The 50,531-nt window shown below is 59.6% G+C and carries 49 protein-coding genes (1 of these 49 only partly in view); 21 read left to right on the top strand and 28 right to left on the bottom strand.

Annotated features, from left to right (window positions below):
• From A7D21_RS15305 to A7D21_RS15325, 5 genes are all read right to left on the bottom strand, one after another.
• Nucleotides 1–400, bottom strand: partial view of a glutathione S-transferase N-terminal domain-containing protein gene (locus A7D21_RS15305; RefSeq protein ID WP_069552044.1) — the 5' portion only. 245 nt of this gene lie to the left of the window's left edge; the window shows 400 of its 645 coding nt (coding positions 1–400); its start codon is at nucleotides 398–400; its stop codon lies beyond the left edge, outside the window.
• A gap of 263 nt (nucleotides 401–663) precedes the next feature.
• Complete coding sequence (locus tag A7D21_RS15310; protein WP_053254769.1) at nucleotides 664–864, bottom strand: SEC-C metal-binding domain-containing protein; 201 nt, start codon at nucleotides 862–864, stop codon at nucleotides 664–666.
• A complete protein-coding gene (locus A7D21_RS15315) occupies nucleotides 861–1,343 on the bottom strand; it encodes an LEA type 2 family protein (RefSeq protein ID WP_053254770.1) in 483 nt (160 codons plus the stop codon). Before A7D21_RS15315 ends, A7D21_RS15310 begins: the two co-directional genes overlap by 4 nt.
• Nucleotides 1,344–1,362: 19 nt before the next feature.
• Nucleotides 1,363–1,833 (bottom strand): YchJ family protein, encoded by a 471-nt coding sequence (locus A7D21_RS15320; RefSeq protein ID WP_053254771.1) that lies wholly within the window; start codon nucleotides 1,831–1,833, stop codon nucleotides 1,363–1,365.
• A 2-nt stretch (nucleotides 1,834–1,835) separates the two neighbouring features.
• Nucleotides 1,836–2,333, bottom strand: coding sequence for a DUF6231 family protein (locus A7D21_RS15325; protein WP_053254772.1), 498 nt, complete (start codon nucleotides 2,331–2,333; stop codon nucleotides 1,836–1,838).
• A gap of 190 nt (nucleotides 2,334–2,523) precedes the next feature.
• On the opposite strand from A7D21_RS15325, the gene A7D21_RS15330 reads away from it, so the two are divergent.
• The 3 genes from A7D21_RS15330 (at nucleotide 2,524) to A7D21_RS15340 (ending at nucleotide 4,399) form a co-directional block, all read left to right on the top strand.
• Nucleotides 2,524–3,222: an OmpA family protein gene (locus A7D21_RS15330; protein WP_053254773.1), complete on the top strand. Its 699-nt coding sequence runs from the start codon at nucleotides 2,524–2,526 to the stop codon at nucleotides 3,220–3,222.
• A gap of 132 nt (nucleotides 3,223–3,354) precedes the next feature.
• The gene (locus A7D21_RS15335) at nucleotides 3,355–3,648 is read left to right on the top strand and encodes a DUF1145 domain-containing protein (protein WP_053254774.1); all 294 of its coding nucleotides are present in this window, start codon (nucleotides 3,355–3,357) and stop codon (nucleotides 3,646–3,648) included.
• On the top strand, nucleotides 3,641–4,399 hold the full coding sequence (locus tag A7D21_RS15340) for a collagen-like triple helix repeat-containing protein (RefSeq protein WP_069552045.1): 759 nt from the start codon (nucleotides 3,641–3,643) through the stop codon (nucleotides 4,397–4,399). Before A7D21_RS15335 ends, A7D21_RS15340 begins: the two co-directional genes overlap by 8 nt.
• A gap of 102 nt (nucleotides 4,400–4,501) precedes the next feature.
• Here the strand turns inward: A7D21_RS15340 and A7D21_RS15345 are convergent, their stop codons facing one another.
• Nucleotides 4,502–4,966, bottom strand: coding sequence for a CopD family protein (locus A7D21_RS15345; protein WP_053254776.1), 465 nt, complete (start codon nucleotides 4,964–4,966; stop codon nucleotides 4,502–4,504).
• Between the two features lie 99 nt (nucleotides 4,967–5,065).
• Between A7D21_RS15345 and dinG the strand changes: the two genes are divergently transcribed.
• From dinG to A7D21_RS15375, 6 genes are all read left to right on the top strand, one after another.
• Nucleotides 5,066–7,210, top strand: a complete 2,145-nt coding sequence (gene dinG / locus A7D21_RS15350; RefSeq protein WP_053254777.1) for an ATP-dependent DNA helicase DinG — start codon at nucleotides 5,066–5,068, stop codon at nucleotides 7,208–7,210.
• 98 nt (nucleotides 7,211–7,308) lie between these two features.
• Nucleotides 7,309–9,606 carry a beta-galactosidase gene (locus A7D21_RS15355; RefSeq protein WP_053254778.1) on the top strand — a complete coding sequence of 766 codons (2,298 nt, stop codon included), beginning with the start codon at nucleotides 7,309–7,311 and terminating at the stop codon, nucleotides 9,604–9,606.
• An 82-nt stretch (nucleotides 9,607–9,688) separates the two neighbouring features.
• Nucleotides 9,689–10,834 carry a serine hydrolase domain-containing protein gene (locus tag A7D21_RS15360; RefSeq protein WP_053254779.1) on the top strand — a complete coding sequence of 382 codons (1,146 nt, stop codon included), beginning with the start codon at nucleotides 9,689–9,691 and terminating at the stop codon, nucleotides 10,832–10,834.
• Nucleotides 10,835–10,976: 142 nt separating this feature from the next.
• Nucleotides 10,977–12,155, top strand: a complete 1,179-nt coding sequence (locus A7D21_RS15365; RefSeq protein ID WP_053254780.1) for an OmpA family protein — start codon at nucleotides 10,977–10,979, stop codon at nucleotides 12,153–12,155.
• 27 nt (nucleotides 12,156–12,182) lie between these two features.
• Nucleotides 12,183–12,830: a pyridoxamine 5'-phosphate oxidase gene (gene pdxH, locus A7D21_RS15370; protein WP_053254781.1), complete on the top strand. Its 648-nt coding sequence runs from the start codon at nucleotides 12,183–12,185 to the stop codon at nucleotides 12,828–12,830.
• Nucleotides 12,831–13,093: 263 nt separating this feature from the next.
• A complete protein-coding gene (locus A7D21_RS15375; RefSeq protein ID WP_053254782.1) occupies nucleotides 13,094–13,558 on the top strand; it encodes a glycine zipper 2TM domain-containing protein in 465 nt (154 codons plus the stop codon).
• Nucleotides 13,559–13,663: 105 nt separating this feature from the next.
• Here the strand turns inward: A7D21_RS15375 and A7D21_RS15380 are convergent, their stop codons facing one another.
• The 3 genes from A7D21_RS15380 to nhaA all read right to left on the bottom strand — a co-directional run bounded on the left by A7D21_RS15380 (nucleotide 13,664) and on the right by nhaA (nucleotide 17,540).
• Nucleotides 13,664–13,984 carry a DUF6124 family protein gene (locus A7D21_RS15380; protein ID WP_053254783.1) on the bottom strand — a complete coding sequence of 107 codons (321 nt, stop codon included), beginning with the start codon at nucleotides 13,982–13,984 and terminating at the stop codon, nucleotides 13,664–13,666.
• A gap of 548 nt (nucleotides 13,985–14,532) precedes the next feature.
• On the bottom strand, nucleotides 14,533–16,155 hold the full coding sequence (locus tag A7D21_RS15385; RefSeq protein ID WP_053254784.1) for a methyl-accepting chemotaxis protein: 1,623 nt from the start codon (nucleotides 16,153–16,155) through the stop codon (nucleotides 14,533–14,535).
• 209 nt (nucleotides 16,156–16,364) lie between these two features.
• The gene (nhaA, locus tag A7D21_RS15390) at nucleotides 16,365–17,540 is read right to left on the bottom strand and encodes a Na+/H+ antiporter NhaA (RefSeq protein WP_069552046.1); all 1,176 of its coding nucleotides are present in this window, start codon (nucleotides 17,538–17,540) and stop codon (nucleotides 16,365–16,367) included.
• A 216-nt stretch (nucleotides 17,541–17,756) separates the two neighbouring features.
• On the opposite strand from nhaA, the gene A7D21_RS15395 reads away from it, so the two are divergent.
• On the top strand, nucleotides 17,757–18,851 hold the full coding sequence (locus A7D21_RS15395; RefSeq protein ID WP_053254786.1) for a PLP-dependent cysteine synthase family protein: 1,095 nt from the start codon (nucleotides 17,757–17,759) through the stop codon (nucleotides 18,849–18,851).
• A 134-nt stretch (nucleotides 18,852–18,985) separates the two neighbouring features.
• Here A7D21_RS15395 and A7D21_RS15400 read toward each other — a convergent pair whose 3' ends face one another.
• From A7D21_RS15400 to A7D21_RS15410, 3 genes are all read right to left on the bottom strand, one after another.
• Nucleotides 18,986–20,599, bottom strand: coding sequence for an NAD(P)/FAD-dependent oxidoreductase (locus A7D21_RS15400; RefSeq protein WP_053254787.1), 1,614 nt, complete (start codon nucleotides 20,597–20,599; stop codon nucleotides 18,986–18,988).
• Between the two features lie 106 nt (nucleotides 20,600–20,705).
• A complete protein-coding gene (locus tag A7D21_RS15405; RefSeq protein WP_069552047.1) occupies nucleotides 20,706–21,377 on the bottom strand; it encodes a COG3650 family protein in 672 nt (223 codons plus the stop codon).
• A 97-nt stretch (nucleotides 21,378–21,474) separates the two neighbouring features.
• Nucleotides 21,475–22,074 carry a short chain dehydrogenase gene (locus A7D21_RS15410; RefSeq protein WP_069552048.1) on the bottom strand — a complete coding sequence of 200 codons (600 nt, stop codon included), beginning with the start codon at nucleotides 22,072–22,074 and terminating at the stop codon, nucleotides 21,475–21,477.
• A gap of 103 nt (nucleotides 22,075–22,177) precedes the next feature.
• On the opposite strand from A7D21_RS15410, the gene A7D21_RS15415 reads away from it, so the two are divergent.
• A complete protein-coding gene (locus tag A7D21_RS15415) occupies nucleotides 22,178–23,086 on the top strand; it encodes a LysR family transcriptional regulator (protein WP_069552049.1) in 909 nt (302 codons plus the stop codon).
• Here the strand turns inward: A7D21_RS15415 and A7D21_RS15420 are convergent.
• Genes A7D21_RS15420 through A7D21_RS15435 form a run of 4 tightly spaced genes read right to left on the bottom strand, consistent with a single transcriptional unit; the run spans nucleotide 23,083 to nucleotide 25,545 of the window.
• A complete protein-coding gene (locus A7D21_RS15420) occupies nucleotides 23,083–23,568 on the bottom strand; it encodes a DoxX family protein (protein WP_053254791.1) in 486 nt (161 codons plus the stop codon). The genes A7D21_RS15415 and A7D21_RS15420 overlap by 4 nt on opposite strands.
• The gene (locus A7D21_RS15425; RefSeq protein WP_069552050.1) at nucleotides 23,565–24,341 is read right to left on the bottom strand and encodes a DUF2063 domain-containing protein; all 777 of its coding nucleotides are present in this window, start codon (nucleotides 24,339–24,341) and stop codon (nucleotides 23,565–23,567) included. Before A7D21_RS15425 ends, A7D21_RS15420 begins: the two co-directional genes overlap by 4 nt.
• Nucleotides 24,338–25,216 carry a DUF692 domain-containing protein gene (locus A7D21_RS15430; RefSeq protein WP_069552051.1) on the bottom strand — a complete coding sequence of 293 codons (879 nt, stop codon included), beginning with the start codon at nucleotides 25,214–25,216 and terminating at the stop codon, nucleotides 24,338–24,340. The genes A7D21_RS15425 and A7D21_RS15430 overlap by 4 nt, the downstream gene beginning before the upstream one ends.
• A gap of 23 nt (nucleotides 25,217–25,239) precedes the next feature.
• Nucleotides 25,240–25,545, bottom strand: coding sequence for a DUF2282 domain-containing protein (locus A7D21_RS15435; protein ID WP_069552052.1), 306 nt, complete (start codon nucleotides 25,543–25,545; stop codon nucleotides 25,240–25,242).
• An 808-nt stretch (nucleotides 25,546–26,353) separates the two neighbouring features.
• Here A7D21_RS15435 and A7D21_RS15440 point away from each other — a divergent pair.
• Genes A7D21_RS15440 through A7D21_RS15455 form a run of 4 tightly spaced genes read left to right on the top strand, consistent with a single transcriptional unit; the run spans nucleotide 26,354 to nucleotide 30,347 of the window.
• Entirely contained in the window at nucleotides 26,354–27,346 is a 993-nt protein-coding gene (locus A7D21_RS15440; protein WP_069552053.1) for a hypothetical protein, read from the top strand.
• On the top strand, nucleotides 27,346–28,041 hold the full coding sequence (locus tag A7D21_RS15445) for a hypothetical protein (protein ID WP_053254796.1): 696 nt from the start codon (nucleotides 27,346–27,348) through the stop codon (nucleotides 28,039–28,041). The genes A7D21_RS15440 and A7D21_RS15445 overlap by 1 nt, the downstream gene beginning before the upstream one ends.
• A 23-nt stretch (nucleotides 28,042–28,064) precedes the next feature.
• Nucleotides 28,065–29,042, top strand: a complete 978-nt coding sequence (locus A7D21_RS15450) for a phytanoyl-CoA dioxygenase family protein (protein ID WP_069552054.1) — start codon at nucleotides 28,065–28,067, stop codon at nucleotides 29,040–29,042.
• A 12-nt stretch (nucleotides 29,043–29,054) separates the two neighbouring features.
• Nucleotides 29,055–30,347 (top strand): MFS transporter, encoded by a 1,293-nt coding sequence (locus A7D21_RS15455; RefSeq protein WP_069552055.1) that lies wholly within the window; start codon nucleotides 29,055–29,057, stop codon nucleotides 30,345–30,347.
• A gap of 50 nt (nucleotides 30,348–30,397) precedes the next feature.
• Here A7D21_RS15455 and A7D21_RS15460 read toward each other — a convergent pair whose 3' ends face one another.
• From A7D21_RS15460 to A7D21_RS15480, 5 genes are all read right to left on the bottom strand, one after another.
• The gene (locus A7D21_RS15460) at nucleotides 30,398–31,099 is read right to left on the bottom strand and encodes an ABC transporter ATP-binding protein (RefSeq protein WP_010212366.1); all 702 of its coding nucleotides are present in this window, start codon (nucleotides 31,097–31,099) and stop codon (nucleotides 30,398–30,400) included.
• Nucleotide 31,100: 1 nt separating this feature from the next.
• Nucleotides 31,101–31,868, bottom strand: coding sequence for a high-affinity branched-chain amino acid ABC transporter ATP-binding protein LivG (gene livG, locus A7D21_RS15465; protein WP_010212365.1), 768 nt, complete (start codon nucleotides 31,866–31,868; stop codon nucleotides 31,101–31,103).
• Entirely contained in the window at nucleotides 31,865–33,118 is a 1,254-nt protein-coding gene (locus tag A7D21_RS15470) for a high-affinity branched-chain amino acid ABC transporter permease LivM (protein WP_069552056.1), read from the bottom strand. The genes livG and A7D21_RS15470 overlap by 4 nt, the downstream gene beginning before the upstream one ends.
• On the bottom strand, nucleotides 33,115–34,038 hold the full coding sequence (gene livH, locus A7D21_RS15475; RefSeq protein WP_069552057.1) for a high-affinity branched-chain amino acid ABC transporter permease LivH: 924 nt from the start codon (nucleotides 34,036–34,038) through the stop codon (nucleotides 33,115–33,117). The genes A7D21_RS15470 and livH overlap by 4 nt, the downstream gene beginning before the upstream one ends.
• A 228-nt stretch (nucleotides 34,039–34,266) precedes the next feature.
• The gene (locus A7D21_RS15480) at nucleotides 34,267–35,394 is read right to left on the bottom strand and encodes a branched-chain amino acid ABC transporter substrate-binding protein (RefSeq protein ID WP_053254800.1); all 1,128 of its coding nucleotides are present in this window, start codon (nucleotides 35,392–35,394) and stop codon (nucleotides 34,267–34,269) included.
• A 341-nt stretch (nucleotides 35,395–35,735) separates the two neighbouring features.
• Here A7D21_RS15480 and A7D21_RS15485 point away from each other — a divergent pair, with 341 nt between their 5' ends.
• Nucleotides 35,736–36,038 (top strand): DUF2288 domain-containing protein, encoded by a 303-nt coding sequence (locus A7D21_RS15485; protein ID WP_069552058.1) that lies wholly within the window; start codon nucleotides 35,736–35,738, stop codon nucleotides 36,036–36,038.
• Nucleotides 36,039–36,346: 308 nt separating this feature from the next.
• On the opposite strand, the gene A7D21_RS15490 is transcribed toward A7D21_RS15485, so the two are convergent.
• From A7D21_RS15490 to A7D21_RS15500, 3 genes are all read right to left on the bottom strand, one after another.
• Nucleotides 36,347–38,524, bottom strand: coding sequence for a hypothetical protein (locus tag A7D21_RS15490; protein ID WP_069552059.1), 2,178 nt, complete (start codon nucleotides 38,522–38,524; stop codon nucleotides 36,347–36,349).
• A gap of 202 nt (nucleotides 38,525–38,726) precedes the next feature.
• Nucleotides 38,727–40,991 carry a bifunctional diguanylate cyclase/phosphodiesterase gene (locus tag A7D21_RS15495; RefSeq protein WP_069552060.1) on the bottom strand — a complete coding sequence of 755 codons (2,265 nt, stop codon included), beginning with the start codon at nucleotides 40,989–40,991 and terminating at the stop codon, nucleotides 38,727–38,729.
• Nucleotides 40,992–41,130: 139 nt separating this feature from the next.
• Nucleotides 41,131–41,496 carry a YkgJ family cysteine cluster protein gene (locus A7D21_RS15500; RefSeq protein WP_053255350.1) on the bottom strand — a complete coding sequence of 122 codons (366 nt, stop codon included), beginning with the start codon at nucleotides 41,494–41,496 and terminating at the stop codon, nucleotides 41,131–41,133.
• A gap of 263 nt (nucleotides 41,497–41,759) precedes the next feature.
• Between A7D21_RS15500 and A7D21_RS15505 the strand changes: the two genes are divergently transcribed.
• The gene (locus tag A7D21_RS15505) at nucleotides 41,760–43,106 is read left to right on the top strand and encodes an MFS transporter (protein ID WP_053254804.1); all 1,347 of its coding nucleotides are present in this window, start codon (nucleotides 41,760–41,762) and stop codon (nucleotides 43,104–43,106) included.
• A gap of 180 nt (nucleotides 43,107–43,286) precedes the next feature.
• Here the strand turns inward: A7D21_RS15505 and rapA are convergent, their stop codons facing one another.
• Complete coding sequence (rapA, locus tag A7D21_RS15510) at nucleotides 43,287–46,133, bottom strand: RNA polymerase-associated protein RapA (protein WP_053254805.1); 2,847 nt, start codon at nucleotides 46,131–46,133, stop codon at nucleotides 43,287–43,289.
• 218 nt (nucleotides 46,134–46,351) lie between these two features.
• Between rapA and A7D21_RS15515 the strand changes: the two genes are divergently transcribed.
• Nucleotides 46,352–46,693 (top strand): hypothetical protein, encoded by a 342-nt coding sequence (locus A7D21_RS15515; protein WP_053254806.1) that lies wholly within the window; start codon nucleotides 46,352–46,354, stop codon nucleotides 46,691–46,693.
• On the opposite strand, the gene A7D21_RS15520 is transcribed toward A7D21_RS15515, so the two are convergent.
• The 3 genes from A7D21_RS15520 to A7D21_RS15530 form a co-directional block, all read right to left on the bottom strand.
• Nucleotides 46,690–47,871 carry an aminotransferase class V-fold PLP-dependent enzyme gene (locus A7D21_RS15520; RefSeq protein ID WP_069552061.1) on the bottom strand — a complete coding sequence of 394 codons (1,182 nt, stop codon included), beginning with the start codon at nucleotides 47,869–47,871 and terminating at the stop codon, nucleotides 46,690–46,692. The genes A7D21_RS15515 and A7D21_RS15520 overlap by 4 nt on opposite strands.
• Nucleotides 47,868–48,338 carry a RidA family protein gene (locus A7D21_RS15525; RefSeq protein WP_053254808.1) on the bottom strand — a complete coding sequence of 157 codons (471 nt, stop codon included), beginning with the start codon at nucleotides 48,336–48,338 and terminating at the stop codon, nucleotides 47,868–47,870. Before A7D21_RS15525 ends, A7D21_RS15520 begins: the two co-directional genes overlap by 4 nt.
• Before the next feature lie 90 nt (nucleotides 48,339–48,428).
• A complete protein-coding gene (locus tag A7D21_RS15530; protein ID WP_053254809.1) occupies nucleotides 48,429–49,301 on the bottom strand; it encodes a LysR substrate-binding domain-containing protein in 873 nt (290 codons plus the stop codon).
• A gap of 159 nt (nucleotides 49,302–49,460) precedes the next feature.
• Here A7D21_RS15530 and A7D21_RS15535 point away from each other — a divergent pair, with 159 nt between their 5' ends.
• From A7D21_RS15535 to ccoM, 3 genes are all read left to right on the top strand, one after another.
• The gene (locus tag A7D21_RS15535) at nucleotides 49,461–49,946 is read left to right on the top strand and encodes a lipocalin-like domain-containing protein (RefSeq protein WP_053254810.1); all 486 of its coding nucleotides are present in this window, start codon (nucleotides 49,461–49,463) and stop codon (nucleotides 49,944–49,946) included.
• 101 nt (nucleotides 49,947–50,047) lie between these two features.
• Entirely contained in the window at nucleotides 50,048–50,209 is a 162-nt protein-coding gene (locus A7D21_RS35785) for a hypothetical protein (RefSeq protein WP_096236836.1), read from the top strand.
• Between the two features lie 145 nt (nucleotides 50,210–50,354).
• On the top strand, nucleotides 50,355–50,471 hold the full coding sequence (gene ccoM, locus A7D21_RS36480) for a cytochrome c oxidase subunit CcoM (RefSeq protein WP_053254811.1): 117 nt from the start codon (nucleotides 50,355–50,357) through the stop codon (nucleotides 50,469–50,471).
• Nucleotides 50,472–50,531: the final 60 nt, after the last annotated feature.

Consider the following 50,531-nt stretch of genomic DNA (forward strand, 5'->3'; position numbering starts at 1 on the left):
CGTAGCGTTTAATCGCGTAGGGGATTTTCTCTGGTGCGAACTGGCTGAAGTGATGGTTCTGCCCGGCCATCGGCCCAAGCCCACCCATTTGCCAGAACAGCCATTGCAACGCTTCCTGGCGACCGCGCAGGTCTTTGGGAATGAACTGGCCGGTTTTTTCCGCGAGGTACAGCAGGATTGCGCCTGATTCAAACAGCGAAATCGGCGCGCCGCCGTCGCTCGGGTGCTGATCGACGATGGCCGGAATACGGTTGTTGGGAGCGATCTTCAAGAAGTCCGGCTTGAACTGGTCGCCCTGGCCGATATTGATCGGGTGCACCTTGTAGGGCAGACCGGCTTCTTCCAGAAACAGCGATACTTTGTGACCGTTGGGGGTAGTCCAGTAATACAGGTCGATCATGAAGCTCTCCAAATGAGCGAATGCCTGTAGGTATAGGTGATGTTTGGGGCGCGAAAATTCAATGAAACATTTAGCGCTACCGTTAGAAGCGTTTTACACCGCGCACACCTTTGGGCGGGCGCATCACGGGCGCTTGAATGTGAGTCATCGCGAGGGCGGGGGGATGGCAGGGGCTGTTGCTGTTTCAGAGAAACCCTGAACTGAAATCACGTGCAAATGTGGGCGCAGGCACGCCAGCCCCCACATTGACTGCACTCAGGGCATCAGGCCCCGTGGCACTTCTTGAATTTCTTCGCGCTGCCGCATGGGCAAGGGTCGTTGCGACCAACGTCTTTCAGGGTGTTGCGCACCGGCTCCTGGTGAGCGTGGCCGCAGTTCGGGCCGTGGACATGGCCGTGGTCGTGATCATGGTGATCGTGATCGTGGTTGCAGTCAGGACCATGGACATGGGGTTGCTGAGTCATCGATGTCGCTCCGGAATAAAATCGCCGGGGATTATCTCGCCATTGTGGGCGACCTGCACGTCATTACCGATGAATAATCCGGTTTTCAGCTCGCCTTCCAGACGATAGGGGACGGGCTTGGTGGGGTTTTTCAACATCTGCACCACATCGCGAATCTTTGGCCAGAGGTTGGTACGCACCGACACCCGGAAAAACCCATGGCTTCGCGGCGGTATGGTGAGCCATTCGTTGGACTCGCCTTCGGTCAGCACGAAACTGCCCAGGGTGACTTTGTAGATCAACCCGCGCACCGTGAGGTCCGCGTCGTCACGGTTGTCCACGCGAAAGTACAGCTTGAACTTTTGTTCCAGCAACTTGGCCCGTACCACTTCAACTTTCACCAGCGAGACGTGAGGCGCGGGCGTGTCGTCTTCGAACCATGAAGCACACCCGGTCAGACTCAGGGTCAACGCCAGCATCAAGCTGTACATCCGGAGCATGGCGTTATCCTTGAGTTGATTAGAGGTAGCCGGAACAGCACTTCTTGAATTTCTGCCCGCTGCCACACAAACATACATCATTGCGCCCAACCTTCACTTCAACCGTCGGGTCAATGAAGTACCAGCGCCCATCATTCTGTACGAAAGAAGATTGCTCACGGTGGCTGTGTTCTCCGCTACCGTCGTGCCAGCGTGCGGTAAAGGTCACAAAGGCATGTTCGGGCTGGCCGCCGAACACCTCCGAGCTTTCCACTTCAAGGCCCAGCCAAGTGCTCTGGGCACTCCAGGCGCCGATGGCAGCGCGGTCCAGGCCGGCTTGCTGCGCCGGCACGGTGGTGGCCACCAGATAGTCCACCAGGCCCAGCACATAGGCGCTGTAGCGTGAGCGCATCAGCGCGGTGGCGCAGGGCGCGGGGTGGCCGGCGTGATAATGGCCGCAGCAGGCATCCAGCAGGTTGCCACTGCCGCAGGGGCATATGGATGTACTCATGGTTACCACCAATACTTTCCGAAGTTTTCCGGGTTGGCCCAGAAGCGGGCGTTGAGCCAGTCCGGCACTTGTTTATAGTCAAGCAGATCATAGGTGAACAGCGTCAGGACCTGATCGTCACGCTGGAAGCGCTCGCCGGCTTGCAACGCCAGGGAGAAGAAGTCGGTGTCTTTCCAGCCGCAGGCGCTCAGGTCCACCAACACCGCAATGCGGCTGCTGTTGAGGTTGCGAATGCCGCCGAGCAGGGTCAGGCCCTGCGGTTTTGACAGATGCTCCAGGCAATCGACCACCAATGCCAGGTCAAAACGCTGCGCCGCCAGTTCTGCCGGCAACGGCCCGGGCGGGGCGATCGACACTTGGGTCTGCGGATGCTCGGCCTGAAAGGCCTCCAGCGCCGGAAACTGGCTGGCACCCAACAGCAACAGGCGTTTGGGTTGGTGTAAATCGAGCAAAGCGGCCAGGGCTTGCTGGGGTGTACGGGAAGAAATGCCAGCGGTCATCAGAGATCCTCACATCATGACCCTAGAGACTAGCGCGGCTGAGCGTGCGGGCCTAGAGCGGGCGGCGGCGAAAAGTCCGCCAAGAGCAGCGATCCTCAATGAAACCGGGGGTGTGGCGTACTGGCGCAGATGAAAAGAGCGGTCTTTACTCCACCCATCGGCCCCCGCCGATACCCTCAGGAGAAAGCACATGAGCATCATGCGGACAGCTCTACCCTTGGTTCTGCTAACCGGAGTATTGACAGGTTGCGCAGGTTTGCAAAAAACCGATTGGCCCACCTGTGCAGCCGTCGGTGGTGTGACCGGTGCCGCGATTGGCGCCACAAAAAGTTCGGCGTACGCCGGCTATGGCGCGTTGCTGGTCGGCGGCATGGCCGGTGCCTATTGCTGGGTACATGGTGATGGCGACGAAGATGGCGATGGTGTGCCGGACAGCCGCGACAAGTGCCCAGGCACGCCGAAAGGGGTGCAGGTCGACGCCAACGGTTGCCCACCCGCGCCTGTGCAGGCAGCGGTGGTTGAGGAAGTTGTCGTGGTCAAGGAAGAGACCATCGTGATTCGTGATGTCCACTTCCAGTTCGACTCGGCCAAGTTGACGGCGGCGGATAAAACCAAACTCGACGTGATAGCCACTCGCCTGAAAAAAGAAGCCCCAAGCGCGCAACTGCGGGTCAGTGGGCATACCGACAGCGTCGGTAAAGACGCCTATAACCAAAGGCTCTCGGAAAAACGCGCCCATTCGGTCACCGACTACTTGATCAGTTCCGGTGTACCGCGCAGTAACTTTGTGTCGGTGACCGGCGCGGGCGAAAGCCACCCGGTAGCAGACAACAAAACCGCTGAAGGGCGTGCATTGAACCGCCGCGTGGAAATCCAAATCAACCGCTGACCACCCTTGCCCCTGTGCGAGCCACAGGGGCATTGCCGGCGATCCCCCTCAAGTTTTTTCATCCTTCACTGGCAAATCGCCTGCAGAAGTCGGTACTGTGCGCCCAAAGAATAATAGGCAGGGGCATGCGGGATGAAAGTGTTTTGGGGGCTGGGAAAATGTCTGACGTTGCTGTTCTGGGGCGTGGTGCTGGTCAATCTGTTCCGGCCGCTGACTAATCCGTTTCACCTGTTGGTCAGCCTGGCCGGCAGTCTGCTGTTCCTTACCCACTTGTTGGAACTGCTGTTGTTCAACAGCAGCGTGAAGCACCGTGCCCACCCCTGGCGTGACCGCTTGCAGATTCTGCTGGTGGGGATGTTCCATGTGCGGGGCCTGTCGGCGCCTGCAGAGTTTAATGAAACGAACAAGGAGGCCAGTCATGCGTAAGGTTTTTCTGTTGGCCCTGTTGGTCAGCCCCATCGCCCTGGCCCAAAGTGTCAGTGTTGAAACCAACTCGTTGATGCGTCTGCCCAGCAGCACCAGCGTTTTGCAGCTCGAACGCCTGGATGTGGCGGACTACGGCACATTGTTGGTCCCGGCGACGATCACTCAGGTCAGCGTGGATGAGTTGCACCTGGGCCGCGAAGCGCGTATCGCGATCGCCCCCGGCAATACTGCGCTGCAATTGCAGGTGCGCAATGCGCAACTTGAGCATGGCAGCCAGATCACCTCGCGCGGTGCCCCGGGCACCCATGAACGGCCAGCCAAGGCCGGGCGGGATCTGGTCCTGCGTATCAATGCCCTGACCGCCGAACAATTGTCGGTGGATGCTCGAGGTGGCGCCGGCGCCCAAGGGTATGCCGGCCTGGATGGTGCCAACGGCGTGGACCCCGGTTGCACCTGGGGTTCGGCGGGGCGTGGCGCCAATGGCGATAACGGTGGCGATGGTCTGCCAGGCGCGGCGGGCGCGCAGGTGCGCGTCGAGTTGCCACAGAGCTTCCCGGCTGAACAGATCAAGGTCTGGGTCGATGGCGGAGCGGGTGGCCTGGCCGGAACAGCGGGCAAGCCCGGCAAAGGTGGGCAGTCTAAAGGTTGCCTGGTGTATCGCGCCGATGGCGGCGCCAAGGGACGCCCAGGGCTGGAAGGGCCACCGGGGCCGGCTGGGCCGGCAGGGGCTGTGACTATTCAGCGGCTCTGAGTCGACGGGTCTGACGCCATCGCGGGCAAGCCCGGCTCCCACAGGTGATTGCATTTCAATGTGGGAGCCGGGCTTGCCCGCGATGGCGGACTAACGATCGCCTCAGAACATCGGCCGAGCCGAAGCCATCGCCACCACCACCAGCCCCACGATCAAATTAATCCCCACCAGCTTGCGAATCTGCCCCAGCGCAGCCGCACCCGCCGGCCAATCCTCAGCGGCCACCGCTGCGCGCAGTTCCGGGAACTTCAATGCCTGGATGCGGATAAACAGCGCCGTCATCACCAGGTATAACCCCATCATCACCTGCACATAGCGCGGCGCGGTTTCGAAACCGCTGAAACGCAGTTGCAGCAGGCCGATGCCGCTGATCGGCAAAACCAGCACCGCGACCCAGACCCATACGAAGAAACGTTGAAACACATTTGCCCACAGCTTGAGCCGGGCAGGGCCCTCAAGTGCCGCCATGGCGGCGGGGCGCAGGATCATCCAGGCGAAAAACATACCGCCAACCCAGATCAGGGCGGCCAGTACATGCAGGGTGTAAGCGAGGCTAAACGCGGTCATTGTGGTACTCCGTTCTGCGCGGGATTAATTAGCGGGGTATGATAGCGGCCGATCCGAACCACTGAAAATTTATCCAGCGTTTTTTGCGCCCGACAATCCATGATCAGCACTGAACTCAAAACCACGATCCAGGGCGCCTATTCGCGTTTTCTCGAAGCCAAGAGCTTGAAACCGCGCTACGGCCAACGCCTGATGATCGCCGAAGTGGCCAAAGTCCTCGGGGATATCGACACCGACGACGAAGGTCGGCGCAGTGGCGACCCCGCAGTCGTGGCCGTCGAGGCCGGCACCGGTACGGGCAAGACCGTGGCCTACAGCCTGGCCGCGATCCCTACCGCCAAGGCTGCAGGCAAACGCCTGGTGATCGCCACCGCCACTGTCGCGCTGCAAGAGCAGATCGTCTACAAAGACCTGCCCGACCTGATGCGCAACAGCGGCCTGAACTTTACTTTCGCCCTGGCCAAGGGCCGTGGCCGCTACATGTGCCTGTCCAAGCTCGATGTATTGCTGCAGGAAGGCCACGCACAAACCGCCACGGCTTCGCTGTTCGAAGAAGAAGGCTTCAAGATCGAGGTTGATGAAGTCAGCCAGAAGCTGTTCACCAGCATGATCGAGAAGCTCGCCGGCAATAAATGGGACGGCGACCGCGACAGCTGGCCCACCGCCCTGGAAGATGCCGACTGGGCGCGCCTGACCACCGACCACAGCCAGTGCACCAACCGCCATTGCCCCAACTTCGGCCAGTGCGCCTTCTACAAGGCCCGCGAAGGCATGGGCAAGGTCGACGTGATCGTCACCAACCACGACATGGTCCTGGCTGACCTGGCCCTGGGCGGCGGTGCCGTATTGCCGGACCCGCGCGACACCCTTTACGTATTCGACGAAGGCCACCACCTGCCGGATAAAGCCATCGGCCACTTCGCCCACTACACGCGCCTGCGCTCCACCGCCGATTGGCTGGAAACCACCGCCAAGAACCTCACCAAACTGCTGGCTCAACACCCGCTGCCCGGCGACCTGGGCAAGCTGATCGAGCAAGTGCCGGAGCTGGCGCGGGAGATCAAGACCCAGCAGCAATTCATGTTCAGTGCCTGTGAGCAGGTGGCCGATTTCAAGCCCGGTGAAGACGTGGAAGGCCGGGAGCGGCCGCGTCATCGCTTTGTTGGCGGTTTGATCCCCGAGCACATGCGCGAAATGGGCATTGAACTGAAAAAGGGCTTTTCGCGCCTGACCGACCTGTTTACCCGTTTGACTGACCTGCTCAAGGAAGGCATGGACGGCGAGGTCAACATCGGCATCGCCAGCAACCAGGCCGAAGAATGGTACCCGTTGTTCGGCAGCCTGCTGTCGCGTTCCCAAGGCAACTGGGAGCTGTGGACCGCCTTCACCGTTGAAGACCCGGAAGACAACCCGCCGATGGCGCGCTGGCTGACCTTGTCGGAAAGCGGCGCGCTGTTTGATATCGAGGTCAACGCCAGCCCGATCCTCGCCGCCGAAATGCTGCGCCGCAATCTGTGGAACGTGGCCTACGGCTGCCTGGTAACGTCGGCCACGCTGACGGCTTTGGGCACTTTTGATCGTTTCCGCATGCGTGCCGGGTTGCCGAAAAAAGCCGTCACCGCTGTGGTCCCGAGCCCGTTTCATCACGCCGACGCGGGCGTGCTGCGGGTGCCGGACCTCAAGGCCGACCCGCGCGATGCCGCGGCGCACACGGCTGCGATTATCCGCGACCTGCCGGAGTTGGTTGAAGGTTCGCGCGGTACGCTGGTGCTGTTTTCTTCGCGTAAACAGATGCAGGACGTGTTCGACGGCCTCGACCGCGACTGGCGCAAGCAAGTGTTTATCCAGGGCAACCTGTCCAAGCAGGAGACCCTGAACAAGCACAAGGCACGGGTCGATGGTGGGGATTCGAGCGTGCTGTTCGGCCTGGCCAGCTTCGCCGAAGGCGTGGACTTGCCCGGAGCCTACTGCGAACACGTAGTGATCGCCAAAATCCCGTTCTCGGTGCCGGATGATCCGGTCGAGGCGGCCCTGGCCGAATGGATCGAAGCGCGGGGCGGTAACCCGTTCATGGAAATCTCGGTGCCGGATGCCTCCTTGAAACTGGTCCAGGCTTGCGGTCGCTTGCTGCGCACCGAAGAAGACCGCGGCACCATCACCTTGCTCGACCGCCGTTTGGTCACGCAGCGCTACGGCAAAGCTATCCTCAATGCCTTGCCGCCGTTCAGGCGCGAAATTTCCTGAGCCACCGTGGGCGAATTCGCCCACTGCGTGGTCTATCTCACTGCCAACGCTTTATGTCATCAGGCCAGTCACCGGCCGTTTGGGAGAACCTTGTTCGTATGATTCGCACGCTGCCCGCTCTGTTTGCCTTGTTGTTCACCGCGCCCTTGATGGCCGCGCCTGCCGGGCAACAAACGCTGTTCAACTTCGTCCGGCCTGCCGATGTGGTCAAGGTGGCGACCCAGGACGCCAGCCTGCCCCAATACAATGCCGAGCAAACCGCCGAAGGCGAAGTGCTGCGCCGCATCACCTTCAACCCGGCGGCCGAACCGAGCCTGGTGCTCAGCCCGCAGAGCGGCGTGTGGGACTGGTCGCAGTCCGGCGCCATGAGCCTGCGTATCCAGAGCGCCATGGACTGGGCGCTGACCCTGTACGTGAAGGTGCAGAGCACGGATGGTAAAACCCTGGTCAGCCGCATCGACCTGCCGGCCGGCCCGGTGCAGACCCTGTTGATCCCGTTGCAAGCTAACTCGCCGCTGAGCCAGGGCATGAAGGCTGGCCCGCCGATGCCCATCACCGTGGATGGCCAACGTGTGCTGCTGGCCGGCAGCGCCGGTGAGATCGACCGCAGCCAGGTGGCCTCGGTGACATTGTCGATGATCAAGCCCAATGCGGCCCAAAGCATCCTGCTGGAACGCTTCGGTGTACAGGACCTCGAGCCGGTGCTGAAGGCGGCCTACAGCGAAGTGGTCGATGCCTATGGCCAGTCCACGCGCGCGCGTTGGCCGGAAAAAGTCAGCAGCGACGAGCAACTCAAGGCCGCCGCCGCCAAGGAGCAGCAACAGCTCAAAGGTTGGCTGGCCGAGCGCGACAAATCAGCCCTGGACCAATATGGCGGCTGGAACAAAGGCCCAGCGTTTGAAGCGAGCGGGTTTTTCCGCACCGAGAAGCGCGACGGTCGTTGGTACCTGGTGACGCCACAAGGCCATCCCTTCTACTCCCTGGGCGTTAACACCGTAGCCCCGGACAACAATCAGACCTACGTGGCTGGGCGCGAGTGGATGTTTGCCGCATTGCCCAAGGCCGGTGAGCCGTTCGACAAGTATTACGGAAGCGGCGATAACCGTGGCGGCAACGGCGCCGACCAGGGCCGTGGCTTCAATGTCGGGCGTTGGTACGATTTTTACGGCGCCAACTTGCAGCGCGCCTACGGCACTGACGGTTTCGACCAGAAGCGCTGGGTCACCCACACCCTCGACCGTCTGCAAGCCTGGGGTTTCAACACCGTAGGCAACTGGAGCGACGCAGCCTTGGCCACCGCCGACCGCGTGCCGTACACCTTGCCGCTGTCGATTGTCGGTGACTACGCCAGCATCAGCACCGGCACCGATTGGTGGGGCGGCATGCCCGACCCATTCGACCCGCGTTTTGCCATGGCCACCGAGCGCGCCGTGGCGATTGCCGCCCGCGATCACCGCGACGACCCCTGGCTGATCGGCTTTTTCGCCGACAACGAGCTGGCCTGGGCCGGTCCGGGTGACGATCCCAAATCCCGTTACGCGTTGGCCTACGGCACGCTGCGCATGACCACTGACGTACCGGCCAAGCGCGCGTTCCTCAAGCAACTGCGCGACAAATACCGTAACGAAGACGGCCTCTCGAAAGCCTGGGGTATTCACTTGTCCGGCTGGGAGCTGATGGAAGACCCGGGGTTCGAACCGCCGATGCCGAACCCCGAGCACCCGGAAATCGAAGCTGACTTTAAATACTTCCAGCAGACCTTCGCCGATGCCTACTTCAAGACCATCTCCGATTCGCTGAAATGGCACGCACCCAACCAATTGTTGCTGGGTGGCCGGTATGCCGTCAGCACGCCTGAATCGGTGGCGTCCTGCGCCCAGTATTGCGATGTGCTGAGCTTCAATATGTACACCCTCAAGCCTCAGGACGGTTATGACTTCGCTGCCTTGCGCGCGCTGGACAAACCGGTACTGATCACCGAGTTCAACTTTGGCTCGGCAGACCGTGGCCCGTTCTGGGGCGGCGTCACTCAACTGGCCCGGGAAGAAGACCGCGGCGCGGCGTACGGCAACTTCCTCAAACAGGCCATGGCCGAGCCGTCGATCGTCGGTGTGCATTGGTTCCAGTATCTGGACCAGCCGGTGACCGGGCGCCTGCTCGACGGCGAGAACGGCCACTTCGGGCTGGTGGGCATCACCGATGTGCCGTTCCAGGGCTTTGTCGACAGCGTGCGCAAAAGCAACCTGGCAGCGGTGGCGCAACTGGGCAAAGAGGCCGAAAAGGCCACGGCGGCCAGCGCGCTGCGTGAGCATGCAGGCGGTAAGTCGGGGCATGAAGGCAAAGGCCCGGGGCAGGGCGCCGGGCATGCTGGCGGTCACTCTGGAAATGGCCATTGATTCATCGTTGACGGGTTCACAAATCGCACAAGGACTGGAACAATGTCGGCCAATTCTTACGGTGTTTTCCAAGGCGGCTTAGGTGCAGATTCAGGGTCATTACACGCTCCAGTTCGAAGCGGTACGTGAAGCATTCGCCGCATTGTTCGATGACCCGCAGGAGCGTGGTGCCGGGCTGTGTATCCAGATCGGCGGCGAAACAGTCGTCGACCTGTGGGCGGGTACCGCCGACAAGGATGGCGCTGAGGCCTGGCACAGCGACACCATCGTCAACCTGTTTTCCTGCACCAAGACCTTCACCGCTGTGGCGGCCCTGCAATTGGTGGCTGAGGGCAAGTTGCAACTCGACGCCCCTGTCGCCAACTATTGGCCCGAGTTTGCGGCGGCCGGTAAAGACACCATCACCTTGCGCCAGTTGCTTTGCCACCAGGCCGGGCTGCCGGCGATTCGCGAGATGCTGCCCACTGAAGCCCTGTATGACTGGCCGTTGATGGTCGACACCCTTGCGGCCGAGGCCCCTTGGTGGACGCCGGGCCAAGGGCATGGTTACGAAGCCATCACTTACGGCTGGCTGGTCGGCGAGTTGCTGCGCCGCGCCGATGGGCGCGGGCCGGGTGAGTCGATTGTGGCGCGGGTTGCGCGGCCTTTGGGCCTGGACTTTCATGTCGGCCTGGCGGACGAAGAGTTTTATCGTGTGGCACATATTGCGCGCAGCAAAGGCAATATGGGCGATGAAGCCGCGCAACGCTTACTTCAAGTAATGATGCGCGAACCGAACGCCATGACGACACGTGCGTTTGCCAATCCCCCGTCTATTCTGACCAGCACTAATAAACCCGAATGGCGGCGCATGCAGCAGCCAGCGGCAAATGGTCACGGTAATGCGCGCAGCCTGGCAGGCTTTTATAGCGGATTGTTGGACGGTAGTTTGCTCGAAGCCGACATGCTCGAACAATTGACACGTGAACACAGTATTGGGCCGGATAAAACCTTATTGACCCAAACCCGATTCGGTTTGGGCTGCATGTTGGATCAGCCGCAATTGCCTAACGCCACGTTCGGCCTTGGCCCACATGCGTTTGGGCACCCGGGCGCGGGTGGTTCGGTCGGGTTTGCCGACCCTGAACATGATGTAGCGTTTGGTTTCGTGACTAATACACTGGGGCCTTATGTACTTATGGACCCGCGTGCACAGAAGTTGGTCGGAATATTGGCCGGTTGTCTGTAAAGAGCTTGCTGTTTCACGTTTTTTTGTTACAAAGGCAAGTATAAGAAGGCGCTGAACGAAATTTTGTAACTTTAATGTTCTGTAAGCGTCTGTTTAACGGGTCACCAGACCCCCTGGTTTTTTCTCATTTTGTGGATATCTCATGTTATCGAACAAGTCCTTGGCACTGGCGCTGTGCCTCACTATTACTGGCTGCGCACAAACACCACAAAATGATGCCGAAGGTGGGCATTGGTGGTCATTTGGATCTGATAAGGCTGCTACCAAGGACGCAGTGACCCAAACCGACGCCAAACCGGATGCCAAACCTGCTGCGGGCGCCAAGCCTGTCGCGCCGGTTGCTGCCGCAGCTGCTGCTCCAGCGCCTGCCGCTGCTGCCACACCTGCTCCGGTCGCCAAGGCTGACACCGGTTCCAGCTGGTGGCCGTTCTTCTCCAAAAGCGCTGATGAAAAGGCCGCTGATGCCAAGGCCGACCTGAAAGCCGACCTCAAGGCTGCAACTCCGGCTGCCACCCCGGACGCTGCGCCGGCTGTCGCCAAGACCGACACCGAGACCAAATGGTGGTGGCCTTTCGAAAGCAAGCCGAAGCCACTGGCCAAGGTCGATGTGACCAACGTGCCGATGCCAGACCCGAAAATCACCCAAGCCTGGCTGGACGACTATGAGCCGCGCCTGCGCGCCGCCATCAAGGACAGCAACCTGCAGCTGGAGCGTCGCGAGAACGTACTCGTGGTGATCGCGCCGGTTGATGGCTCCTACAACCCGAAACGTCCAGCCATGCTGCTGCCGGTGACCTTGGGCCCGTTCACCCGCGTTGCCAAGGCGGTTGAAGGCGATCCGAAGACCGCGGTGCTGGTTCTTGGCCACGTCGACACCAATGGTGCCGAACCGGTGAGCCAGGCGTTGACCCGCGAGCGTGCGCAGTCCATCGCTTCGATTTTCAGCCTCAGCGGTTTGAAGCAGGATCGCCTGATGATGCGTGGCATGGGTGACCTTATGCCGCGTGCCGCCAACGACAGCAACCAGGGCCGTGCGCTGAATCGTCGCATGGAAATCCTGTTCACTCAGCGTACAACTATGTTGGCGTTGCTGAGCAAGTACAACTCGGGCAAACCACCGGTCGCTGACATGGTCGCTGTGCAAACTGCGCCAGCCCCTGTGCCGGCCCCGGCTGCGAAAAAAGCGGCTCCGGCGAAAAAGGCCCCGGCCAAGAAAGCTGCCGCCAAGCCAGCTGCGAAAAAAGCCGCTGCCAAGCCTGCCGCGAAAAAAGCCGCACCGAAGGCTGCCGCCCCGGCTGCGAACGACCAGGCGAAAAACTGATCCGTTGAAACAGAAGGATAAAGCTGCATGACCCAGGCACTGGCCGATATGCGCCGTGACTACACACGGGACGGTTTGAGCGAGGCCCAGGCCCCGGGCGAGCCGTTTGCGTTGTTCCACCAATGGTTTGGCGAGGCGGTAAAAACCGAGCAGCCACCGGTGGAGGCCAATGCCATGACCCTGGCAACGGTTGATCAGGACGGTCGCCCGCACTGCCGCATCCTGTTGCTCAAGGGCCTGGATGCACAGGGCTTTACCTTCTTCACTAACTATCAGAGCGCCAAGGGTGAACAACTCGCGGCGCGGCCGTTTGCGGCCATGACCTTCTTCTGGCCCACCCTGGAGCGCCAGGTGCGCATCGAAGGGCGGGTGGTCAAGGTAACGCCTGAAGAGTCGGATGCTTATTATCAGGTTCGGCCTTTGGGCAGCCGTCTTGGCGCCTGGGCATCGCCGCAAAGCCAAGTCATTCGTGACCGTGAAGAGCTGCAGGAGCTGCTCAAGCAGACCGAACAGCGTTTCAGCGATACCCAACCCGACTGCCCCGAGCACTGGGGTGGCTACCGTTTGTTGCCTGAGCGCATCGAGTTCTGGCAAGGCCGCGCCAGCCGCCTGCATGACCGCCTGAACTATCGCCTGCAAGCCGGCGAATGGACGCGTGAGCGCCTGGCGCCCTGAGTTTCATCCTCTTCATTGCATCCGAATGCTGACCCTCGCACCGAAGTCTCCACACAGGAGGCTTCGGCGTGTTCGTTTGCGCGACTACAATGAAGAGCGCTTTCATGACGTTCTCCGGAATAGGGTGAGCGCTACCGTTCGTCGATTTTTCTGGTACTGGCAGTCTGTACTAAGGCTGAATGAAAGCAATTTTCTGGCGTGCTTGCCGTGACAGGCGCCAAGCTGCGGCGTCTAATGATTACCTGTCCTTTGGAGTTGATGCTATGCGTAAGTCCGTTTTACTAGTTGCCTGCTTTACCACCCTGTCGTTGTTGTTGGGTGGCTGCGCCTCGAGTCTGACCGGCGACTCGTACTCCCGTGACGAAGCGCGTCGTGTACAGACCGTTCGCATGGGTACCATTGAATCCCTGCGTCCGGTGAAAATCGAAGGCACCAAAACCCCAATCGGCAGCGTTGCCGGTGCCGTGGTGGGTGGCGTTGGTGGCAGCGCCATTGGCGGTGGCCGTGGCAGTATCGTCACCGGCGTTATCGGTGCTGTTGCCGGTGGCCTGCTGGGTTCCGCCGCTGAAGAAGGCCTGACCCGTACCCAGGGCGTTGAAATCACCGTTCGCGAAGACGATGGCAGCATGCGCGCCTACGTCCAGGCCGTTGATGCCAACGAAGTCTTCCGCATCGGCGACCGTGTGCGCATCATGACCGTTAACGGCACCAGCCGCGTTACTCGCTAAGCGCTGGCCGTTGAAACACAAAAAACCCCAACCGGGTGACCGGTTGGGGTTTTTGTTTTAGGGGGCAGGATGTCTACAAATTGAAGCTAAGCGCTTTTAGCTTCATTAGACAGGGCACTGCTGCTCCATTGCTCGGTCGACTAAAAGCCCCGCCAGTTCCAGTAACTGCCCAATGGCTAACAATTGGCTGCGTGTTTTTCCGTCCACTGTGTCTGCCAAATCAGAGGTCAGCCCGCTGGCGCCTATCAGGGTTTCGTATGCATTTACCAACAAGGCCTCTGTGTTGGCGGCTGAACTGATCGAAAACAGTGGCTCGTAACGATTTGACGAGGTGGTGTCGGGCTCGAAATGATTGGCGGCGCGGCTTGCTTGTGCCAATAACTGTGCGGTGTCTAACGGAGGAGGATTCGGTGTGACCTTGTACATGGGTAAATCTCCAAGTTTGGCTGGAGCCGCCCCTGATCGCCGCGACGCGATGGAAGGTGGCAGCTGTACGCAGGTTCGCGGACCGAGAACTTGAAACTCGGCATACCCGAAGGTATCCCGCGCACAGCTGCCATAACACGAGGCGCCAGCCACAGGAGTAGCTGACGAAAAACGATGGCAATTATGCATCAAGTTAACAGGCCGCGACGCCTGATCGCTGAGTGTCAGCGACGGGGGGAGATTAGTGGGCGGTCAGGGGCAAGGCAATCCCGGCGACTTGTGGGAATTGTCTGATGCATGTTTCTAAAGGTGCAAAAACGCAGGTATTAAAAAATGAGTTTGCGGCTGGGGTTGCCTACGCACAGGACGCAATCACAGATCTGAACGCACACTGACGGTACGGCTCAACTCATGGCGGGCCGAGTATGTCGAAGTTTGCACGACGCACGTGGAGCCTCGTAGTGAATGCCCTGTGTGTTTATCACGTGTTCCTGCTAGGCCGCTTCGGCTAAAACCGAAGCGGCCTTTTGGTTTTTTACCCTGTCACTTCAAATCTGGAAGTGCTTCACCATCGTGTTCAATTCATGCGCCAGGCTGGCGAGGGACTGCGAGGCGGCGGTGGTTTGGGTCGAGCCTTCTGCGGACTGAACCGACAGTTGTTGAATATTGAGCAAGTTGCGATCGACCGCCCGGGCAACGCCGGCTTGTTCCGCGGCCGCCGTGGTAATCACCAGGTTTCGGTCATTGATTTCATCGTTGGCAGCCAGAATATCCGCCAGCGCTTGCTGTGCCAGTTCGGCCAGACCCAGGGTTTGCTGAGTCATGGTGCTGCTGTCGAGCATGGTGTTGACGGTACTGGCGGTGTTGGTCTGGATACCGCCAATCATTTGTTCGATTTCCTGGGTCGATTGGGCCGTGCGGTGGGCCAGGGCGCGAACTTCGTCGGCGACCACGGCAAAACCACGGCCGGCCTCACCGGCACGTGCAGCTTCGATGGCCGCGTTCAGTGCCAGCAGGTTGGTTTGCTCGGCAATGGTGCGGATAACATCGAGCACTTTGCCGATACCTTTGGCCTGTTCAGCCAGGCCGCCCACTTGCCCGGAGCTGACCTCCACGCCACGGGTCAAGGCTTTGATGGCGTTCAACGCCTCAACCATGCGCTGCTGGCCTTTCAAGGCAATGCTTCGCGACTCCTGGGACAGGTCGGAGGTGGAGGCCGCGTTCCTGGCGACCTCTTCAATGGCGGTGGTCATCTGAGTGACAGCAGTGGCTGCCTGTTCAATCTCGCCATGTTGCTGTTGCAAGTCCCGGCTGCCTTCGGCGGTCACGGCATTCAATTCTTCGGCCGCTGCGGCCAATTGGTTGGAGGAGCCGGTTATTTGTCGCAGGGTCTGCACCAGGTTATTGCGCATGGTCTCTTGTGCCCGGAGCAGGCGGGTGGCTTCGTCGTTGCCCGTCGGGTTGATAGGCTGGGTGAGATCACCCCTGGCAATGGTTTCGGCTACGTGTACCGCTTCAATAATGGGACCGGTAATGCTTCGGGTCAGCAGCCAGGCCACCAATACGGTGCCACCACTCACCAGCAGAATAACGATTGAGATGCCACCCACAGCATGCTGATAGGCGGCTACGGACGTCTGGCCGGCCTGTTCTGCGCCTTTGTTGGCCAGGTCTATCAGTTGGTCGAAGTTCTTGGTCATCTGCTCATAACTTTCTCGAATGCTGTTGAGAAAGTCGCGGGCGCCGGCCTTGTCGCCGGAACGCGAGCGTTTGAGCATCTCGGTGTGGTTCTTCGCGTACCCATCGAGGCTTTGGTTGAACACATCGAGGCGTGATTTTTCCTCAGCAGTGCTCAGCAGCGCTGCATATTGGCCAAGCTGCTCCTTGACGCTTTTCAGGCGGCCGGCGGATTTGTCTTCGTAGGTCTGCATGTCGGCATCGCTGGAAGACAGGATGTGCGCCATCTCGCCCAGGCGATAACGGTCGAGGGACGCATTGGCCAAGGCGAGGATCCTGACGCGTTGCATCCAGTTGTTCTGAATGTCAGCGGCTTGTGACTGGACTTCGCCAATCTGCTTGAGGGCAAACAGGCCGAGAAACACACTCAGTGATGCAATAGCGGCGAAGCCGATGAAGGCTCTGGCTGCGATTCTTATATTTCTCAGGAACATGGGCATGTCGCTCGGGCTGAAAACGCGTTGGGAAGCAGTGTCGGGCGGGTGTCCCAGGCGCGGACGGTGAGATCGCCATACCCTCTAGTCGGCGGCTGAGCGAAAGTCTTTAGGTGGGGCAGCCGGATTGCCGGCTAAACGTAGGCGGCGGAAAAAGAAAAACCCCAACCGGGCGACCGGCTGGGGTTTTGGGGTGTTTCAGACTGGAGTCAGGCTTTCTTGCGACTCGCCATCGCCGTCACGGCATAGCCGATACACGCTGCCAGGATCGACCCGGTCAGAATCCCCATCCGATCCTCGCCGGCGAATTCGCTGGCGCCCGGCACAAATGCCAGGGAGCCGACAAACAGGCTCATGGTGAAGCCGATACCGCACAGGATCGCCACGCCGAACACCTGACCCCAGTTAGCGCCACTGGGCAGGGCGGCAAGGCCGGTCTTGATGGCCAGCCAGGTGAGGCCGAACACACCAATGGTCTTGCCGATCAGCAGGCCAGCGGCGATGCCCAGGGGCACGTGGTGGGTGAAGCTTTCCAGGCTCACGCCGGTGAGGGATACGCCCGCGTTGGCGAACGCGAACAACGGCAGGATGGCGTAGGCCACCCACGGGTGCAGCGCGTGCTCCAGGGTCAGCAATGGCGAAGGTTCGGCGTTTTTGGTGCGCAGCGGAATGCAGAACGCCAAGGTCACGCCAGCCAGCGTGGCGTGGACGCCGCTCTTGAGTACACAGACCCACAGGATCAGGCCAACGATCAGATAGGGCCCGAGTTTGATCACGCCCAGGCGGTTCATCGCGATCAACGCAACCAGACACGCGCCCGCACCTGCCAGGGCGGCGCCCGACAGGTCGGCTGAATAGAACACGGCGATGACGATGATTGCACCGAGGTCATCGATGATGGCCAAGGTCATCAGGAACAGTTTCAGCGACACCGGCACGCGCTTGCCCAGCAGGGCCAGTACGCCAAGGGCAAAAGCGATATCGGTGGCCATGGGGATCGCCCAGCCGGACAGCGCGGCGGGGTAATCCTTGTTGATCGCCCAGTAGATCAGCGCGGGTACGACCATGCCGCCAATGGCCGCCGCACCGGGCAAGACCACTTGCGAGGGCTTGGACAGGTGACCGTCGAGCAACTCGCGCTTCACCTCCAGGCCGATCAGCAGGAAGAACAGGGCCATCAGGCCATCGTTGATCCATAGCAAGGCGGGCTTGGCGATTTTGAGTGCGCCAATCTGCGCCACTACCGGGGTATCGAGGAAGGCACCGTAGAGGTGCGACAACGGTGAGTTATTAATGATCAGCGCCAAGGCGGCAGCGGCGATCAACAACAGACCGCTGGCGGCTTCCAGCTGGAAGAAACGGGTGAAAGTGCTACGCAGAGGCAAGGGATGCTCTCCAATCCAGGTTCAATAGGTGGGTACCCTAACCCGTACCGTTAGTTGTTAAAACAAAAGTTATATTCTTATTTGTTATAAGCGATGGTCAGGATCGATGATGGGCCGAAGCCTAGCAATTGTGTGTCTAATTGAGACGTCACTGTATCTGTGTGCAGTGTAGGAAACCCCCTAAAATCGGGGCTGAAATCTTTAGAGACGCACCCTATGAGTGACCACCGTATCTGGGCCCGTGAAGCCATTCGCATCATCGAAGCGGACTTTCAACGCAGCGCCGACACACACCTGATCCCGTTGCCATTGCCGGGCTTGCCGGGTATCGAGTTGTACTTCAAGGATGAGTCCAGCCACCCCACCGGCAGCCTCAAGCATCGGCTGGCGCGTTCGCTGTTCCTGTATGCCTTGTGTAACGGCTGGCTCAAGCCAGGTGCGCCAGTGATCGAGGCGTCCAGCGGTTCGACGGCGATCTCCGAGGCGTACTTTGCACGCTTGCTCGGTCTGCCGTTTATTGCGGTGATGCCGGCCACCACGTCGAAAGAGAAGATCGCGCAGATCGCTTTCTACGGTGGCAAAAGCCATCTGGTGAATGATCCGACGCAGATATACGCCGAGTCCGAACGGTTGGCGAAGGAAAGTGGCGGTCACTTCATGGACCAATTCACCTACGCCGAGCGGGCGACGGACTGGCGGGCGAACAACAATATCGCCGAGTCGATCTTCCAGCAGATGCGCTTTGAGCATTACCCCGAACCGAGCTGGTTGATCTCAAGCCCCGGCACCGGTGGCACGACCGCTACCCTGGGACGCTATGTGCGTTATCGCCAGCATTGCACCCGCGTGTTGTGCGCCGATGCCGAACGTTCAGTGTTCTTTGATTACTACCAGACCGGCGACGCCAGCCTGCGCCTGGAGTGCGGTTCGCGCATCGAAGGCATCGGCCGGCCACGGGTTGAAGCGTCGTTTCTGCCCAAGGTGATTGATGCCATGGTCAAGGTGCCGGACGCGCTGTCACTGGCCGCCATGCACTACCTGGCCGAACGGCTGGGGCGGCGGGTTGGCGGCTCCAGCGGGACTAACCTGATTGGCGCCCTGGTGGCCGCGCAGCAGATGAAAGCGGCGGGGGAGTCGGGGTCGATCGTGGCGATCTTGTGTGATGGTGGGGAGCGCTATGCCACCACTTACTACGATCAGGCGTGGCTGACGGGGCAGGGCTATGAACTTGACGGTTTGATCGCGGCCGTTGCGGCCAGTGTTGAACGGGGCGAACCGCTGCCGGACAGCGTCCTGCGCGCCAACATCTGATACCGCGCAACACCCAATGTGGGAGCGGGCTTGCTCGCGAAGGCGGTGGTTCAGTCAATGATTTTTCGACTGACCGTCCGCCTTCGCGAGCAAGCCCGCTCCCACATTTGAATTGCTGTCTGTTCAGATTCGGTTTAGGCCTCGATACCGAGCATGTCCCGCGCCAATGCTTCGGCAATTCGAATACCGTCGACACCCGCCGACAGAATCCCACCGGCGTAACCCGCACCTTCGCCCGCCGGGAACAGGCCTTTCACGTTCAAACTCTGCATCGACTCGTTACGGGTAATCCGCAACGGTGATGACGTGCGTGTTTCGATACCGGTCAACACGGCGTCGTGCAGCGAGTAGCCTTTGATCTGTTTCTCGAACGCCGGCAACGCTTCACGAATCGCTTCAATGGCGAAGTCCGGCAAGGCCAGTGCCAGGTCACCGAGTGCCACACCCGGTTTGTAGGACGGTTCCACACTGCCGATGGCGGTGGACGGCTTGCCGGCAATGAAATCGCCCACCAGCTGCGCCGGTGCCTCGTAGTTGCTGCCACCGAGGATGTAGGCGTGGGACTCCAGGCGCTCCTGCAACTCGATGCCGGCCAACGGGCCACCTGGGTAGTCCACTTCCGGGGTGATGCCGACCACGATGCCGGAGTTGGCATTGCGTTCGTTACGCGAATACTGGCTCATGCCGTTGGTGACGACACGGTTGGGCTCGGAAGTGGCTGCCACTACCGTACCGCCTGGGCACATGCAGAAGCTGTAGACCGAGCGGCCGTTCTTGGCGTGGTGCACCAGCTTGTAGTCGGCAGCTCCGAGTTTTGGGTGCCCGGCGTATTTGCCCAGGCGCGCCGCGTCGATCAGCGACTGCGGGTGTTCGATACGGAAACCCACCGAAAACGGCTTGGCCTCCATGTACACGCCACGCCCGTGGAGCATGCGGAAAGTGTCGCGGGCGCTGTGGCCAAGGGCGAGGATCACGTGCCTGGAGAGGATCTGCTCACCGTCATTCACCACGACGCCGTTCAACTGGCCATCTTCGATCAGCACGTCGGTAACCCGCTGTTCGAAGCGCACTTCACCGCCCAGGGCGATGATCTGCTCGCGCATGTTTTCCACCACGCCGGTCAGGCGAAATGTACCGATGTGCGGCTTGCTGACGTAGAGGATTTCTTCCGGCGCACCGGCTTTGACGAACTCGTGCAGCACTTTGCGACCGTGGAATTTCGGGTCCTTGATCTGGCTGTAGAGCTTGCCGTCGGAGAAGGTCCCGGCGCCGCCTTCGCCGAACTGCACGTTGGACTCCGGGTTGAGCACGTTTTTGCGCCACAGGCCCCAGGTGTCCTTGGTGCGCTGGCGCACTTCCTTGCCGCGTTCGAGGATGATCGGCTTGAAGCCCATTTGGGCCAGCAGCAGCCCGGCGAAGATCCCGCACGGACCAAAACCGACCACGATTGGCCGTTCAACCAGGCCGTGCGGCGCCTGGCCCACCACCTTGTAGCTGACATCCGGGGCCGGGTTGACGTTGCGATCATCGGCGAACTTGAGCAGCAGCGCGGCTTCGCCCTTCACGTTCAGGTCGATGGTGTAGATGAAGCACAGCTCCGACGATTTTTTACGGGCGTCGTAGCTGCGTTTGAACAGGGTGAAATCGAGCAGGTCATCACTGGCGATGCCCAGGCGCTGCACGATGGCAGGCCGCAGGTCTTCTTCGGGATGGTCGATGGGCAGCTTGAGTTCGGTGATTCGTAACATGACGGGATCCGGTAGGCGGCGGGAAAAGAGGCCGGCTGTTTTGCAAACCGGCGATTATAAGCCCCAATGGCGGTTTTTCGTCATGTTAAAACAGCGCAGGGCTGATTCAGTCGTCGCGAGAGCCGCCGAACGATGCGCAACCCCGTTGTACCTGGCCGTTGACTCGCAACTCGGCGGTCATGTGTTGCAAGCTGCCACTGACGCTGTCGATGCAGCGTTGCGGCGCCACCCACAGTTCGATGTGTTGGTTGTTGGCTTCCGTCATCAGGTTAAAGCGGCCGTCGCCCATTTGCTCTTCTACGTAGGGCACCGCCAGGGGTGGCTGGCCCTCACGCTCGAGCACCATGCCCTTGGCGGTGACGTTCATCGCCCAGGCGGGTTTGTGGCCGTTGGCCCGCAGGGTCATGCGCTTGAAATCCGGGTCATCGCAGGCCGAGGTCGAGCGCTCGACCCGATACAGCTGCTGGAGGTCTACCGAACCCTGGGTGCCGCTGGCAACACCGGAAAACTTGCCGCGCAAGTCGGCAAACAGCAAACCCTGTTGGCCGGCCAGGGAGGCGGCCTCCTGCAGGATGCTGGTGCCGCCGGTGTCGTTGACCACGTAGTTGCGTTTGTCGCCGCACGGCTGGAACAACAGTTTGCCGGCCACCGCTGTCAATTCACCCTGCATACGGGTCAGCCCCGCAGTCGACGGTTTGGCCGGTTCGCTCTCGAACATCTGGCAAGCGGTGAACAGGGGCAGCAGGGCAAACAGGGCAAGGGTACGGGCGGCGCGCATTTATCGGGTCTCCAAACAAGTGCCGCCACGTTACGCAGGCTGACGCCGCACCACAAGCCCGTCGGCCGGCTTCAGGAATTTCTGACAGACACAAAATTCAGCCGACGATAAAGGTCTGGCCCGTCTGTAAACCTTCGACACTTTTCGCGTAGGCCAATGCCACATCAGCAGCGGGTGCAGGTTTGTAGCCACGGAAGTAGGGCGCGTAGCTGCCCATGGCTTCCAGCAGCACGGTCGGGCTCACGGAATTGACGCGCAGGCCCCGTGGCAACTCGATCGCGGCAGCTTTGACGAAGGCATCCAGTGCGCCGTTGACCAGTGCGGCAGATGCGCCGGTGCGGATCGGGTCACGGTTGAGAATGCCGCTGGTGAAGGTGAACGAGGCGCCATCGTTGGCGTATTCGCGGCCGATCAACAGCAGGTTGACCTGGCCCATCAGCTTGTCGCGCAGGCCCAGTTCAAAATCGGTTTCGCTCATGTCACCCAACGGCACGAAATTCACACTGCCAGCCGCGCAGACCAGAGCATCGAACTTGCCGGTCTGTTCGAATAGCTTGCGGATTGAAGCGCTGTCACTGATGTCCACCTGGAAGTCGCCATGGGTGCGACCGATGCTGATCACCTCGTGACGCTGGGCGAGTTCTGCTTTGACGGCCGAGCCGATTGTGCCGCTGGCACCAATCAATAGGATTTTCATCGTGCTGTTCCTCCAGGGGTAAGTGAGGTTTCAGTCTAGTGTGGCTTTTCGGTCGGATAAACGCGCTAATAGGCAACCTTTGGTTTTCAAATGGAAACAATCCATGAGCGAGATGGATGACCTGGCGGCGTTTGCCGTGCTGATCGAAGCCGGCAGTTTTACCGTCGCGGCCGAGCAGTTGGGGTGCAGCAAGGGCCAGCTGTCCAAGCGCATCAGCCAACTGGAAGCGCGGTTTTGCGTGGTGTTGCTGCACCGTACCACCCGCAAGTTGAGCCTGACCGCAGCCGGTGCGGCGTTGTTGCCCCAGGCCCAGGCGCTGGTGGTACAGGTGGAGCGCGCCCGACAGGCATTGGCGCGGCTCAAGGACGACCTGGCCGGGCCGGTGCGTATGACGGTTCCGGTGTCGTTGGGGGAAACCTTCTTCGATGGTTTGCTGCTCGAGTTTTCCAAGCAGTACCCGCAGGTGCAGATCGAACTGGAATTGAGCAACAGTTACCGGGACCTGGCGCGCGATGGCTTTGATTTGGGCGTGCGCATGGGGGCCATCGAAAACGAGCGTCTGGTGGCCAAGCCATTGCTGGCCTGGCATGAGATGACCTGCGCCAGCCCGGCCTATCTGGAACAGCACGGCGAGCCGCTGACCCCGGCGGACCTGGCAGCTCATACCTGCCTGTTGAACAGTCACTACAGCGGGCGTGAAGAATGGCTGTACCACCAGCAACACGAATTGCTGCGTGTGCGGGTCAGCGGCACATTCGCTTCCAACCACTACAACCTGTTGAAAAAAGCCGCACTGGTGGGCGCCGGTATCGCCCGCCTGCCGTCCTACGTTTTACCGGCGGAACTGGCTGACGGTCGATTGCGCTGGCTCCTGCGCGATTATCAGACTCGCAGCATGCCGATGTATCTGGTTCACCCGTATCAGGGCGGCTTGCCGCGCCGCACTCAAGTGCTCGCCGATTACCTGGTGGATTGGTTCAAGCGCAGCGGTGAAGCGTTGGACCGGCTTTAACGGTAGCGACGTGCAATCAGGTGATCAATCGACAGGCTGCCCGGGCCTTTGGCGACCAGCAGTAGCAACAAGGCAAGCCAGGTGCCATGGGTCGGGTACGCGTCGGGGTAGACGAAGAGTTGAATGGTCAGGGTCATGCCAATCAGGGCCAGGGCCGAGAAGCGTGTGGCCAAGCCGACCAGAATCAACACCGGAAAAAAGTGTTCGGCAAAGGCTGCCATGTGCGCGGCGACTTCCGGCGACAGCAAAGGCACGTGATATTCACTGCGAAACAGCGGCAGGGTGGAGGCGGCAAGGCGTGGTTCGCCCAGTTGGAACGTGCCGCTGATCAGGTCGATGGCAAAGCCTTCGACCTTGGTTTGCCCCGACTTCCAGAACACCGCTGCAATCGAAAAACGCGCGAGAAAGGCGATCAGGCTGTAGGGGATTTTTTCGAACAGAGCGATGGTCCGTTTTACCAGGCAAGTAGGGGAAGTGTTCATGGCGATTCCTTTTGTTCTGTGTGCAAATGAGTGATGGCGTCGTGGCTGATCAGCAGGGTCAGGCACTGGTTCAGGTCGAATTCGCTGGCGGCTTCCAGGGCCTGGGTCACGGCCATTTCCAGCCCAGCGCCGTGGTTGAGGCTGTTGATGAACGCGACCGAACCTGCGTCTATTGCGAATACCTTGACGGCCAGCCCCAGGCGTAACACCAAGGCACTTTGCGCATGCCAGGCATTCAAACTGGCAATGGCCCCCTCGGTCTGGTGCGCTGCCCAGACGGCGACGATCGCGTAGGCGGAGTTCAACGTGGCGAGTGAGGGATGCAGTTGCAGGCGTAGTTCGCCCAAGTGGGTTTGGGTTTGCAGTGCCTGCAACACGGCCTGTTGTTGCAGTGGCGCAACATCCGCCGCGTGATAGGCGCGCACCCGCAAGCGTTCCAGGCGCGCGATATCAGCCAGGTAGGGCACGCTGGCAGCCGGCTCGAAGCCCTGGATAAAGTCGGCAAAGCTGCTGCCGTATTCACTGATCAGTGGGCTGTTGGGCGGGCAGGCCTGTACATAGAGGCTGGCCATGGCGCGAAAGAATGCCTCGCCGACCAACTGCAACGTGACGGGATAGGCCGTCACCAGCGCATTGATCAGCGCGCTGTGGACGTTGTTGCGATACACCGCAAAGCGGCTGGCCGGATCGGCGCCGTTGCTGCTGAACAGACCCTCGGGGCAGACCGGGTCGGGTGCGAGCAGGGCACTGGCAAACGCATCTTGAAGGCTCATTGGTTCACCTGCGACAGATGCCAGTCGGCGTGTTGGGCTTCGGCGTGCAGCACGCTGAAGGCCGGCACGTGGTTATCGCGCTCAATCAGCGTGGCCACCGGGCCCGTACGCACAAGGACGTGTTGGTACAACTGCCATACGGCGTTATCGACGGGCGCACCATGGTCATCGATCAGCAGGCGATCGCCCAGGCTGTCAGTGTCTTCGGCAAATCCGGCCAGATGAATCTCTCCCACGGCGCGCAATGGCAGTGCGTCAATGTAGGAAAGGGGATCTCGCTGGTGATTGATGCACGACACATAGACGTTGTTGACGTCCAGCAGCAGGCCGCAACCGGTGCGGCGAATGATCTCGCTGATGAAGTCTGTCTCGTCCAGGGTGGAGCGCTGGAATTGCAGATAGGTCGACGGATTCTCCAGCAGCATCGGCTGCTTGAGGGTGCTTTGCACCTGGTCGATGTGTTCGCACACCCGTTTCAGGGTGGCGGCATCGTAAGCCAAGGGCAGCAAGTCGTTGAGAAACACCGGGCCGTGGCTGGACCAGGCCAGGTGTTCGGAAAAAGAGTGGGGTTGATAGCGTTTGATCAGCGTGGCCAACCGTGCCAGGTGCTCACGGTTCAACGGGCCTTCGCCGCCGATGGACAGACCCACGCCGTGCAACGACAGTGGGTACTGCTCGCGGATCAACCCCAGGTAATGGTGGAACGGGCCGCCGGCAACCATGTAGTTTTCGGCGTGCACTTCAAAAAAACCGATGTCGGGCGAGGTCTCGAGCACTTCGCTGAAGTGCTCGTTCTTCAGCCCCAGCCCGGCCCTGCAAGGGAGGCCGGGCGCCTGAGCGGGTGAGACCGTGTGTTGGGGAGAAAGCGTCATCATCAGTACTCAGGCCGAGGGCTGTTTCAGGACTTGGCGGTGAAGGCTGCTTCCTGGCCGAAACCGGTCGGCGAGGTGCTGCTCGGGGTTTTGGTACAGGTGCCGGCAGGGACCAGCTTCCAGGCGTTGGCCTGGTCCTTGAGTTTCGAGGTGCCGGCGCAGGAAGTGCCAGCGCCTGCGGCGCAATCGTTCTTGCCGGCTTCGGCGACACCAAAGCACTTCTGCATGTCATCGGCGGCGTGCGCGGTGCTTGTCAGGGCGGACAGGCTCAGGGCCGAACCCAGGGCCAGAACGAGGGTGGCGGCGGACAGCGAACGGGATTTAGTCGTCATGGTGTAACTCCAGCAGTGAGGTTGGGTAAGGAAGCGTTTTTGCTTGCTTACCCCTCTAGAGTTGGGGCACCCCCATGCGTTACAGCGGCTTGCAAAAAAATTTCAATTCGCTAGCTGCCGCGATCACTCGCCCCTGAATGCTCGGGCTCGGGCGTTGAGGTGTTTCCTTGCGTGGCTATTTACCAAGCCAAATAAAAGCCTGATGAACGACGTTCGGTTAACGCTGTTTTCGGTAACGGGTAAGGTTTCACCTGATCGGGTTTAAGTACTGATGGCGTAATTTAATAGATCCTATTTTTTAAATATAAGTGGCGGATTTTCGCTATCTCAAAAGAAAGCGGGCGGTGTTATTCAGGCCCTGTGTGGGGGGTTAATGCCTATGTGTCGTGGACGTTTGAATGGGGAAGGGCGCGAGTCATGCGCTTGTTGGGTGTTTTTAATCTGATATTTTTTGGCTGGCATAGTGCTGTGTCCCCGTTATCGGGGGTTTACAATAATTTTGTATATGCGGAACAGTCAGTTATAAATTTAAGTCTTTTTCGGTTTGACTTTTATTAGTCGGCTGTTTAGTTTGATTTGGCCGGCAACAAATGAAATGCGCAATTCAGGAACCCTCTTCTGGATATTTTCCAGTTAAACTAAAAGAAGGAATTTAACGATGAAAGAAGTAAAAGTCGCTCTCCTGCAAAGTGCTACCTGCAACCTGATGCACGTAAAACTGCCTTCCCAGCCTAAGCCAGTGAAAGTGGCTAAGTAAGAAGCAGCGGGCCTGGAGAGTTCGCTCTCCAGGTCTTTCAAGGAGCAGCTCATGTATCATATAAATCCCGCGGCATTAGTGTTTGAAGACGGTAAAGAAGACTGTTGGGTTGACTACTCGTCAGGCCATAATGGCGTCAAGATTTCCAAGGGCTTGGGCAGGCTCATTGCCGAGCACTGCGGCCAGGCGGTCAATGCCGATCTGGTAAAGGAAGCCATTGCGCGTGATAACACCCTCAGTGAGGCTGGCATTGACACCTTGCTGGCCCATGTTTGCCTGCCTGCGCTGGCGCAGTCCAAGTCCGGCTATCACCGTGCGACCCAGAACCACCCTTTCCTGGACATGTCCCAAGGTCTTTCGGCGTTGGAGGCAGATGCTCAGATCATGGCAGCCTACGTCAAGGAACATGCGTACCCCGCTGTCGAGTTGAGTATTGAGTCAGGCAATGATGTTGCGCTCATTGACGCCATTAATCTGGACATCGATGAATTAAGAAACTCTGTTTTCTATCAGTTCAGTATGATTATGTCTGGGACCTTTGGCGTGCGTTTGCACCAACCGGCGTATTACGACGGCGAGCGTGATTATCACCAAGTTGAACTGCTCAAGAAGTCCATTCCTTCCGGCGGCGCCCGGCACCCCACGGAATGTTTTGTCGAAATACATCGTTCGTCGATAATTGCGCCGGGTGTCTACTATTTTTCCCCGATCGATAGTTCGCTTAAATTAATTACCCCGCAGTTGCCCGACTCAATGGAGGCTGAGCGCATTTCAAGTTCGGATGCCGACTGGGTGGTGAGGCTGGTATTGTGTGCCGCGGTAAGGCGATCAATGTTCCGCTACCGTGATCCCCGAAGTTTTCGTGCCTTGCTCGTCGACGCCGGTCATGCAGAGGCGCAATTGTCGGCGTTGGCCAGTTATTGCAACTGGCACTACACATCACGCTTTGTCGTGGACTTCGAGTACGCCAAAAGCTTCAGCGACGAGTCTTTGGATGACGGCCTTCCTGCGTTTTCCATCGGTTTGCTGGAAGGGTGGAATTAATGAGATATGTCAGCCAACACGGCAGTGAAGTTTCAATCCCCGATACGTGGGAGACTCATAACTGGGAGCGCCCTTATGTGTTCCTGAAGCAATTGCAGGCTGATCAGGTCGCCCAGCCGCAGGCCCTTCAAAGCCATCGTTACCTGCTGGATAAGCTGGTGACCGGCTATGACGTCAAGCGCGCTATTTCAAGACGCAGCTTTACGTCGGTTGCCGAGCGCGAGGTTCCTTCTTCGGTGCTGGAGGCGGTACTCAGGTGCCTCTATCAGGCTTTGGCCCAGGAAACACATCTGTTTGCTGGAATCGTTACCCAGGGCGTACAGGGCTGGGCGGATGCAGCTTGGTTACTGGACCATACGCCCAGAGCGCTCAAGCGTTCAGACCGCGCCAGTGACAGCGAGGTGGTCGCCAAGATCATTCAGGGCCAAGGATGGGCCGGGGGCAAAGGCATTACAGTGTTGCTTGGGATCAATTGGCAATTTGCTGTTGCAGCATTCGGCGATCCTGATATTGCCTACGCCAAAGCCTTGCTGGATGTAGGGCGTGTAGGGCATGCCCTGTTGTTGGAGGGGCAGCATCAAGGGCTGGCGGCGAGAATGACGCCGGCCGTACACGAAGAAACAGCGTCAAATATGCTGCGCCTGACGGAAGAAAGGGATGTTCTTTATGCCATCCGGCTGGTTTTTCCAGGCTGAGTGCGTCGCGAGGAGTTGCAAAAATGAACGGACTTTCGCCGCTGAAGGATGCCTACGAGCGAGAGGGTTATGTCGTTGTTCGCGAGTTACTTGATCGCCAGAAATTGGCACTGCTCGCTGAAAAACTGATCCAGCAATTGCGCAAGCATCGAATAACGGATGGTTTCACCGAGATTGGTCAGCCGCGCTTCAAGGAACCAGAGCAGGCTGATCCGGACTTTCTGAAGTTTGTCGACGTCATGCGCAGCGAATTGACCGAAGAACTCTTTCAAGCGCCCAAGGTGATTGAGGTGATGAAGCTGCTCTTCGACACCGATGAGGTGTTCGTTCATCCGATCAAATGGGTGCGCGGTTTGGCACCCTTGGATTCTTCCATGCACTCCTCACCGGGCGTTCACCAGGACTTTCCGGAATTGCAGGGCAGTGGTCAGCAGATCACCCTGTGGGCACCCTTTTTTAATGTCGATGAAGGGTCGGGATCGCTGCCGGTTTACACCAAAAAACCAGGTGAAACCCTGTTACCGCTCGAGCTGGCACTCAACCCATCAGGATGGCAAGTCTGCCCCGACGTGCTGGGCGCAAAAAACGTTTTCGCATTACGTCCGGGTGATGTACTGCTGTTCAATACGTTTACGCCGCATGGGGGGGCGACCAATACCGGCACAGGTTGGCGTTGCAGTATCGAGGCACGGTTTCAGCCGCTCGCTGAGCCTTTGGCACTCAGTAATTTTGCCAAGCCGCTGTTGACCCAGGATTGGCAAACGTTCTACGCAGGGTGGCGAACCTGGGGGTTTTACTGGCGGGACAGGCATCCGCCGCTTATTCCCTTTGATCCATCCTGGGAGCATTGGCGGGATCTGACCGCTATCGGGGAAGCGGTTAAAGGTAACAAGAATGCGGTGGCGGCCCTCGAAATCGCTGCCAGGTTCGGTATGTCCGAACCCATCAAGTCCTGTGCCCGGGGGTTGCTCGAGTCCTTTGAACGTATTTACGACCAATAAGGTAATGTGGCTGTGAAGAACCGCTTTGCAGATTTTTTCATCAGCAGAAATTTCTCATTCTTGTGGCTGGGGCAAGCCCTCTCATCGTTTGGCGAGTTCGTTTTCGAGAGCACCGTCATCGTGTGGCTGGTGACTGACTTGTTTCACGACAGTGCGTTTTTGCCGACGGCTGTAGGCCTGGCGGTGGCGGCCTCTGCTATTCCGCGTGTATTGGTGGCCCCACTGGCCGGGGCTTGGGTCGATCGGATGGCCCCGTTGTACGTGATGATCGCGGCGGATGGGATTCGGGTGCTCAACTTCCTGATCTTTTTCGTGATCTATTCCCTGGCCGGGCTGGACCCGATGCAAGTGCTCGTCGGCGTTCTGCTCTTGTTGTTGGTGAACAGCGCGGCTGCACAGTTTTTCAACCCGTCACGCCAGGCGATCATGCAAGTGGTCATCCCTTCGGCACGACGCGTTGAGGCATCGGCCAAGGCGATGTTTTCCCTGACGGGCATTTCAGTGTTGTCGGCGTCCCTTGGGCCGGCATTATTTGTGTGGGTGGGCCCCGCCCTGGCACTGCTGATCAATGTGCTGGCTTTTGCCTGTTCGGCCCTGTGCATAGCGTCTACCCAGGGCCTGCGCCGGACCTTGCTGGCCGAGCAACAACGGCTGCCCTTCTGGCATGGAGTGCTCGCAGGGCTACGGTTTTCCTGGGGGCACGCCTCGATTAGGACGTTGTTGATCGGTGTGGCGTTATATGGGTTTTCCTTGGGGGTCAATAACGTCGCATTGTCCTTGTATGCATTCAAAACCTTGGGCTTGAGCCCTTATGAATACGGCCTGATTCTCGCGGCGTTCCCTGTCGGCGGCTTGATTGCTGCCGTGCTGGTCCGGCCGCTGTTGAAGTCATTGAGCACGCGCCAGGCCTTTACCCTTGCATTGCTGTGCATGGGGTTCAGCTACCTGGCGTATTCGCTGCATCCGCCGTTTTACTTGGCCTGGGCGCTGATGTTCAGCTGTGGGTTGTTCTTCTCGGTGTTTGCGATTGTGCAAGGGCCGATGCTCCAGGAAGCCGTGCCGGAAGGTTACATGGGGCGTGTGTCTGCAACGGTCACGCCGGTGCTGGCCATCGCCTCATTAACCGGTACGCTGGTGTGCTCTCAGACGTTAAATGTGGCACAGCGTGTCATAGCCTATTTCGACGCGCCGCTGGATGTGTACGGCGCGTATATCTTCCTGGCGGCGGGCTTGTTGCTATTGGGCGGGGCATTGATGCTGGCAGGCCAGCGCGCGAGCAAGGGGGAGTTGGTCGCGACGCTTTGAACCGCGATAAAAAAACGGCCCGAAGGCCGTTTTTTTGTTACCTCAATGGCTCAGCCACCGAGATAGGCTTCACGCACCTTCGGATCCGTCAGCAATTGCTCCCCGGTGCCCTGCATCACCACCCGGCCGTTTTCCAGCACGTAGGCTCGGTCGGCGATTTTCAGCGCCTGGTTGGCGTTCTGCTCGACCAGGAACACCGTGACACCGTCCTTACGCAGCTGTTCGATGATGTCGAAGATCTGCTGGATGATGATCGGTGCCAGGCCCAGGGACGGTTCGTCCAACAACAGCAACTTGGGCTTGCTCATCAGCGCACGGCCGATGGCGAGCATTTGCTGCTCGCCACCGGACATGGTGCCGCCGCGCTGGCTGAAGCGCTCCTTGAGCCTTGGGAACAGGTGCAGCACCTTGTCCATCTGCTCCTGGTAATCGCCCTTGTCGGTAAAGAACCCGCCCATGGCCAGGTTCTCTTCCACGGTCAGGCGCGAGAACACCCGACGGCCCTCAGGCACCACGGCAATGCTTTTGCGCATGATCTGTGATGACTGCTGGCCCACCAGCTCTTCACCCATGTAGCGGATGCTGCCGCTGTGGGCCTGCGGCGAACCGCACAGGGTCATCAGCAAGGTCGATTTGCCGGCACCGTTGGCGCCGATCAGCGTGACGATCTCGCCTTGGCGCACTTCGACGTTGACGCTGTGCAGGGCCTGGATCTTGCCGTAGAAAGTGGAAACGTTTTCGAATTGCAGCATTTTACGCTTCCCCCAAATAGGCTTTGATCACTTCGGGATTGTCGCGGATCTGTTCCGGCGTCCCATTGGCCAGCGGCGTACCCTGGTTGATCACCACGATGTGGTCGGAAATGCTCATGACCAGTTTCATGTCGTGTTCGATCAACAGCACCGTGGCGTTGTTTTCCTCACGCAACACGCTGATCAGCGCCTTGAGGTCTTCGGTTTCCTTGGGGTTCAGGCCGGCGGCCGGTTCGTCGAGCATGAGGATCCGCGGGCGGGTCATCATGCAGCGTGCGATTTCCAGACGACGTTGCTGACCGTAGGCGAGGGTGCCGGCCGGGCGGTTGGCAAACTCGGTGAGGTTGACCTTGTCCAGCCAGTATTCGGCGTATTCCATGGCCTCGCGCTCGCTTTTGCGGAACGCCGGGGTCTTGAACAGGCCTGCAAAGAAGTTGGTGTTCAAATGACGGTGCTGGGCAATCAGCAGGTTCTCGACCGCCGTCATGTCCTTGAACAAGCGCACGTTCTGGAAGGTGCGCACCACGCCCTTGCGGGCGATCTCGTGACCGGCCAGGCCCTGGATCGGCTGGCCGTCCAGCAGGATGCTGCCACCGCTCGGCTTGTAGAAACCGGTGAGGCAGTTGAACACCGTGGTTTTGCCGGCGCCGTTCGGGCCGATCAGCGCCACCACCTGTTTCTCTTTCACGGTCAGGGCCACGCCGTTGACCGCCAGCAAGCCGCCGAAGCGCATGCTCAAATTTTCGACTTTCAGGATCTCGCGGCTCATTTGCGCAGCTCCATGTGTGGACGTTGCATGGGCAGCAGGCCTTGAGGACGCCAGATCATCATCAGCACCATCATGGCGCCGAACATCAACATGCGGTATTCGCTGAACTCACGCATCATTTCCGGCAGCAGAATCATCACGATCGCCGCCAGGATCACACCCAGTTGCGAGCCCATGCCACCCAGTACCACGATGGCGAGGATGATTGCCGACTCGATAAAGGTGAACGACTCCGGAGTCACCAAACCTTGGCGAGCGGCGAAGAAGCTGCCAGCGAAACCGGCGAATGTTGCGCCGAGGGTAAATGCCGAGAGTTTGATGACCGTCGGGTTCATGCCTAACGCACGGCAGGCGATTTCATCTTCGCGCAAGGCTTCCCACGCACGGCCGATCGGCATGCGCAGCAGGCGGTTGATCACGAACAAGGCGGCCAGTGCCAGCAACAAGGCCACCAGGTACAGGAACACCACTTTGCTCACCGGGTTGTAGTCGATCCCGAAGTATTCGTGGAAGGTCTGCATGCCTTCGGCCGCGGTGCGGTCGAACGACAGCCCGAAGAACGTTGGCTTGGGGATGCTGCTGATGCCGTTGGGGCCGCCGGTGATGTCGGTGAGGTTACGCAGGAACAGACGGATGATTTCACCGAAGCCCAGGGTCACGATCGCCAGATAGTCACCGCGCAGGCGCAGGACCGGGAAGCCCAGCAGGAAGCCAAAGGTGGCCGCCATCAGGCCGGCCAGCGGCAGGCAGACCCAGAAGCTCCAGCCCAGGTAGTGCGAGAGCAACGCGTAAGTGTAGGCACCCACGGCGTAGAAACCCACATAACCCAGGTCGAGCAGACCCGCCAGGCCCACCACGATGTTCAGGCCCAGGCCCAGCAACACGTAGATCAGGATCAGGGTGGCAATGTCGACCGCGCCGCGCGAGCCGAAGAACGGCCAGATCAACGCGGCCACGATCAGGCCGATGATGATGTAGCGCTGGGTGCGCGGCAGGGTCAGAAATTGGCTGACCTTGGGCGACACCAACGGAACACGGTTGCCCTTGAACAAGGCACCGACTTGCTGGGTAAACAGCACGCGCAGGAACATCAGCACCGAGCACAGGGCGATGATGGTCAAGGTCACGGGACCGGTGCCATGCACTTCCAGGTTGATGCCGACAATGCTCAGCTTGAGGCCGAGGACCGGAAAGGCCACAGCCCATACCAACAGGGCGCTGAAAAACGCCGATTTAAGATATCTGCTCATACTTTCTCAACCTCCGGACGGCCCAGAATGCCGGTCGGACGGAACAACAGCACCAGAACCAACAGGCCAAACGCCACAACGTCCTTGTACTGGTCGCCGAAGATATCGGCGCCAAAGGCTTCGGCCACACCCAGCACCAGCCCGCCGAGCATGGCGCCCGGAATACTGCCGATGCCACCCAGGACCGCCGCGGTAAAGGCCTTGAGGCCTACCAGGAAACCGGCGTTGGGGTTGATCACGCCGTACTGCATGCTCAGCAGTACCGCCGCAACGGCTGCCAGAGCGGCACCGATCACGAAGGTCAGGGCGATGATGTTGTTGGTGTTGATGCCCAGCAGGTTGGCCATCTTGATGTCTTCGGCACAGGCCCGGCAGGCGCGCCCCAGACGGGAGCGGGAGATGAACAGGGTCAGGCCCAGCATGGCCACCAGGGTGACGACGAAGACCAGGATCTGCATGTAGGAAATCAATACTTCTTCCGCACCGCCCGGGCCGAAGGAGAAGCTCCCCGGGATCAGGTTGGGGATGGATTTATCCTTGGAGTCCTGGGACAGCAATACGGTGTTTTGCAGGAAAATCGACATGCCGATGGCGGAAATCAGCGGAATCAAACGGTTGCTGCCACGCAAGGGACGGTAGGCAACCCGCTCGATACTGTAGCCATAGGCACTGGTCACGACGATCGACGCAAGGAACGCGGCGGTCATCAACAGCGGCAGGGAGTGGATACCCATCATGGCCATCCCGGCAAGGGCGATGAAGGCCACGTAGGAACCAATCATGTACACCTCGCCATGGGCGAAGTTGATCATTCCAATGATGCCGTAAACCATTGTGTAGCCAATGGCTATCAAGGCATAGGTGCTGCCAATGGTCAGGCCATTAACCAGCTGTTGGAAAAAATGATAGATCTCAGGCATTACAGCGCTCCTAAAAACCCGATACGCATTTCACTGGTGGAGTCATGTTCCGGCCCTGCGCTGTGTTCTGTGAGCACATTTGCGCAAAGCGTTTGCCAGCGAACCGCTGGTGACGGTTTTAAGATTTTCAGGTGAGCCAGCGCCCGGATCGCGGGTGTCAGGCCCATAAACCTCGTAAAACAAAGCCCACTGCTTGCACAGTGGGCTTGTTGACCAGTAACGCCTGGCTTACTGAGGGGAAACTTCGGTTTTTGGTTTACCGAAGTGCCATTCGTAGACCACGAACTTGAAGTCCTTCAGGTCGCCCTTGGCGTCGAAGCTCAGCTCGCCGGTTGGGGTCTTGAAGGTGCCTGCGTGGATGGCGGCAGCGACTTTGGCGGTGTCTTCGCTTTTCGCGGCAGTGATACCGCCGGCGATCACTTCAACAGCCGAGTAGGCCGGGAACACGAAAGGACCGGTTGGGTCCTGCTTGTTCTTGGCGAACTCTTCAACAATGGCTTTGTTGGCCGGGTCGGTGTCGAAGGATTTCGGCAGGGTCACCAGCAGGCCTTCGGAAGCGCCTTGGGCGATTTGCGAGATGGAGTCGTTGCCGACACCTTCTGGGCCCATGAACTTGGCGTTCAGGCCTTTTTCCTTGGACTGGCGCAGGATCAGGCCCAGCTCTGGGTGGTAGCCGCCGTAGTAGACGAAGTCCACGTTGGCTTGCTTGAGCTTCTGGATGATCGAGGAGAAGTCTTTGTCGCCAGCGTTCAGGCCTTCGAAGACCGCGACTTTCACGCCTTTCTTCTCGAGGGTCTGTTTAACGGCGGTGGCGATGCCTTCACCGTATTGCTGTTTGTCGTGCAGTACGGCAACGATCTTCGGCTTCACGTGGTCGGCAATGTAGTTGCCGGCCGCTGGGCCTTGTGCGCTGTCCAGGCCGATGGTGCGGAAGATCAGCTTGTAGCCACGTGCGGTGATTTCCGGGCTGGTGGCCGCCGGGGTAATCATGATGACGCCTTCGTCTTCATAGATGTCGGACGCTGGCTGAGTGGAGCTGGAGCAGAGGTGACCGACTACGAACTTGACGCCGTCGTTGACCACTTTGTTGGCCACGGCCACGGCTTGTTTCGGATCGCACGCATCATCGTATTCAACCGCGACGAGCTGCTTGCCGTCGACGCCGCCTTTGGCGTTGATGTCGGCGATGGCCTGCTTGGCACCCATGAATTGCATGTCGCCGTATTGCGTCACAGGACCTGTCTTAGGCCCGGCGATGCCGATCTTGATGGTGTCGGCTGCGAACGAATGGCCAGCAACCCCAGCCAGGACCATAGCGGCAAACAGTTTGGAAATCTGCTTAGTAGCCTTATTCATAGTGCTCCACTCTTACTGTTGTATTTTTTATAGTTCTAGCGGCCTTGTGAGCTGCAGAACCGGATCAGATATCTCGGATATCCCCCCGGCATTGCCCTGGCAACTGTACCGGTACAGTGTAGAGCGCCGGTTGATCGCTTGAAAAGCTGGCTGCTGGGGGCAAAACCTGGGTGTGTCGCTTTAATGAAAGAAAAAGACAGAATTGCGGCGGGGTGATGCCAGAGTCTCGGGCAATCCTTGGCTTTTCTGACACTTTCTATCGATGCCTCATTTGCAACTGGGTTTTTCTGCCTGAGCCCGGACGTTATGATTGCGCCGTTTTTTACATCAGGTGAATTCCCATGACGCAAGAACCTAGCACCCTCTATGCCAAGCTGCTCGGCGAAACCGCCGAAATTTCCTGGAAGGAGCTTGAACCGTTCTTTGCCAAGGGTGCCCTATTGTGGGTCGACGCCAAGCTGGATTTGATCGAAGCGGCCGAGGGAATGGCCGAGGATAACCGTGAGAAAGTCGCTGCGTGGCTGGCTGCGGGGAGCCTTGGCGAAGTGTCTGCGACGCGGGCATTGGACCTGGTTGAGCGTGATCCCAGCCTGTGGGCGGTGGTGGTTTCGCCGTGGATTTTGATCCAGGAAAGGGCAGCGTAAGAATCGTAAGCACCAAAGTGGTGCGCTATTTTCGTCGGTGCAAGTGTGTAGCTGAGTAACCGCTGACGCCGTGATGGCATCTTGCCGTAGAGAAAGGTCACAGGTCAGGGTGACGTGCGCGTCACGGGAACAGTTTTGCGCGGGGTCGAAGGCTCGGGGAATTGTTTCTGGGTGTGGCCAATATCAGCTTATGGAGTGGCTGACTGGCCGCCTTTGCGCGCAAGCCAGCGCCCACATTCAACGGCGTTCCTACACACGGAATGCGGTCAATGTGGGTGCGGGCTTGCTCACGAAGGGCGCGACTCGGTCTAGGCAGTCTTGCCAGTATGGTTATTCAACGAAATAACTTTGGTCTTGCCAATCCGATGGCGATAAATCTCGCGCAGGTACTTAATCGCCTTCTTCACACAATCCCGTGACAAGCGAATATCGTTGATCGACACAAACTTCTCCTTGTCGTTGATCAACTCCCGGTACTTCTTCTCATACATCGGTTTGATCGCGTACCAGTTGGTATCGAGAATTTTCGCCGGGTTTTCGAACTCGTTGAGCAGCTCATCAATCCGGTCTTCATCGAAGTCCTCATGGATGATGAAGTCCAGGATCGAATTATCCAGCGTGTCATCAAACCGGTACGGGTTACGCGCAAAGCAACGCTTGATAAAGGCCACGATCAACGTCAGGAAATCATCCGACAGGCACGGGCTCTTGGCGATCAGCGTGGTCAGCGACAAGTTGGCCGACGCCCCGATCACCAGCGCATACCGCTTGAGCGTGGTGTTGGGAAACAGACTATTGAGGTGCGTCTTCAGCCGGTTCAGGTCCATGTAGGACAGCTTGTAGTCCTTGGGCAAGGACACAATCGACACCACCGACGAGCAGTTCTTGAAGAAGTGCAGGTCATGCAGGGCGGCTGCGTCGTAGCCGGAATTCTTGTATTGCTCCAGTGACGCCTTGTAGCGCTTGGACTCGATCGGCAACAGGCTGATGCCTTCGATGGCCTGGGTCACTTTATTGAAGTGCGGCAGGTCGATGGAGCGGAAAAACAAGTCATCGATATTCAGCCGCTGTGGCTCTTTATCGAACACTTTGAACTTGTCATTCGACGGCGCCGGCGTTTCCGGCACCACGGACTCGGCATAGGCAATCGCTACCGGTCCCGCCAGGCTCATAAACAGGTCGTTGGCATCCAGGCGGATGGTTTCGCCAATGTCGATACCGGCACGCCGGAAATAGTTCTGGTCGTAATCGGTCGTCACCGCCTGGGCGGTGAGGATGTTGAAGATCTGCTGGGAGATGTACTGGTTGGCGTGTTTTTCCATGGCATTGACGTCAATGTTCTGGATATTGCCGTCATCGCTGTCTTCGGCGTAACGCATGATGTCGTTGGAGATCAGCATCATCGCGTTCCATGGCCGGATACGTCCCTTCACACTGGCTTCGCTGCTGTCTTCATTGTCGAAGTTGTAAGAGAAGTCCCATTCTTCCGACAGGTATTTGCATAACAGCCGCCCAGCGTTGATGTGCAGGGCCTCGGACATTTCGCTGCGGTGGTCGGAGATGTTCGGCAGCACACAGATGCCACTGGTGAAGATCGGCTCGAAGACAAACGCGTGGCCACTCTTGCTGTCGTGCTCGTCGGCGGGTTTGGTGTCGAACGTCTTGTTCATGTACGAGTGTTGCTGGGCCAGGCCAAACTCCGAGGCCATGCCCGACCCCGTACCGCCGCCGGCGCTGAAGATCGAGAAGTACAGGCGCGACTGGTTGGCCTTGATGCCGCAGGAGTCGATCAGGTAGGAGTGAATCATCTTCCAGTCGGGGCTGGAAAAACGCTGGGTGTCTTTATTGAGGATGATCTTGGCCAGGTACTGGCCCAGGATCGGCGCGTTACCGGCGCCGCCGGCATGGACTTCCGAGAGGTCCATTATTTTCATCTTGCTGTAGTCGCGCAGGAAGCCGCTTTTTTCGCCCTTGCGCGAAAACCGGATGCGCCCGGCGATGTCCTTGTCCAGGTCACCCAGCATCACCAGCGGCTCCACCAGGAACACCGGTTTGGTGGCCTTGCCGCCGCCCAGGCGCAGGTTGTTTCGGATCCACTGGGCCGGGCTGTAGCCCTTGTCCTGCGACGTGTCTTGCGTGCTGAATTCGTTCAAGTAGAACTTGCGCGCGTTGTAGACCAACTCTGCCACGTCCAGCGCGATGTTCGAACCGCAGCGGCCCAGGCCGATCAGGCACACCGAGGGAAATTCCTGCTCGTCGCGCGGGTCGCCGTCACCGTCTTGCTGGGGTGGGCGCGGGAACACCATGTCGCGCAGGCCGTCGAGGTTATCGAGGATGCGGTCGGTATTGGTTTCGGTGAAGTACAAGTACTGCTGGGTGGCCAGCGGACGGGCGCTGCTCAATGACTTTGAACCTGAGGATTTTTCCGCAGGAGCTGTCGGCAACAGGTCGAGGATCTCGGTGGCAGAGTTATTTTTAGAGGTCATTGGGCGCCATGTACCTGGACAGATGGCTTAAAAATCAAGGAGCCATCATTGAATGAGAGTTCGCGACTTTACAGTGCGTCTGAGTCCGGGACGGTCGGGTTTAACCCTGATTTTTCAAGGGGAATCGTGGCCGGACTCTGATGAATCGGCCGTTCGTCGGGGTTCTTTAGGCAAATGATGGCGAAATGCCAAAGAACCGGCGTCAGCGAATTGGCCTGACGGTCGCGGGTGGGCTGATACGGGCTGGGGTGGGGGCTTTCGGCGCAGGTGCCTCTTTGCTGCCTTCCACGCTGAAAGGGTAGAGCGGGTTGCGCATCTGGATGCCCTGGATCACGCCAACGATGTCGCAGAACGGCACCGCCGGGCTCAGCAGGTAGCCCTGAATGAAGTCACCGCCATGTTTGAGCAGCAGCTCGAACTGTGCCTGGGTTTCCACGCCTTCGGTGACCACCTGTAAGTGCAGGGTGTGGGCCATGCCGATAATCGCCTGGACGATCTCGATATCGGCGGTGGATTTGGGGATGTCCTGGATAAATGAACGGTCAATCTTCAACGTGTTGATCGGTAGGCGTTTGAGGTACGCCAGCGACGAGTAGCCGGTGCCAAAATCATCGATGGCGAGCGAAACCCCCAAGGCCCGAATTTGCCGCAACAGCGCCAGGGTGCTGCTGATATTGCCCATCAGCGCGTTTTCGGTAACTTCCAGTTCCAGGCGGTTGGCGGCAATCCCGGCGAAGCGCAAGGCAGCTTCTATTTCATCGGCCAACTCGTCACGGGTCAGGTTGAGGGCCGAGCAGTTCACGGCCATGGTCAGTTCGCTGTAGCCCCGGTCGGTCAGCAGGCTTAAATCATGGCAGGCCTGCCGCAACACCCAGTGGTCCAGTTCGGCGATCAACCCGTTGCTTTCGGCGATGTCGATAAACCGGTCCGGGGCCAACAGCCCGTGTTGCGGATGTTGCCAGCGCACCAGGGCTTCCAGGCGGGTGACCTTGCCGAGTTTCATGTCGAAGATCGGTTGATAAAACAGCACCAACTCGTTGCGGCCACGCAGGGCTGCGCGCAATTCCTCTTCCAGTTGCAGCTCAAGGAAGGCACGGGTTTTAAGGTTGGAACTGAAGAAGTTGAGGTTGTTGCGCCCGGCGTCTTTGGACTGGTACAGCGCCAGGTCGGCGGTTTTCAGCAGCTCTTCGCAGGTCAGGCCGTCTTCGGGAAACAGGCTGATGCCGATGCTGGTGGTCATCACCATGCGCCGACCGGCCAGTTCGACCGGCTCTTTCATCTTCTGCATGATCCGCTGCGCCATGTGCCGCGCTTCATCGCGATGGTGAATATTGATCAAAATGCAGAATTCGTCCCCACCAAACCGCGCGACCACGTCGTCGTGGCTGCGTATCGAACCTTTGATATGCCCGGCCAATACCGTCAGCAACTGGTCGCCGGCGTCATGCCCCAGGCTGTCATTGATCCGCTTGAAGTGGTCGATATCGAGGAATATCACCGCCATCATGCCGTTATTGGCCGTTTTTTCAGCGACTTTCTCAGCGAAGATCTGATTGAACCCTCGGCGGTTCAGCAGGCTGGTCAACGCGTCATAATGGGCAACCTGTTGCAGTGATGCGCGGGCCTGGTCGAGTTCGCTGAGCAGGGCGTTGACCCGCCGCAGGTCGCGTTCCTTGTGCTGCAGCTTTTTGTCCGCCAGGGCCGCGCTGACGCTGCTGCCGATCACCAACAGGGTGATAACCGCCACAGACAGGCCCAGTTGAATAGGGTTGTTGTCCAGCGGCAGCGCGAGGTCGGCTCCGCTGGGCACCAGCATTTGCATAGCGGCCATGCCGGTGAAGTGCATGCTCAGGATGCCGGCGCCCAGCACCAGGCTCGCGGCGTATTTGAGCAATTGATGGAAAACCCCGGCGCCGTTGCGCAGGTGGCTCGACAGCAGCAATGCCGCCAGGCTGGCGCCAATCGCGATAACCACCGACGCGATGAACAGCCACGACTCGAAGTACACCTGAGCCTGGGAGCGCATGGCCGACATGCCCACATAGTGCATCAAGGCGATACCGAGGCCCATCCACACCGACGCCAGTAAATACTGATGGAACCGCAGGTGGGCATGACTGAGGGTTTGCATGGCAAACAACGAGGCAATCAGGGCGATCACCAGCGAGGCGAACGTCATGAGCAATTCGTAATGAATAGCAATAGGTGCCTGGAAAGCCAGCATGCTGATGAAGTGAGTCGACCAGATACCGCCGGCGAGGCACCCAGCACCCAGCCAGCGCCAATGGCGGCGGGCGGTAGGGTCTTCTACATGGCCGACACGTTCGGCCATGTCCAACGTACCAAACCCGGCCGCGCAAGCGACCAGGTAGGCCAGCAACACCAGAAAGGGGTTATGACTGCAATTGAGTAATAAGTGCCCATTCTCTGGAAGGTCGGTAAAAAAATACATACCTAGCCATTCCATAGCATGTCCCGTCAAAGTCCGTACGTCATTGCCTTGAGCAATGGCCTATGGACTCCAGTATAGAAGCCTCGCGGGATTTGCCAGGAATAATGGCACTTTGATTTCAATGATTTTGGCATGCCGCTCATAGCGATTGATGCTAAGCGCTGATGGGCAGTTCCAGCTCAAAAGGGGCTTCCAATGGCGGCAGGCCGAATGCCGCGCGTGCGGTATCGCAATCGACGTTCGGTACACCCTGGCTCCACGACGCGTCGAACTCACGGCAGGGGCTCGACCGTTGCTCATAGATCGTGCAGCGTGTGCCCTTGCCGACTTCCCCTTCAAGGCTGCAGCAACGCGCGGGTTTCTGGTCGGTTCCGATCATCGCTACGCGTGTGGGGTTGATCTGCACCACAAGGTCATCGGGCACCGTCCCCCCGGAGGAGGCGCACTCACCCCAGAAGAAAGACACGCGAAAGTGTGAACAGCAGGCACCGCAACTCAGACACGGACTGGCTTCGGACATGGGCGTCATCGATAAGAAAAGTAGGATGGGGTGTTTCGGAAGGCTCGCCATTCTAATCCTGCCATGGCCGTTGGGAAGGGGGGCGAGCACTTATATTTTCGTAGGAAAACCCTCGCAATTGCGGGTCAAGGTCCGGGTGAAATTACGCCCTATCAGCTTTACGAATCATTACAGACAACGGCCGTCTGCCTGACTATGTTGCAGATACCTGAGCAGGATGCATCGGGCATCGCTGCGCTCATAACAATAAAAGAGACGGACCCATGCAGAACTCGACCCAAGCGGCGAATGCCTGGCGCATTCTGTTCCTGCTGTTCCTCGCCAACCTGTTCAATTTCTTCGACCGCACCATTCCCGCGATCATCATCGAGCCCATCCGCATGGAGTGGCACCTGAGCGACTTTCAGCTCGGGATCATCGGCACCGCTTTCACCATTGTCTATGCCATCGCCGGCCTGCCGCTGGGGCGCATGGCCGATACGGGCTCACGCAGCAAACTGATGGGCTGGGGCCTCTTCGCCTGGAGCGGGCTGACGGCGATCAACGGCATGGTCGGCAGTTTCTGGACCTTCCTGCTGGTGCGCATGGGCATCGGCATTGGCGAAGCCAGCTATGCGCCGGCGGCCAACTCGCTGATTGGCGACCTGTTTCCCGCTCACCGGCGCGCGCGGGCCATGGGCATTTTCATGCTGGGCCTGCCGTTGGGGCTGCTGCTGGCATTCTTCACCATCGGCGCGATGGTCAAGGCGTTCGACAGCTGGCGCGCGCCGTTCTTTATCGCCGCCGTGCCGGGAATGATCCTCGCGGTGTTCATGTTCTATATCAAAGAGCCCAAGCGCGGCGCCGCAGAAACCGTGCAGGTTTCCCAGGAACGCGTCGACCGTCCAATCCGCCGCGTGCTGGCGGTGCCGACGTTCCTCTGGCTGGTGTTGGCCGGGCTGTGTTTCAACTTCGCCACCTATGCGTGCAACTCGTTCCTGGTGCCGATGTTGCAACGCTACTTCCTGATGCCGTTGCAGGACGCTGCGGTTGCCACCGGGGTAATCGTCGGCTTGACCGGCTTGGTGGGCCTGACGCTGGGCGGCTGGATTGCCGACAAGATCCATCAGCGCGTGGCCAATGGCCGACTGCTGTTCGCGGCGTGCAGCCTGATCATCTCCACGGTTACCACCGCCTGGGCCTTGCATGCGGGGCGCATCGAGATTGGTGTGTTTGTGGCGCTGTTCAGTGTGGGCTGGTTGTTCGCTTATAACTTCTACACCTGTGTGTACACGGCGATTCAGGATGTGGTCGAACCCCGCCTGCGGGCCACGGCGATGGCGCTGTTTTTTGCCGGGTTGTATCTGCTCGGCGGAGGCATGGGGCCGGTGGTGGTGGGCGGGCTGTCGGATCACTTTGCCCATTCGGCGATGTATGCCGACGGAGCGGCACAGATGACTGAGGCTTATAAGGCCGTGGGCTTGCACGACGCCATGTACCTGATTCCGGTGGCGCTGTTTCTGACCATGCTGTTTCTGTTCCAGGCGTCGCGCAGTTTTGTGCGTGATGCCAAGCGGATGAAGGCGGGGCTGGGGGCGGTGGAGGTGCCGGCTGCTGCGGCTACGGCCTGATGCCAAGGTGACCCTTTCGCGAGCAGGCCCGCTCCCACCTTTGACCGAGTTGCCAGCTCGATCACCGAATCATGTGGGAGCGGGCTTGCTCGCGAAGAGGCCCTTAAAGGCAACGATATTCTCAAAAGCATGCAAAAGGCCCGCATTGCGCGGGCCTTTTTTAGCCGGGCAGGGCGGTTATCAACCCGCCACCAACACCCGAATCGCTTCCAGTCGCAGCGCCGCCTTGTCGAGCATGGCCAGGCCCTGCTCGCGTTGGTTGCGCAAGGCCACCAGCTCGCTGTCGCGCACGGTCGGGTTGACCGCTTGCAACGCGGTCAAGCGCGCCAGCTCTTCGTCGGTATCCGCTGCCAGGCGGCGTTTTGCCTCGGCCACACGTTCGGCGTGGCGCGGGGTGATCTTCTCTTCGCCGGCGTTGATGCGCGGCGTCAGCTGATCGCGCTGGGCCTGCACGAACTTGTTGGCACTGGCGCGTGGCACGCTTTCCAGTTGGTCGTTCAGGGTTTCAAACGACACGCGGCCGGACAAGTCATTGCCGTTGGCATCCAGCAGGCAGCGCAAGGCGGCCGGTGGCAGGTAGCGGCCCAGTTGCAGCGAGCGCGGCGCAACCACTTCACTGACGTAGAGCAGTTCCAGCAACACGGTGCCCGGCTTGAGCGCCTTGTTCTTGATCAGCGCCACGGCGGTGTTGCCCATCGAGCCGGACAGCACCAGGTCCATGCCGCCCTGCACCATCGGGTGTTCCCAGGTGATGAATTGCATGTCTTCGCGCGACAGCGCCTGGTTGCGGTCGTAGGTGATAGTCACCCCTTCGTCGTCACCCAGCGGGAAGCTGGCGTCGAGCATTTTTTCGCTGGGCTTGAGGATCAGCGCGTTTTCCGAATGGTCTTCGCTGTCGATGCCGAACGCGTCGAACAGGGTTTCCATGTAGATCGGCAGGGCGAACTGGTCGTCTTGCTCAAGGATGTCTTCCACCAGCGCATCGCCTTCACCCGCACCGCCGGAGTTGAGCTCCAGCAAGCGGTCGCGACCGGTGTGCAGCTCTTGCTCCAGGCGCTCGCGCTCGGCACGGGCTTCGTCGATCAGGGCTTGCCACTCGCCGTCGTCGGCGTTTTCCAGCAGCGGCAGCAGGCGCGGGCCGAACTGATGCTGCAAGGCGTTACCGGTCGGGCAGGTGTTGAGGAACGCGTTCAGCGCTTCGTGGTACCACTGGAACAGGCGCTCTTGCGGGCTGGTTTCCAGGTACGGCACGTGCAGTTCGATCACATGCTTCTGGCCGATCCGGTCCAGACGGCCGATCCGCTGTTCCAGCAGGTCGGGGTGGGACGGCAGGTCGAACAGCACCAAGTGGTGGGAGAACTGGAAGTTGCGGCCTTCACTGCCGATTTCCGAGCAGATCAGCACCTGGGCGCCGAACTCTTCATCAGCGAAGTAGGCAGCAGCGCGGTCACGTTCGAGGATGTTCATGCCCTCGTGGAACACCGTGGCCGGGATGCCGGAGCGTACGCGCAGGGCGTCTTCCAGGTCCATGGCGGTTTCGGCGTGGGCGCAGATCACCAGCACTTTAGTGCGCTTGAGCATTTTCAGCTGGTCGATCAGCCACTCGACGCGCGGGTCAAAGCGCCACCAGCGGTTTTCCTCTTCAACATCCGGCTGCGACTGGAAGCTGACTTCCGGGTACAGCTCGGCGTGTTCGCCCAGTGGCAACTCGAGGTATTCGTCCGGGTTCGGCAGCGGGTAGGCGTGCAGCTTGCGCTCCGGGAACCCTTGCACGGCGGCACGGGTATTACGGAACAGCACGCGGCCGGTGCCGTGGCGGTCGAGCAACTCACGCACCAGGCGTGCGCTGGCTTCGGTGTCGCCATCGTTGACGGCGGTGAGCAGTGCTTCACCTTCGTCGCCGAGGAAACCCTGAATGGTTTTATGTGCCGCTGGCGACAGGCGGCCTTTGTCCAGCAGCTCCTGCACGGCTTCGGCCACCGGGCGATAGTTCTCGCTTTCGGCGCGGAAGGCGTGCAGGTCGTGGAAGCGGTTCGGGTCCAGCAGGCGCAGGCGCGCGAAGTGGCTGTCCTGGCCCAGTTGCTCCGGGGTGGCGGTGAGCAGCAGTACGCCGGGAATCACCTCGGCCAGTTGCTCGACCAACGAGTACTCAGGGCTGGCTTTCTCTTCATGCCACACCAGGTGGTGGGCTTCGTCGACGACCAGCAAGTCCCAGCCGGCCGCGAACAGCGCGTCCTGGGCCTTCTCGTCGTCAACCAGCCACTCCAGCGCGACGAGGGCGAGCTGGGTGTCTTCGAACGGGTTGGTGGCATCGCTTTCGATAAAGCGTTCTTCGTCGAACAGCGCAACCTGCAGGTTGAAGCGGCGGCGCATTTCCACCAGCCACTGGTGCTGCAGGTTTTCCGGGACCAGGATCAGCACGCGGTTGGCGCGGCCCGACAGCAACTGGCGATGAATCACAAGGCCGGCTTCGATGGTCTTGCCCAGGCCCACTTCGTCCGCCAGCAATACCCGTGGCGCGATACGGTCAGCGACTTCGCGGGCGATGTGCAATTGGTGAGCAATAGGTTGTGCACGCACGCCGCCCAGGCCCCACAACGAGGATTGCAACTGGCGGCTGGTGTGTTCCAGCGTGTGGTAACGCAGCGAGAACCAGGCCAGCGGGTCGATCTGCCCGGCGAACAGACGGTCGCTGGCCAGACGGAACTGGATGAAGTTGGACAGTTGGGTTTCCGGCAGGGTGACCTGCTCGTTCTGCCCATTGAGGCCGTGGTAAACCAGCAGGCCATCGACGTCGTCGACTTCCTGTACGGTCATTTTCCAGCCTTCGAAATGGGTGATGGAGTCACCCGGCGAAAACCTCACACGAGTGAGGGGCGCATTCCGTAGCGCATACTGACGAGTGTCGCCAGTGGCCGGATAGAGCACGGTCAACAAGCGGCCGTCCTGTGCCAGAACGGTGCCTAACCCCAGCTCTGCTTCGCTGTCACTAATCCAGCGTTGCCCCGGTTGATACTGCTGCGCCATGCTGCCTGACTCCCGCCGTGAAAAAGCCGACTATCTTAACGGAACAAGGCCCTCAGCCAAAGGACTCTGACAAAAACTACTCCGTTAACGCATGGGTTCGAAAGCTCGATCGACGGGTGGCGGGCACTTGCGAGTGTCGATTCGGTCACAGCTTGGCGAGCTGGCGCTCAAGTCGCCCTGCAACCCGCCGACAGCCTGTTGATCAGGAGAATATTATTATGCTGCCACCCATGCTGCCCGTCAGCGTCGTGCCGGTCACGTCACAACTTGACCCGGTGCGCCAGAAGCCGGATATCCCGCCCGTGGTGCCAGTACAAGCGGGCTCCAACGAAAGCACGATCGACTTGAAAAAGGGCGATTCCGAACAGGCGACCTTGCTGTTGCGCGAAGAGCAACGCCGCCAGCAAGAGCAGCAGAAGCGCCGGCGCGAAGCCGACGAAGACCCTGAGGAGCACCTGGCGATTCCCGGCGATACATTGAATGCCGATAATACTGTGCCGGTGGTGCCGCTGATCGAAGATGCGCCGCGCCAGGGGCTGTGGGTGGACGTTGAGGTTTAATCGCGCAACTCACGCAGCGCCGCGAGCAGTCGTGCGATGTCATCCTCGGTGTTGAGCGGGCTGACGGACACCCTTGCGATACTGCTCAGGCCACGCGCCTGCATGTCCAATGGAGTGTAGGCCACGCCATTGGCGCCGACAGTGATGCGCTTGAGGCCCAAGCGTCGTTTGAGTTCGAAGGCATCCCAGCCAGCGAGGTTGAAGGCGATCAGTCCTGAGTGATTGGCGCCCAAGTCATGCAGGGAAACTCCCGGAATCTGCCGCAAGCCTTCGCGGATTTGCCCGCTGATCTGCAAGACCCTTTCCCACGTCCTCTCTACGCCCAGTCGATTGACCTCCTGTAACGCCGTGCCTAACCCCGCCAATAAGGCGTAGGACACTTCGCTGGTTTCAAAGCGCCGGGCGTCGTCGCGCAGGTGGAAACCGTCGGCGGCCCAAGGGGCTGAAAACACATCGCGCTGGGCGGGGTTCAGGCGCTGGAGGAAGCCCGGCCTTACATACATCAGCGCCGTACCGCGTGGCCCGCGCAGGTGTTTGCGCCCGGCTGACTTGAGCACATCGCAGTGCAGTGCCTGCACGTCGACCGGCAGTTGCCCCACGGCTTGGCCGGCGTCGATGAAATAGGCGATACCGTGACGCTTGGCCACTTCGCCGATCGCCTGGGCGGGGTTGATCAGGCCACCGTTGGCCGGCAGCCAGGTCAAATCGATCAACTTGACGTTGGCATCGATCATCGACTCCAGCGCCACCGGGCAGACCGCGCCGGTTTCATCGCAAGGAATGACGTCCACCTGGGCGCCGGACTGCACTGCCCGTTGCATACTCGCCAGGTTGCCGCCCCATTCATGGCGGCCGACCAGAATCCGCTCGCCTGGCTTCCAGGCGCCCAAGGCCTCGAAGGCCATGCTCCAGGCGGTCGAGCCGCTGCTGGCAAAGGCAATCGACGAAGTCGGCGCATTGAGCAATTGCCCGGCCGCACGCCGGGCTGTTTCGACCAGCACAGCGCCATGCTCGCCGGCCTCCATCGGGCCGTCGCGGGCTTCACGCTGTAATTGGTCGATGATCGCGTCGAGGCTGGCCTGGCTCGGCAGTGAGGCACCGGCGTGGTTGAAATGCACCAGGCCCGACTGGCAGCCGGGTGTGTCGTCGCGCAGTTGCTGGACTTCGAGCGGGCTCACGGCTGCAGCTCGAAAATCGCATCAACCTCCACCGCCACCCCAGCCGGCAGGCTGGAAACCCCTACGGCAGTGCGCACGTGCCGGCCCTTGTCGCCGAGAGCGTTGACCAGCAGGTTCGAGGCACCGTTGGCCACCACACTTTGGCGCTGGAAGTCGGCGCTGCTGGCAATGAACACCCCCAGGCGCAAAATCCGCACCGCGCGCGAAAGGTCATCACCCAGCGCATCGCTCAATTGGCCCAACAGGCCCAGCGCCGCCAGTTCCGCCGCCTGGGCGCCTTCTTCATCGCTGAGGGATTCGCCCAGCCGACCGACGTAGGCGGGTTTGCCGTCGATCATGGGGATCTGCCCGGAAATGAACAGCTGGTTCTGGCTGACCACATGATTGATGTAATTGGCCGCCGGCTGGCTGGGCGTGGGCAGCGTCAGGCCAAGGGCTTGCACGCGTTGGCGGATGGAATCGCTCATGTTGAATCCTCTTCGGGTGGGAGGTTTCAGCATGTTGGCTGCGGCGATGGGCGACAAACGGATAGATCTCACTCGACGTATCGAAATAACTCACGCGTCGGCGCAGGCGTCCTTCAGCCATTGGCTGAAGCACTCCGCCGCTTCGCTGGTGGGGCCTTGGGGGGTGATCAGCCAGTAGCCGATTTCGCTGTGATAGGGCGGCCATTCAAAGGCTTCCACCAGGCTGCCGTCCGCCAGCTTGCGCTCGATCAAGCGGTGACGGCCCATGGCGATGCCCTGGCCGGCCACGGCGGCTTCGACCACGATGTTGTAGTCGTGCAGCAGCACGTGCGGATGCTGCTTGAGGTCGACTTGGAAGTGCGCAGACCAATCCGTCCACTCGAAGGGGCGGTGCGAGGTGGCCATCAACAGTGCGCCGTTGTCTCGCTGGTTGGCCTTGAAGGCCGGGCTGCACACGGGTGAGATTACTTCAGGCATCAGCCGGGTGGTTTGCACATCGGGCCAATCGCCCTTGCCGTAACGGATGGCCAGGTCGACCTCGGCGGCGGCGACGTTGGCCAATTGAATCGCCGGCAGCAACTCCACCTGGATATGCGGGTAGCGGTTGAGAAACCCGGCCAGACGCGGGGCCAGCCACAGCGTGGCGAAGGATGCCAGCAGGCCGACACGTAATACCGTGACACGGGTCGCCACCCGTTGGGTGCGGGTGGCGGCGGCAATGGCGTCGAGGGCGGGGCGGATTTCGTCGTAGTAACGTTGGCCGTCGGCAGTCAGATCGATCGCACGGGTGCGTCGGATAAACAGTGGTTTGCCCAGATGTTGTTCGAGCTTTTGCACTTGGTGGCTGAGTGCGCTCTGGGTAACCGACAGCTCATTGGCGGCCTTGATAAAACTCAAGTGCCGCGCCACCGCCTCAAAAGCGCGCAGGGCCAGCAGCGGCGGAAGGTCATTGTGCAGTGCCAACTGAGTGCGCCTACCGGTTAAGGGGGGAAAGTGTCGATTTTGGGCGATGTGCTTCCTTTTGTCGCCCGCAGATTCTTCCGTCGTAGTTTGGGGATGTGTCTTACATCTCCCCGGGTAGCTGTGCGCAAAGCTCTGTGTCTTTTTTGAGACGGTAGAGCGATGAAAAATCCTATAAAGGCAACGGTGATCGGCTTGGCTATTTCAATCGGCCTTTGCGCGGCGGCCGCCGCCAATGAGTCTCCGCTGGTCGGGGCCTGGAAGCTGGTCGGTTATGAGGTCGAGTCCCAGGACACCCGTGAGAAAATCCCGGCGATGGGCAGCCGTCCGTCCGGGCGGGTTATTTTTACCGCGGATCATCGCGTGGCTTTCGTGTTGACCGGTGAGGGGAGAAAAGCCGGCGCGTCCGACGCAGAAAAATCAGTGCTGTTGAATACGCTGGTGGCTTATACCGGAATTGAGCGGGTCGACGGCAATCAATGGTGCACAGCGGTTGATTCTGCCTGGAATCCGCAGTGGGTGGGAACGGTGCAATGCCGCGATTTTCAGGTCAGGGGCGACACGCTGGAAGTGCTGACGCCTTGGCGCCAAATGCCTAATTGGCCGGGGACTACACGTTCCATCATCACGTTTGAGCGCGATAAATAAGCGCCAGGAGAGGCAAGTACGAGGATTTTCACCCTGGCATTTGCTGTCGAGCGGGAGAGGCCGCATTATTGAGCCATTCCCGCCACGACGTAAGCCCAGCCATGAGTGAAGATGACAAACTGATCGACTTGAATGCCGAACGCGCCAAACGTGTGCATGACTTGAATGACAAGCGCCTGAATGAAGTTCGCCAGGCATTTGAGCAGGCGATGCCGCTTGGTAACGTTAAGAAAAAACCCAAGAACAAGCCGAAAAAGCGTTGAAACAGCCTGCATCTGTTGATGCAGGTCAGTTATTACCCTTCTTTAAGCCCCGTTGCGGGCGACATTGATCCCGGTCAATTTTCCAATCCGCCTTCTCCATTAACTTAGCCCTATCGCAACAGGGCATGAGCACAGGAGGCCGGTCATGTTTTTCGATAATGTGGTGTTTGCCGGGGTGCTGACCGTCAGCCTCATGGTGCTGTTTTTTGTAGGGTTTGGAATTTTTATCTGGAAAGACGCGAAAAAGCGTAAAGAACCCTAAGTCTTTCCGGATTACATGAGCACGCAAGGCATTTTGGGCGACTTCGGTCGCCTTTTTTTT

The organism is Pseudomonas sp. AP19, from assembly GCF_001728855.1.
Classification (GTDB): Bacteria; Pseudomonadota; Gammaproteobacteria; order Pseudomonadales; family Pseudomonadaceae; genus Aquipseudomonas; species Aquipseudomonas fluorescens.

Excerpts from the sequence above, each read along its gene's own strand:
- A7D21_RS15310 (WP_053254769.1), bottom strand. The coding sequence starts at position 864 with ATGACTCAGCAACCCCATGTCCATGGTCCTGACTGCAACCACGATCAC.
- A7D21_RS15315 (WP_053254770.1), bottom strand. The coding sequence starts at position 1,343 with ATGCTCCGGATGTACAGCTTGATGCTGGCGTTGACCCTGAGTCTGACC.
- A7D21_RS15320 (WP_053254771.1), bottom strand. The coding sequence starts at position 1,833 with ATGAGTACATCCATATGCCCCTGCGGCAGTGGCAACCTGCTGGATGCC.
- A7D21_RS15325 (WP_053254772.1), bottom strand. The coding sequence starts at position 2,333 with ATGACCGCTGGCATTTCTTCCCGTACACCCCAGCAAGCCCTGGCCGCT.
- A7D21_RS15330 (WP_053254773.1), top strand. The coding sequence starts at position 2,524 with ATGAGCATCATGCGGACAGCTCTACCCTTGGTTCTGCTAACCGGAGTA.
- A7D21_RS15335 (WP_053254774.1), top strand. The coding sequence starts at position 3,355 with ATGAAAGTGTTTTGGGGGCTGGGAAAATGTCTGACGTTGCTGTTCTGG.
- A7D21_RS15340 (WP_069552045.1), top strand. The coding sequence starts at position 3,641 with ATGCGTAAGGTTTTTCTGTTGGCCCTGTTGGTCAGCCCCATCGCCCTG.
- A7D21_RS15345 (WP_053254776.1), bottom strand. The coding sequence starts at position 4,966 with ATGACCGCGTTTAGCCTCGCTTACACCCTGCATGTACTGGCCGCCCTG.
- dinG (WP_053254777.1), top strand. The coding sequence starts at position 5,066 with ATGATCAGCACTGAACTCAAAACCACGATCCAGGGCGCCTATTCGCGT.
- A7D21_RS15355 (WP_053254778.1), top strand. The coding sequence starts at position 7,309 with ATGATTCGCACGCTGCCCGCTCTGTTTGCCTTGTTGTTCACCGCGCCC.
- A7D21_RS15365 (WP_053254780.1), top strand. The coding sequence starts at position 10,977 with ATGTTATCGAACAAGTCCTTGGCACTGGCGCTGTGCCTCACTATTACT.
- pdxH (WP_053254781.1), top strand. The coding sequence starts at position 12,183 with ATGACCCAGGCACTGGCCGATATGCGCCGTGACTACACACGGGACGGT.
- A7D21_RS15375 (WP_053254782.1), top strand. The coding sequence starts at position 13,094 with ATGCGTAAGTCCGTTTTACTAGTTGCCTGCTTTACCACCCTGTCGTTG.
- A7D21_RS15380 (WP_053254783.1), bottom strand. The coding sequence starts at position 13,984 with ATGTACAAGGTCACACCGAATCCTCCTCCGTTAGACACCGCACAGTTA.
- A7D21_RS15385 (WP_053254784.1), bottom strand. The coding sequence starts at position 16,155 with ATGTTCCTGAGAAATATAAGAATCGCAGCCAGAGCCTTCATCGGCTTC.
- A7D21_RS15395 (WP_053254786.1), top strand. The coding sequence starts at position 17,757 with ATGAGTGACCACCGTATCTGGGCCCGTGAAGCCATTCGCATCATCGAA.
- A7D21_RS15400 (WP_053254787.1), bottom strand. The coding sequence starts at position 20,599 with ATGTTACGAATCACCGAACTCAAGCTGCCCATCGACCATCCCGAAGAA.
- A7D21_RS15405 (WP_069552047.1), bottom strand. The coding sequence starts at position 21,377 with ATGCGCGCCGCCCGTACCCTTGCCCTGTTTGCCCTGCTGCCCCTGTTC.
- A7D21_RS15410 (WP_069552048.1), bottom strand. The coding sequence starts at position 22,074 with ATGAAAATCCTATTGATTGGTGCCAGCGGCACAATCGGCTCGGCCGTC.
- A7D21_RS15415 (WP_069552049.1), top strand. The coding sequence starts at position 22,178 with ATGAGCGAGATGGATGACCTGGCGGCGTTTGCCGTGCTGATCGAAGCC.
- A7D21_RS15420 (WP_053254791.1), bottom strand. The coding sequence starts at position 23,568 with ATGAACACTTCCCCTACTTGCCTGGTAAAACGGACCATCGCTCTGTTC.
- A7D21_RS15425 (WP_069552050.1), bottom strand. The coding sequence starts at position 24,341 with ATGAGCCTTCAAGATGCGTTTGCCAGTGCCCTGCTCGCACCCGACCCG.
- A7D21_RS15430 (WP_069552051.1), bottom strand. The coding sequence starts at position 25,216 with ATGATGACGCTTTCTCCCCAACACACGGTCTCACCCGCTCAGGCGCCC.
- A7D21_RS15435 (WP_069552052.1), bottom strand. The coding sequence starts at position 25,545 with ATGACGACTAAATCCCGTTCGCTGTCCGCCGCCACCCTCGTTCTGGCC.
- A7D21_RS15440 (WP_069552053.1), top strand. The coding sequence starts at position 26,354 with ATGTATCATATAAATCCCGCGGCATTAGTGTTTGAAGACGGTAAAGAA.
- A7D21_RS15445 (WP_053254796.1), top strand. The coding sequence starts at position 27,346 with ATGAGATATGTCAGCCAACACGGCAGTGAAGTTTCAATCCCCGATACG.
- A7D21_RS15450 (WP_069552054.1), top strand. The coding sequence starts at position 28,065 with ATGAACGGACTTTCGCCGCTGAAGGATGCCTACGAGCGAGAGGGTTAT.
- A7D21_RS15460 (WP_010212366.1), bottom strand. The coding sequence starts at position 31,099 with ATGCTGCAATTCGAAAACGTTTCCACTTTCTACGGCAAGATCCAGGCC.
- livG (WP_010212365.1), bottom strand. The coding sequence starts at position 31,868 with ATGAGCCGCGAGATCCTGAAAGTCGAAAATTTGAGCATGCGCTTCGGC.
- A7D21_RS15470 (WP_069552056.1), bottom strand. The coding sequence starts at position 33,118 with ATGAGCAGATATCTTAAATCGGCGTTTTTCAGCGCCCTGTTGGTATGG.
- livH (WP_069552057.1), bottom strand. The coding sequence starts at position 34,038 with ATGCCTGAGATCTATCATTTTTTCCAACAGCTGGTTAATGGCCTGACC.
- A7D21_RS15480 (WP_053254800.1), bottom strand. The coding sequence starts at position 35,394 with ATGAATAAGGCTACTAAGCAGATTTCCAAACTGTTTGCCGCTATGGTC.
- A7D21_RS15485 (WP_069552058.1), top strand. The coding sequence starts at position 35,736 with ATGACGCAAGAACCTAGCACCCTCTATGCCAAGCTGCTCGGCGAAACC.
- A7D21_RS15490 (WP_069552059.1), bottom strand. The coding sequence starts at position 38,524 with ATGACCTCTAAAAATAACTCTGCCACCGAGATCCTCGACCTGTTGCCG.
- A7D21_RS15495 (WP_069552060.1), bottom strand. The coding sequence starts at position 40,991 with ATGGAATGGCTAGGTATGTATTTTTTTACCGACCTTCCAGAGAATGGG.
- A7D21_RS15500 (WP_053255350.1), bottom strand. The coding sequence starts at position 41,496 with ATGTCCGAAGCCAGTCCGTGTCTGAGTTGCGGTGCCTGCTGTTCACAC.
- A7D21_RS15505 (WP_053254804.1), top strand. The coding sequence starts at position 41,760 with ATGCAGAACTCGACCCAAGCGGCGAATGCCTGGCGCATTCTGTTCCTG.
- rapA (WP_053254805.1), bottom strand. The coding sequence starts at position 46,133 with ATGGCGCAGCAGTATCAACCGGGGCAACGCTGGATTAGTGACAGCGAA.
- A7D21_RS15515 (WP_053254806.1), top strand. The coding sequence starts at position 46,352 with ATGCTGCCACCCATGCTGCCCGTCAGCGTCGTGCCGGTCACGTCACAA.
- A7D21_RS15525 (WP_053254808.1), bottom strand. The coding sequence starts at position 48,338 with ATGAGCGATTCCATCCGCCAACGCGTGCAAGCCCTTGGCCTGACGCTG.
- A7D21_RS15535 (WP_053254810.1), top strand. The coding sequence starts at position 49,461 with ATGAAAAATCCTATAAAGGCAACGGTGATCGGCTTGGCTATTTCAATC.
- A7D21_RS35785 (WP_096236836.1), top strand. The coding sequence starts at position 50,048 with ATGAGTGAAGATGACAAACTGATCGACTTGAATGCCGAACGCGCCAAA.
- ccoM (WP_053254811.1), top strand. The coding sequence starts at position 50,355 with ATGTTTTTCGATAATGTGGTGTTTGCCGGGGTGCTGACCGTCAGCCTC.